At 66.5% G+C, this 49,798-nt stretch carries 42 protein-coding genes (1 of these 42 running past the window's edge); 26 read left to right on the top strand and 16 right to left on the bottom strand.

The window, feature by feature from the left end; translation table 11 throughout:
• Positions 1–127 precede the first annotated feature (127 nt).
• From ACFV15_RS16585 to ACFV15_RS16510, 16 genes are all read left to right on the top strand, one after another.
• Positions 128–1,453, top strand: coding sequence for a CpaF family protein (locus ACFV15_RS16585; protein WP_378351319.1), 1,326 nt, complete (start codon positions 128–130; stop codon positions 1,451–1,453).
• Between the two features lies 1 nt (position 1,454).
• Positions 1,455–2,303 carry a type II secretion system F family protein gene (locus ACFV15_RS16580; protein WP_378351316.1) on the top strand — a complete coding sequence of 283 codons (849 nt, stop codon included), beginning with the start codon at positions 1,455–1,457 and terminating at the stop codon, positions 2,301–2,303.
• Positions 2,300–3,184 (top strand): type II secretion system F family protein, encoded by an 885-nt coding sequence (locus ACFV15_RS16575; protein ID WP_378351315.1) that lies wholly within the window; start codon positions 2,300–2,302, stop codon positions 3,182–3,184. Before ACFV15_RS16580 ends, ACFV15_RS16575 begins: the two co-directional genes overlap by 4 nt.
• A 20-nt stretch (positions 3,185–3,204) precedes the next feature.
• Complete coding sequence (locus tag ACFV15_RS16570; protein ID WP_378351314.1) at positions 3,205–3,444, top strand: hypothetical protein; 240 nt, start codon at positions 3,205–3,207, stop codon at positions 3,442–3,444.
• 12 nt (positions 3,445–3,456) lie between these two features.
• Positions 3,457–3,849 carry a TadE/TadG family type IV pilus assembly protein gene (locus tag ACFV15_RS16565; RefSeq protein WP_378351313.1) on the top strand — a complete coding sequence of 131 codons (393 nt, stop codon included), beginning with the start codon at positions 3,457–3,459 and terminating at the stop codon, positions 3,847–3,849.
• Entirely contained in the window at positions 3,846–4,277 is a 432-nt protein-coding gene (locus tag ACFV15_RS16560; RefSeq protein ID WP_378351312.1) for a TadE/TadG family type IV pilus assembly protein, read from the top strand. The genes ACFV15_RS16565 and ACFV15_RS16560 overlap by 4 nt, the downstream gene beginning before the upstream one ends.
• Before the next feature lie 30 nt (positions 4,278–4,307).
• Positions 4,308–5,564, top strand: a complete 1,257-nt coding sequence (locus ACFV15_RS16555) for a hypothetical protein (protein WP_378351311.1) — start codon at positions 4,308–4,310, stop codon at positions 5,562–5,564.
• Positions 5,561–8,389 carry a BTAD domain-containing putative transcriptional regulator gene (locus tag ACFV15_RS16550; protein ID WP_378351310.1) on the top strand — a complete coding sequence of 943 codons (2,829 nt, stop codon included), beginning with the start codon at positions 5,561–5,563 and terminating at the stop codon, positions 8,387–8,389. The genes ACFV15_RS16555 and ACFV15_RS16550 overlap by 4 nt, the downstream gene beginning before the upstream one ends.
• A gap of 412 nt (positions 8,390–8,801) precedes the next feature.
• Positions 8,802–10,808 (top strand): hypothetical protein, encoded by a 2,007-nt coding sequence (locus ACFV15_RS16545; protein ID WP_378351309.1) that lies wholly within the window; start codon positions 8,802–8,804, stop codon positions 10,806–10,808.
• 2,029 nt (positions 10,809–12,837) lie between these two features.
• Entirely contained in the window at positions 12,838–13,950 is a 1,113-nt protein-coding gene (locus tag ACFV15_RS16540; protein WP_378351308.1) for a hypothetical protein, read from the top strand.
• Complete coding sequence (locus ACFV15_RS16535) at positions 13,944–14,711, top strand: hypothetical protein (RefSeq protein ID WP_378351307.1); 768 nt, start codon at positions 13,944–13,946, stop codon at positions 14,709–14,711. The genes ACFV15_RS16540 and ACFV15_RS16535 overlap by 7 nt, the downstream gene beginning before the upstream one ends.
• 76 nt (positions 14,712–14,787) lie before the next feature.
• Positions 14,788–15,459: a hypothetical protein gene (locus ACFV15_RS16530; RefSeq protein ID WP_378351306.1), complete on the top strand. Its 672-nt coding sequence runs from the start codon at positions 14,788–14,790 to the stop codon at positions 15,457–15,459.
• Between the two features lie 89 nt (positions 15,460–15,548).
• The gene (locus ACFV15_RS16525; RefSeq protein WP_378351305.1) at positions 15,549–16,346 is read left to right on the top strand and encodes a hypothetical protein; all 798 of its coding nucleotides are present in this window, start codon (positions 15,549–15,551) and stop codon (positions 16,344–16,346) included.
• A 56-nt stretch (positions 16,347–16,402) separates the two neighbouring features.
• Positions 16,403–17,293, top strand: coding sequence for a DNA-processing protein DprA (locus tag ACFV15_RS16520; RefSeq protein WP_378351304.1), 891 nt, complete (start codon positions 16,403–16,405; stop codon positions 17,291–17,293).
• Entirely contained in the window at positions 17,290–18,054 is a 765-nt protein-coding gene (locus ACFV15_RS16515; RefSeq protein WP_378351303.1) for a M48 family metallopeptidase, read from the top strand. The genes ACFV15_RS16520 and ACFV15_RS16515 overlap by 4 nt, the downstream gene beginning before the upstream one ends.
• 138 nt (positions 18,055–18,192) lie before the next feature.
• On the top strand, positions 18,193–18,468 hold the full coding sequence (locus ACFV15_RS16510) for a hypothetical protein (RefSeq protein ID WP_378351302.1): 276 nt from the start codon (positions 18,193–18,195) through the stop codon (positions 18,466–18,468).
• Between the two features lie 132 nt (positions 18,469–18,600).
• Here the strand turns inward: ACFV15_RS16510 and ACFV15_RS16505 are convergent, their stop codons facing one another.
• The 3 genes from ACFV15_RS16505 to ACFV15_RS16495 form a co-directional block, all read right to left on the bottom strand.
• Positions 18,601–19,023, bottom strand: coding sequence for an Lsr2 family protein (locus ACFV15_RS16505; RefSeq protein WP_378351301.1), 423 nt, complete (start codon positions 19,021–19,023; stop codon positions 18,601–18,603).
• Positions 19,024–19,405: 382 nt separating this feature from the next.
• Entirely contained in the window at positions 19,406–21,409 is a 2,004-nt protein-coding gene (locus ACFV15_RS16500) for a trypsin-like serine protease (RefSeq protein ID WP_378351300.1), read from the bottom strand.
• Positions 21,410–21,521: 112 nt separating this feature from the next.
• Positions 21,522–22,007, bottom strand: coding sequence for a hypothetical protein (locus tag ACFV15_RS16495; protein WP_378351299.1), 486 nt, complete (start codon positions 22,005–22,007; stop codon positions 21,522–21,524).
• A 590-nt stretch (positions 22,008–22,597) separates the two neighbouring features.
• Here ACFV15_RS16495 and ACFV15_RS16490 point away from each other — a divergent pair.
• Both ACFV15_RS16490 and ACFV15_RS16485 read left to right on the top strand, forming a co-directional pair.
• Entirely contained in the window at positions 22,598–26,221 is a 3,624-nt protein-coding gene (locus ACFV15_RS16490; protein ID WP_378351318.1) for an ALF repeat-containing protein, read from the top strand.
• A complete protein-coding gene (locus ACFV15_RS16485; RefSeq protein WP_378351298.1) occupies positions 26,221–26,580 on the top strand; it encodes a DUF6086 family protein in 360 nt (119 codons plus the stop codon). Before ACFV15_RS16490 ends, ACFV15_RS16485 begins: the two co-directional genes overlap by 1 nt.
• Positions 26,581–26,761: 181 nt before the next feature.
• Here ACFV15_RS16485 and ACFV15_RS16480 read toward each other — a convergent pair whose 3' ends face one another.
• The 3 genes from ACFV15_RS16480 to ACFV15_RS16470 all read right to left on the bottom strand — a co-directional run bounded on the left by ACFV15_RS16480 (position 26,762) and on the right by ACFV15_RS16470 (position 30,188).
• The gene (locus tag ACFV15_RS16480; RefSeq protein WP_378351297.1) at positions 26,762–27,181 is read right to left on the bottom strand and encodes a C40 family peptidase; all 420 of its coding nucleotides are present in this window, start codon (positions 27,179–27,181) and stop codon (positions 26,762–26,764) included.
• 196 nt (positions 27,182–27,377) lie between these two features.
• Positions 27,378–28,634 (bottom strand): serine/threonine-protein kinase, encoded by a 1,257-nt coding sequence (locus ACFV15_RS16475; RefSeq protein ID WP_378351296.1) that lies wholly within the window; start codon positions 28,632–28,634, stop codon positions 27,378–27,380.
• A 483-nt stretch (positions 28,635–29,117) separates the two neighbouring features.
• On the bottom strand, positions 29,118–30,188 hold the full coding sequence (locus ACFV15_RS16470) for a restriction endonuclease (RefSeq protein WP_378351295.1): 1,071 nt from the start codon (positions 30,186–30,188) through the stop codon (positions 29,118–29,120).
• Positions 30,189–30,603: 415 nt separating this feature from the next.
• On the opposite strand from ACFV15_RS16470, the gene ACFV15_RS16465 reads away from it, so the two are divergent.
• A complete protein-coding gene (locus ACFV15_RS16465) occupies positions 30,604–30,894 on the top strand; it encodes a hypothetical protein (protein ID WP_378351294.1) in 291 nt (96 codons plus the stop codon).
• Positions 30,895–31,087: 193 nt separating this feature from the next.
• On the opposite strand, the gene ACFV15_RS16460 is transcribed toward ACFV15_RS16465, so the two are convergent.
• The 10 genes from ACFV15_RS16460 to ACFV15_RS16415 form a co-directional block, all read right to left on the bottom strand.
• Positions 31,088–32,050: an NlpC/P60 family protein gene (locus ACFV15_RS16460; protein WP_378351293.1), complete on the bottom strand. Its 963-nt coding sequence runs from the start codon at positions 32,048–32,050 to the stop codon at positions 31,088–31,090.
• 7 nt (positions 32,051–32,057) lie between these two features.
• Positions 32,058–33,086, bottom strand: coding sequence for a replication-relaxation family protein (locus ACFV15_RS16455; protein ID WP_378351292.1), 1,029 nt, complete (start codon positions 33,084–33,086; stop codon positions 32,058–32,060).
• Positions 33,087–33,138: 52 nt separating this feature from the next.
• Positions 33,139–35,622, bottom strand: a complete 2,484-nt coding sequence (locus ACFV15_RS16450) for a type IV secretory system conjugative DNA transfer family protein (RefSeq protein ID WP_378351291.1) — start codon at positions 35,620–35,622, stop codon at positions 33,139–33,141.
• A 1-nt stretch (position 35,623) separates the two neighbouring features.
• A complete protein-coding gene (locus tag ACFV15_RS16445; protein WP_378351290.1) occupies positions 35,624–35,971 on the bottom strand; it encodes a hypothetical protein in 348 nt (115 codons plus the stop codon).
• Positions 35,972–36,039: 68 nt separating this feature from the next.
• Positions 36,040–36,837, bottom strand: coding sequence for a hypothetical protein (locus tag ACFV15_RS16440; RefSeq protein ID WP_378351289.1), 798 nt, complete (start codon positions 36,835–36,837; stop codon positions 36,040–36,042).
• A gap of 44 nt (positions 36,838–36,881) precedes the next feature.
• Complete coding sequence (locus ACFV15_RS16435; protein ID WP_378351288.1) at positions 36,882–38,744, bottom strand: VirB4 family type IV secretion system protein; 1,863 nt, start codon at positions 38,742–38,744, stop codon at positions 36,882–36,884.
• Positions 38,741–39,877: a PrgI family protein gene (locus ACFV15_RS16430; RefSeq protein WP_378351287.1), complete on the bottom strand. Its 1,137-nt coding sequence runs from the start codon at positions 39,875–39,877 to the stop codon at positions 38,741–38,743. Before ACFV15_RS16430 ends, ACFV15_RS16435 begins: the two co-directional genes overlap by 4 nt.
• Positions 39,874–41,985 carry a hypothetical protein gene (locus tag ACFV15_RS16425; protein ID WP_378351286.1) on the bottom strand — a complete coding sequence of 704 codons (2,112 nt, stop codon included), beginning with the start codon at positions 41,983–41,985 and terminating at the stop codon, positions 39,874–39,876. Before ACFV15_RS16425 ends, ACFV15_RS16430 begins: the two co-directional genes overlap by 4 nt.
• 4 nt (positions 41,986–41,989) lie before the next feature.
• Entirely contained in the window at positions 41,990–42,298 is a 309-nt protein-coding gene (locus ACFV15_RS16420; RefSeq protein ID WP_378351285.1) for a pilin, read from the bottom strand.
• 164 nt (positions 42,299–42,462) lie between these two features.
• On the bottom strand, positions 42,463–43,482 hold the full coding sequence (locus ACFV15_RS16415; RefSeq protein WP_378351284.1) for a hypothetical protein: 1,020 nt from the start codon (positions 43,480–43,482) through the stop codon (positions 42,463–42,465).
• A gap of 512 nt (positions 43,483–43,994) precedes the next feature.
• On the opposite strand from ACFV15_RS16415, the gene ACFV15_RS16410 reads away from it, so the two are divergent.
• From ACFV15_RS16410 to ACFV15_RS16380, 7 genes are all read left to right on the top strand, one after another.
• Complete coding sequence (locus ACFV15_RS16410; protein ID WP_378351283.1) at positions 43,995–44,963, top strand: hypothetical protein; 969 nt, start codon at positions 43,995–43,997, stop codon at positions 44,961–44,963.
• On the top strand, positions 44,956–45,825 hold the full coding sequence (locus ACFV15_RS16405) for a DNA methyltransferase (RefSeq protein WP_378351282.1): 870 nt from the start codon (positions 44,956–44,958) through the stop codon (positions 45,823–45,825). The genes ACFV15_RS16410 and ACFV15_RS16405 overlap by 8 nt, the downstream gene beginning before the upstream one ends.
• 43 nt (positions 45,826–45,868) lie before the next feature.
• Positions 45,869–46,621 carry a recombinase family protein gene (locus ACFV15_RS16400; protein WP_378351281.1) on the top strand — a complete coding sequence of 251 codons (753 nt, stop codon included), beginning with the start codon at positions 45,869–45,871 and terminating at the stop codon, positions 46,619–46,621.
• Positions 46,618–47,475: a DNA-methyltransferase gene (locus tag ACFV15_RS16395; protein ID WP_378351280.1), complete on the top strand. Its 858-nt coding sequence runs from the start codon at positions 46,618–46,620 to the stop codon at positions 47,473–47,475. The genes ACFV15_RS16400 and ACFV15_RS16395 overlap by 4 nt, the downstream gene beginning before the upstream one ends.
• The gene (locus ACFV15_RS16390) at positions 47,472–48,311 is read left to right on the top strand and encodes a DNA-methyltransferase (protein WP_378351279.1); all 840 of its coding nucleotides are present in this window, start codon (positions 47,472–47,474) and stop codon (positions 48,309–48,311) included. The genes ACFV15_RS16395 and ACFV15_RS16390 overlap by 4 nt, the downstream gene beginning before the upstream one ends.
• A 108-nt stretch (positions 48,312–48,419) precedes the next feature.
• Positions 48,420–48,590, top strand: a complete 171-nt coding sequence (locus ACFV15_RS16385; RefSeq protein WP_378351278.1) for a hypothetical protein — start codon at positions 48,420–48,422, stop codon at positions 48,588–48,590.
• Positions 48,539–49,798: the 5' portion of a recombinase family protein gene (locus ACFV15_RS16380; RefSeq protein ID WP_378351277.1), read on the top strand. It continues 681 nt past the right edge of the window; 1,260 of the gene's 1,941 nt are visible here — the first part of the coding sequence; the start codon lies at positions 48,539–48,541; the stop codon falls past the right edge of the window. The genes ACFV15_RS16385 and ACFV15_RS16380 overlap by 52 nt, the downstream gene beginning before the upstream one ends.

Here is a 49,798-nt window from a genome sequence, read left to right as displayed (position 1 = left end):
ACCTGGCGACGACACCACCAACACCGAGCCCGCCAATGCCACTACCAGCGACGGCACCAACAACCAGCACCCGATCACGAACTACAGCTGGAGTACTAGGCGTGGCGAACAGCCCGATGCCGTAACCGTGCAGGACATCCGGCAAGCCGTCGCCACCCGCCTCGATCACCAGGGTGCTGAGTCGCCGGGGCCCGCGCGACTGCAGGTGCTGGTGCAGGAGGAGATCTCCGCGTGGGTGCGCCGTCGAGCCGCGAACGGTGTGCCGCCGGTGTCGGTCGAGTTCGAGCGGCGGACGGCGCGTGCGGTGCTGGCCGCGCTGTCCGGGCTCGGCGTGCTCGACGAGCTGCTGCGCCGCGACGACGTGGAGAACATCCACATCCACGGCTGTGACCAGGTGTGGCTGGAGCTGGCCGATGGTTCCCTGGAGCGGTGGCCGTATCCGGTCGCCGACACCGATGCCGCGCTGACCGAGATGCTGGCCGGGATTTTCGCGCGGATGGGGCAGACCTCCCGCGAGTTCAACCCCGCACACCCGCTGGGGAACCTGCGCCTCGCCGCGGGCGGGCCGTTGGGTGCGCGTCTTGCGGCGGTGATCGAGGTGGCGGACCGGCCGCGGGTGGCGATCCGGCGGCACCGGCTGACCGGCACCACCCTCGACGACCTCGTCGAACTCGGCACGGTGGACGCGATCCTGCGGGACTTCCTCACCTCCGCGGTCCACGCCGGGGTCAACATGATCGTCTCCGGCGGCCCAGGGGATGGGAAGACGACGCTGCTGCGAGCGCTCGCGGAGCGGATCCCGGTCCGCGAGCACGTCGTCACCGTGGAGGACGAGTACGAACTCGGCCTGCACCTGGGTGGGCGGCGGCCGCTGGTGACGGCGTTGGAAGCCCGTCTCGCCAACGCCGAAGGCCACGGCGCGGTCACCCTCGACGACCTGCTCAAGCAGGTCCTGCGGCATTCCCCGTCGCGGGTGCTGGTCGGGGAGGTCCGCGGGGGCGAGGTCACCGCGATGCTGCGCGCCCTTGGCAACGGCGCCGCGGGTGGGATGTGCACGCTGCACGCCACGTCGGCGACGGCGGTGTTCGACCGGATCGCCGCACTCGGTCACCTGGCGTCCCCGCCGCTGGCGATCGACGCCACCCACCACTGGACGGCCGCCGCGATCGACCTCGTCGTGCACGTCACCCGAGTCGACCACGTCGCCGCGTCCGGGCGGACGAGCCGGGAGCGGTTTGTCACCGAGATCCTCGAGGTCGGCGACATCGGCGACGCCGGCCGCCCCGACACCACCCGAGTCTTCGCACCCCGCCCCGCAGACGGCCGCGCCGTCCCCGCCTTCCTGCCGAGCGATCGCCTTCTGGCCCGGCTACGACGACATGGATTCGACCGCGCCGTGTTCGACCGGCCGGACGGCGCCTGGCACACCACCCCAATTCGACGGGAGGCGTGAGATGACCGTGCTACTGCCTTTCGGCCTGGGAGTCCTGGCTGTCGCCGCCGTCGCGCTGGCGATCGCCGGCTTCACCGGTGTACGCCTGGTGTCGGTGCCCAGGGCCCGACTGGATGCGTTGTGGGACAAGCGGGATCGGTTGGCGCGGTGCGGCGCCGCGGCGCTGGCCGGATCCGGGGTGTGGCTGGGCACCGGCTGGCCTGTCGCCGCGGTCGCGATCGCGGCGGCCGTGCTGATCGTGCCAGGCTTGGTGAGGCAACAGGACGCGCAGCTGGTGATCGCACGGCTGGAAGCGCTGCAGGCGTGGACGCGGCGCATCACTGAATATCTGCGGTCTGGGGCGGGCGGTCTGGAGCAAGCCATCGCCGCGTCGGCGCGCACCGCGCCGGAACCCTTGATCCAGCAGATCGCCGCTCTGGCAGCCGGCGTGCGCGACCGGGGCTTGGAACCGGCGTTGCGGACCTTCGCGGACGAGTTGGCCGACCCGGCAGCGGACGAGGTCGTGATGGCGCTGATCCTGCGGACCCGCGCGGGCGGGCGTGGGCTCACCGACGTTCTGGACAACAAAGCCGCCGCGCTCGCTGCTGAAGTCGCGGCGCGTCGGGAGATCGAGGCCGACCGCGCCAAACCTCGCACCAACGTCCGCGCTCTCATCGTCATCACCGCGGTCGTGCTGACCGGGTTCACTGTCTTCGCCCACGACTATCTGGCGCCGCTGTCCACTGTGCTCGGTCAGCTGGTGATGGCTGCGGCGGCCGGGATCTTCGCGCTGGCGTTCTGGTGGATGCACTCGCTGACCCGCACCCAACGCCCCGCCCGGATGCTCGACACCACGGAGGCCGGACGATGACCACCACAATCTGGGCCATCCTGATCGGAACACTCGGCGGGCTCGCCGTCTTCTGCGTCCTGTGGGCGTGCCTGCGGCCGGCGCCGATCAACCTCACTGCCGCGCTCGGCCGCATCGACAACCCCGACCAACGCCCACAACCCTGGGCCGATCGCCTCGCGGACTGGGCGCTCGCAAGCGGGTCAGATCCGAACAGCAGGTGGTGGGGCTATCCACTCGCCGAACTCGACCTCGTCGGCATCAGCCCCGGCCGCTACCTCCTCCGGCGCCTGACCTGGGCCGGTATCGGCGGCGGGCTGGTCGCGCTGTGCTGGCTCACCCTCGTGATGACCGGTGCCGCGGTCCCGGCGGAGCTGGCCGCGTTCGGTGTGCTGGGTGGGTCGATGGCCGGGATCGTGGTGCCGGCGCTGGCGTTGCGTGAGGAAGTCGCTGCAGTGCGGGAGGAGTTTCGGCGTGGCCTGGCGGTCTATCTGGACCTGGTGGCCCAGGAACGCGCCACCGGCCGCGCGCCCGCCCAGGCGCTGCGGGAAGCGTCCGGGATCTCCGACAGCCGGGTTTTCCGGCGGATCCGTGCCACCTTGGGCCACGCTGTCCACAGTGGAATCACGCCGTGGGTGGCGTTGACCGAGCTGGGAGACCGGGTCGGTGTGCCGGAGCTGGCCGACCTCGCGGCGATCATGTCCTCAGCCTCCGATGGCGCCGCTGTCTACACCTCTCTGACCGCGCAAGCGAAATCCCTGCGCCAGGCGGCGCTCTCGGCGGACCGGGCAGAAGCGAATGCTCGCAGCGAACGCCTCGACCTGCCGGTCACCGTCCTGCTGATCGGCTTCCTGATCCTCCTGCTTTACCCCACAGTTTCCCGGTTGTTGATCGGCCAATGAATTGAAGGAGTAGGAACATGATGTCTATACGCACCAACATTTCTGATCGTCTACAGGTCGCCGGTATTGCCGTGGCGCTCTGGCTGATGGCGTGCGCCGACGAGATGCGCGACCGATGGAACCAAGCTCGTGCCAGCGGTGACGCGGGGTCGGAGACGGTGGAGAAGGCGGTCATCGTCGCGATCGCCTTGGCGCTGGCAGTGGGGCTCGGTGCCGCGATCACCGCGGCAGTGCAGAAGTACCAAGCGAAAATCCAGTAGCGGGTGACCATCATGGACACCGACGACAGCGGATCCGAAACAGTCGCCGCAGCGATCCTGTTCGCCCTAGCTCTGCTGCTGGTGCTGTCGATCGTGCAGGCTGGACTGTGGTGGCACGCCCGCGACCTGGTCTCCACCGCCGCGCAGGAAGGCGCCGACGCCGCCCGCACCCTGACCGGCACCACCACGCACGGCCAGGACACCGCGGCCTCGTTCCTGCGCCGCGCCGGAGACGGCATGCTCTCCGACCCCGCCGTCCACGCCACCGGCGACACCACCCGAGTCCAGGTCAGTGTGTCTGCTGCCGTGCTGCAGGTGCTGCCGATTCCCGGGCTTGACCTGCGGGTGTCCGCGACTGCGCATGCGGCGAAGGAACGGTGGACAACACCTGGCGGCCTGCCATGACTCGCCAGCGATGGAACGATGAAGGATCGGTCACCGTCGAGCTGGCCGTGCTCGCCCTGCCCGTTCTCGCGGTCCTGCTGCTGATGATCGTCGGTGGACGGATCCGCCACGCCGGGCAAACCGTCGACCACGCCGCGACCACTGCGGCCCGAGCTGCCTCGATCGCCCGCTCCGCCGCCGACGCACACGCGTCCGCGTCTTCGACCGCGAACCGGGTCCTGGGGGAGCAGGGGCTGCATTGCCAGAACACGACTATCACTGTTGACGCCACCGGGTTCGCCGCGCGCGTCGGTACGACGGCGAGTGTGCGGGTGGACGTTCGTTGCAGCGTGGCGCTCTCGGATTTGGCCTTGCCAGGACTCCCCGGTACCCGGGAGCTCAGCTCGACCTTCACCAGCCCGCTCGATCCGTTCCGTGCCCGTCGCTGAACCACGGCACCGAAAATGGGGAGGACCACGATGACGACGTCTCCAGTAACCGGCGACGGCGATGATCGGCTGGTGTGGCGGCCAGGTCTGGATCCTGCGCGCATTCAGCGGCGGGCCCTACGTTGGCTCATCCTGAAAGAGACATTCCCAGCGCTGAACATCCTGGGCGGTGTCGCCGGCGTGGCCGCGGTCGTCTACGGCACCGTCTGCGACGGTTCGGGATTCGCGCGCCTGCAGCTGACACTCGGCTCGGTCCTGACCGTGGCTGTTTTCCTGCGCAGTGGCTTGGAATACATGCGTATCCGCGTCGAGCTGGACGACGAGGTCCGTGCCCGATCCTTGCGAAATCGGCCACACGGAGGCAATTTCTTCCGCATCGGCGACTTCGCCGGTCTGCGGACGGACGTGATGGCCGAGGTCACGAGCCTCGTGGAAAGTCTTCACTTCCTACACAGCGAACCTGCCGCCAGGTGGCTCGATGCCACGCTGCTGAGCGACGCCCACATCGCGGCTTGGCAAGTTCTATCCATTGTGGATAGCGTGAAGCCGGTGCGGCTCGCCGTGAAACAGGCGCGAGTCGATCAGGAACTGGACGGCCTCGTGCGCTCGGTCGACGCCGACCTCGGCGCACTCGACGCGGGTGTGGCATGGGTCGCCGAATGCCTGCGTCAGACGGTCGCACTCGTTGTGGTGTGGACGGCCAATGTGGATGCTCTCGCCACGGCCGCGAGACTGCGCGCCGAGCTGGAGACCACCGTGGTGCCGTCCATCGACCCAGCGGTCCATGCGGCTGAATCCGTGCCGGAGGCAGTGTTCGCCTACGTCACCGCCGCTCGCGATCTCACCGGCACGGGACCGTTCGCTTGGGAACACCCCGCCACCAGTCACCGTCGGGATGACGGCGCGGTGAGCGTGCTCGCCGCCGTCCTCATCCCCGCGCTGGTGCTCGTGCTCGCGCTGGTCGTGGACGGCTCCGGGAAGATGCAAGCGATCATCCGCGCGGACGCCATCGCCGCCGAAGCGGCCCGCGCCGCCGAAACCGCCCTCGACACCCGCGGCACCACGATCGTCGTCGACCCGGGCACTGCGGCCGCCGCCGCCCGCACCTACCTGCACAGCACCGGATATCCCGGCGAAGTCACCATCGAGAACACCCGCACCGTACGGGTCACCGTCACCGTCGATCAGCCCGCCACCCTCGGTCTGCTCGTCGACTCCTATCACGCCACCGCGACCGCCACCGCGGTCCTTGGCGTTGGAACCAGCCCCGCCGGAGCCTTCCCGTGAGCCGCCACGCCCGGCAGACGGCCCGCGGCCTTGCAGCGCTGAGTGCGCTCGCCCTACTGCTCGGCGGCGTCCCGGCGCTACTGCTCGCGTGGGGTGCAGACCCACACCGCCTGGTACCGGAGAAGTGGCCGCAGCTTGCCGACCTGCCGCACTGGCCGGCGGATGCGTGGACGGCGCTGCGGTGGGGCTGGCTCGACGGCACCTTGCCCGCACACGTGCTGATCGCCGTCGCGTGGATCAGCTGGCTGACCCTCGCCACCATGATCCTCACCGAGGCTGCCCGCCAACTCCGCTGCGGCATCCGGCCGTCGCGAATGCCTGCGCGCCGGTGGATCGCCGGGATGGTGGCCGCCGCGATCCTCGTCTGCACCGCAGGCACCGCCAGCGCACTTCCCGCGACCGGCACCCAGATCGTCGCTACCGCCCCGCACCGGCCACCACACCCCGACACTCCGGCCGGCCACGCCGGCCGCACCTGGGCCGATCCCGCCGTGCGACCGGACTGTCCCCGTATCGTCGTACTCGCCGGCGACACCCTCTGGCGCCTTGCCACCTATTACCTCGGCGACGGCCGCCGCTACCGCGAGATCGAAGACCTCAACGCCGACCGCATCCCCCGCGCCGGAGAGCTCTACCCGAACGACCTCCTCCTGCTGCCACCCGACGCCACCCACCTGCCCGTCCCCGCTTCGAGTGCTCGCACCGTCCGAGTGCAACCGGAGGACACGCTGTCCGGCATCGCCGTCCGCGAACTCGGCGACCCCGGTGCCTGGCGCGTGCTGTTCGATCTCAACCGCGGACGCCGCCAACCCGACGGCCAGGCCCTACGCGACCCTGACCTGCTACGACCGGACTGGCAACTGACTCTCCCCGCTCCGCAGAACGTCACAGCTGCACCCGAGCCGGAGCCACCTGGCGATCCCGCCAGCCCGCCGCCGAGCATTCCTGTTCCCTCGACCGCGTCGACACCAACCGCGCCCGCCGAACCGGTCCCGCCGGCCACGTCGCGACCACCTGCCGCGCCGACCACAGTCGGTCCGACGTCGGCGGATCCCGCGGTGAGTTTCGACCTGTCGACCGACGCGTACGTCGGGCTTGGCCTGGCCGCGCTGATCACCGCCGCTGCTGTCACGGTCCGCCTGCGCCGTCGCCGCGCCTACCGTCCCGGACACAGCCAGCGTGACGACAGCACCGACACACCGGTCGTGCGGGCACTGCGCATCGCCCACGACACCACCACAGGCGGCGAGCACCAGCTGCCGAGCCACGGGCGGCCGCCGGACCGGCAACTGCGCGACCAGGCCCACGCCACCGCCGACGCCGTACTACCTGCGGATGGGACCACCGTGGTCGGCGTCCGCGACGGCCACCCCGTCGCCGTCGACCTCGCGCGCCAGCACGGCCTAGGACTGGTCGGCCCCGGCGCCTACGCTGCAGCCCGTGCCCTCGTCATCGCCCTCCTCGCGCACACCACGACCGACACGGCCGTGGTGATACCCGCAGCCGACGTGCGAGCCCTGTTCGGCACAGCACCGGCCGACCCTCCCGCACGTCTACGGATCGCCGACAATCTCCCGCACGCCTTGGATATCTGCGACACTGAATCTCCTGGCATAGAGCGCACAGTGCTCGTCACGACACCGGACGTCGACAGCTACCGCCGCCTTCGCGCCACACTCGTCACCGGCTCCACGGTCACCGCACTCTTGCTCGGCACCTGGCTGGCCGGCGGCACCGCCCACGTCAGCGCCGACGGCACCGTCACCAACACCACCACCGAGGCCACGGCCCTCAACGGAACCCGGCTGTTCCACCTCCCAGCCGACGACACGGCTGACTTACTCGCCCTGCTGCATGACGCCCAGCCAGAAACCTGTGACGTCAACGTCGCTGATCATCGCCCGCCGAGCACCGGCGGCGAGAGCTACGAGTTCGCGGCCGAGCTAGCGCCCGGCCCCGCAGATGATCCGAAACCGGCGGTACAGACGAAGACACACACGACCGAGGACGCCGGGACCCCGACCGGTCCAGCGCCGCAGGAGCGACCCCCACTGCGGCTGACAGTCCTCGGTCGTCCGCGACTGCTGCACAGCGCAGCCGGGCAGGCGGACATCATCGATGCTTTCTCGCCACGTCAAAGGGAAATCCTGCTGTGCCTCGCCCTGCACCCGGACGGGGCCCGGCGCGCGTGGCTGACCGCCACATTGTGGCCGGACGCACCCGGCGATAGGCCGTACAACAGCTTCCGCGCCACCCTGTCGCAGCTGCGCCGCGCTTTACGCGCTGCCACCGGTGACACCTTGACGAACGTGACTCTCGCCGGCGACGGCCACTATCGCCTCGACCCGGCCGTCGTCGACGTCGACCTCTGGCAGCTCAACGACGCGCTCACGCGCTCCCGCCGCACGCCCAACGCGGCCGCGCGGATCGCCGCGCTGCGCGCCGCCATCGACCTCTATCCCGCAGACCTCGCAGACGGCCTCACCGCGGCTTGGATCGACCCGCCGCGCGAAGAACTTCGCCGCGCCATCCTCGATGCCTACAGCGAGATCATCCACGCCACCACCCGCGATGACCCGGCCGACGCGCTCGACCTGCTCGAACGCGCCCGCGGCATCGACCCATGCAACGAAGCCATCTACCGCGACCTCATGCGCATCCAAGCCCGCCTCGGACGCCACGACAACATCCCGCGTACCCTCGCCCTGCTCACCAGCACACTCGCCGGAATCGGCGAACGTCCCAATCCCAGCACCATTGCGCTGGCGAACAATCTTCAGCAACAGCACGGCAATCATCGACAGCAAGTGCCGCGCGCCAGCTAAGCAACGGCTGCTGTCGCGACGAGGGAGTGAGTGGACACGGAATCCGCCAGCGGATATTCTGCGTTACTATGGAAAGGCTACCGGTACTTTCCTGTGAAGTACGTCGACTTCCCAAAAGTCAAGAAACGGGCACGAGTGAATTCGCTGGGCGGGCTATGTGCTCGCAGCGCGGGGAATACCGCAGCTGCCCTCCCGGCTCCGCGTGTAGGCAACGCCATTGTAGGGTCTCATCGCCGAGGTCGCGCTGGCACCGCGTTCGCAACGAAGCCCGTGTTGGCGAGGACCCTGATCGGGCGTGCTCTCGGCGCTGGGCGTCGGGACCGGGTGGATCGCCGGCCACGAGGTCTACGGCGCAGACACTTAGAGCTATGATCCGAACGTGGTCGGCGGAGGCGCAGCAGTCAACTCAGGCATGGACTTTCAAGCGCGGGTTGGCGCTTTGGCGCTGGTCAGTATGCTCGCCGACGTGGTTGACCTGGGCTCATTCGGGCTCGGCGGAGTGGGCGAGGTCCCACGTGTGGTTCGCTTCGAGACGGCCAATGCCGTCGATGACATAACCCTGGAGCTTCACCGAGGACGCGTCATGATCCAGGCGAAGAACTCGATCGCGCTATCGAGTCGGGTCGACTCTGAGCTCGCGAAATTCGTACGCCAGGTTGTCGTAGCGCACCGCGACTACCGTGAGGGCGATAGGTACGTCCTTGCCGTTTCGTCGGCGGCATCGACAAGGATCCGTCAAGAACTCAAAAAGCTGTGCCACGCATATCGGCTCAGTCCGACTGGAGCTGAGGCCAACCCACTCACCAAGAGTGAGCGCCAGACAATGGATGTCATTAGGGATCATGTGTTCCGGGAATACGAGATCGCCAGTGGCGCGCGTTGTGATACCCGGACTTTCGACGAGATCCTCCGAGCCGTGTACGTCGAGACAATCGATGTCTCCGAAGATGCCACCGGGGAGCGGATGGCGCTGACTGCCCTCTCCACAGTTACACGGGACGCCCCCTTGCCGTTGTGGCACAGCCTTGTCGCCACGTGCCTATCCTTGTCCCGCGACCGCATGTCGATCGATCAATCCGGACTCACCGCTCGATTCGGCACGCTACTCACTGTCAAGAGTACAACAGAGGCTGCCTCGCCTATCCCGGACAAAGCCGAGCCTCCGTTCGAATTTCAAGGCGGCGCATTGATGGGACGGGAGGTGTTGCTGGGTGAAGACGCGGAGGGGCGTGTCTGTTTAGCTGAGTTTCGTCGCTTCGACGATACTGGCGCTCGGCGCCTCCACTTTATTGACGGCTTCGTACATCTGACCGAAGGTGTTCGGTGGCGCGTACTACGGCGCACCGCGACTTACAGCGGCATGATTCGCGAGCTCGAAGATGGGCTCGCCAGCCAGATCAGCGACAAGGCCGCCACTGTGTTCGAGACCAGCCTTGGCGATCTCGACAACACGCCCCTCGCACAGGCGCACGCAGCCGCCTTTAACGCTGCCCTCATGGCCGCTGCTCGTCCTATGGCCTGCTTGGTCTGCGGTCGAGTCATCTCCCAGAACAGGGCCTACTTGATAGAAGTCGATGAGGCTAACCATCCGTACCAGGTCGGGATCGTCCACCGCGGTTGTCTCCATCCCACACACCGCGTTGTCGGAGTGCTCCGTGTGGACGGTTTCCCTATCTCTACTTCCCTGATCGACTTCGACATCAGCACATGGATCCGTCAACTCCGGGCCGGGCAGGCTGCCTGGCGTTCACAGGATCTCGCTGGTGCTGGTGCTCTTCTGCGTTTTGCTTGGAACCCGACGAACAGCGCAGCCACGACCGGTGGATGGGCGGTCGAGTACGACCTCGCTGACGGCTCTACCAGATACGTCCTCGTTCGAGGACATGTTCACAGAGGCAGCCGTCAACAGACCAGACAGATGGCTACGAAGTTGAATGAGTCCCTTCAGAAGACGTCTGCCAGGGGAAATCCGCTGGTTTATGGATTGCGCGGCTACGGCCAGCGGTCGGCCGTCATATCAGCGGAAGATCCGAATCCGCCCGAAGTCCTGACACATCGAGCAGTTCAAATCACCGAAGCAACCGTCTCTGCCTACAGTGTGGCCGAGAACTACTACGCCCCACTGTTCTACCTGAACGACCCCGAGACGGGGGAACTCTTCACGATCCTGCAGATGCCGATCTTGCTCACCAACCCGTTGCGCTTCGACGAAATGACAGCAAACTGGAAGATCGCAGGAGTCGACATGCCTGCGTCGGTATCGGCCACCATCGTAGCCACAGATGAACAGTTCGACCTGTTCATGACTCGTGCCAGCACCGACGGCGCGGCAGCGTGTGTCGATCCAGTGCTGAACTCTAATGGGCAACTCGTCGCCGGTTTCCTGGTAACCAACCTGAACGATCTCGCTCGGACGTAGGCCGACTTGGAGCGCTCTTTGGCTCCGGCTAGACGCTACCTCGTAACCCAGTGGATGTTTGTCGTGTAGCGGTCGTTGATCATGGGTAGAATGCAGGTGATCTCGGGGGCTGGTCCGGAGTGGATTACCCCCGTTCACAGGGTTGGAACCGCAGCAGTTCCGAGTAATAATTTTGCCCCTTATGCAAGCGAAAGTCCGCCACGGCAATGCTAGAATCAACGCGTCGAAATTGACGCGGGCCCGCAGCAACCGCGGCGTGTCGGGAACGTCACCCCCAGGCGGCCTAGTCTCAACCACTTTTCACAAGAGAAGCTGAGATGAAATCGCCGCTGATAAAATGAAGTCAGACGTGAGATCCTGCAGGTCGATTCACCTACTAATCCCACTACCTTTCCGTTTACCTATCCGCCTACCCGCTAGACGGGAAGGGGGTCGCGCCCGCGCTGCCCAAGGTGGCGGCAGATTTTGCCCCTACCCGCGTGGGGCCAGACTTCGGTGCCAGTAGGCAAGTGAACAGTCGGCCCGGAGGTGGAAACTATTGAAGCGGTGGCCGACTCATGCAGTTTTTGCGCCCTTCGTCTTCCTCGCCTTTCCGAACATCGAGCATTCGACCTCTTAACGCCGCGCGGCCGGCGCGTGCTGCTCCGCCGATCACGGTGCTGGTCGGCGCACCCTCCCGATCGGCCCGCGTCGCGCTCGCCGAGATTGAGGGCCGGGGGCTGGGAGGGTGAGCCGAAAGGCTGGTGACGCTGTGATCGTCCTGATGGTCAAGCGCGCGTGAGCTGCCGCGCCTGCCGTCGCGGTTCTCGGGTGCCTGTCTGCGGTTTTCGTGCGTCGGACAGCGCCCCTGGGCGGTCTCCTGCGCTTGTTTCCTTGCGTCTTGCTTCGGTGGTCCAAGGCGCAACCTGGACATAGGTAACGGAATGATCACGAGAGAACTTTGAGGGTTGCGACTGTCTAGTCACTATGTCTTACTAGACAGGTACGGTGAACAGTCTGGGAGTGAAGATCTGGGAATCGCGAAGACCGGGAATCGAAATCCCGCGAGTGAGCCACCCGAGATCATCGGAACGGAGAGTCTGCCGTCCGTTGTGAACGACCAGCAAGCCGCTTGCGGCTCGCTGGAATAGAGCGAATAGCCCACGTTCCTTGCGTGATCCGCGCTTATGAGTGCCAGATGTGTCCGCGCCATCCGTCCACGGATGGAATGCCGCCCCTAGGTGCATAAGCCAGTGTCGAAAGCAAGGTCCGATAAGAGGTCAACGAACGTGCAGAGCGTTCACCGCGAGAGCGGGACAGATTAATGGGGCTATCCGACGTGCCTGACGGCACGGAAAAGCGTGGCGGGTGTGGATACCTAGACCGCGCGACATAACACCGCACCCGTGGGGATACCTAGGCGAGCGTGACTCACGCCACGACCCTAGAGACAACGTCGTGATCCAAAGGATGACAGGAATGCAGCGGGGGCGGACCGTTCGGCCCGGTGAGAGTGGGCCACCCAAACACGTTCACGACAACCACCAGCACGCCAACGGCGCGGCCGCATACGCACGCGATCACCGCGCCCTTGGCGTGCAAGGAAACCAGAGCAAGTCATCCGCTACAGCGAAAGGTGAGATCATGGAACCCGTTCTGAAACACACGTGCGGCGGGCCCGTGTTCGGTCGCAAAACGCCCGGATGCCCCCGCTGCGATCAGCTACTCGCCGGTGCGCCTCCCGTCGAATGGGCAGGAGCACGGCGACGGAAAGACCGCGAACGCGACGAACAGCAAGGCCTGACCGCCCTTCGCGCTCACTTCGCGCCCGGCGGATTACACGACACCGGGACTTGTGGCCCGGTCTGCACTGTCGGCGACTGGTAGCCAGCCGCGCCATGGGCTTGAACACCTCATCCATGGCCTCTGAATTTTCGGCACTCGCGGACGCGCCACCGCGCGGACACGACAAGCCGTCTTAGCAAAACGAGTCTCGGCAGGGAGTGCAATCCCCGCCGAGACTCTTGACATATCAGAAGGCAGCTCTGCTATGCCCACCTCAACTATAGGACATCAGGACACGTGCGACCTCTGCGGGAACGAGACCGCCGAGACAACCCCTGTCTACGGCAAGAACGCCTGTCAAACGTGTGCCGACGACTATGCCGTCTGCGACCACTGCGACACCCGCACCGCCGACACCTCCGAGACGACGGACGGCGGTGACATCTGCTCCTACTGCGCGCGCAACTACTTCTATTTCTGCGACGCCTGTGACCGGTATGCCGAGACCGTCCGTGGCACAGCCAGCGGTTCCGACCTGTGCGACTCCTGCGCGATCGACTACTGGGGTTGCGAAGGCTGCGGCGACCTCATCGATGGCGGCGACTACTGCGAGTCCTGCGAAGAGGACCGTGACGAGTACGTCGACGGCGTTCACGACTACAGCTATAAGCCATATCCCGAGTTTCACGGCACCGGCCCACTCTTCCTGGGCGCGGAAATCGAAATCAACACACCAACCGGACTCACGCAAGACTGCGCCGACGTCGCCGTGCGACATCTCAAGGGTCTCGGCTACCTCAAAGAAGACTGCTCGATCGATCACGGTTTTGAGATCGTCACGCACCCCATGTCCTACGGCTGGGCCATGGAACGCTTCCCGTGGGCCATGCTTGCCGACCTGCGCCGGGAAGGCTGCAGCGCGTACGGGAACGGACTACATGTGCACATCAGCCGGGCCGCGTTCGACTCCCCGGCGCACGTCTACCGATGGATGAAACTCCTGCACCGCAACGCCTCCAAGGTGACTACGGTCGCCCGGCGCGTCAGTAGCCAGTGGGCCGCGTTCAGCGAGACCGACCGCAAGAACGTCAAGGAGTACGCCAAGGGGATCAAAGGCGCCGCGCGATACCAAGCGATCAACACCCAGAACGATGACACCTTCGAACTGCGCGTGTTCGCCAGCTCCCTTAACCCGCAGCAAGTTCAAGCCGCCTTGGCCTTGGCGGCGGCATCGGTCGAGTACACCCGCGAACTCAGCATCGCCGCCATCACACGGGCGGGCGGCTGGGCCTGGTCCGCATTCACGACCTGGTTGCGCCTGCATCCCGAGTACGCGCCCCTGACCTCCGAACTGGAGGAACTCGCATGTGCATGCTGACCTTCCTGCCATCCGGCGTCCTGCCCGACACCGACGCACTCGCCAACGGCGCACTTATCAACGACGACGGACACGGGTTCGCCATCGTCGACGGACAACGGCTCATCGTCGGGCGCGGCATGACTGCGGAGAGGATGATCGCCAAGTTCGCGAAGTTGCGCCACAAGCACCCGGCAGGCCCGGCCCTGTTCCACAGCCGGTTTGGCACTCACGGCAAGCGTGGAACTGGCAACTGTCATCCGTTCCGCGTCGGCGGTGACCGAGACACTGTGCTTGCGCACAACGGAATCCTTCCCTGGAAGGTGCGACCGAGGGCGGGGGATCGGCGTTGTGACACGCGCATCGCCGCTGAGGATTTCCTGCCACAGAAGCCGTGCGGATCGTTCAGTACCCAACGCGGCCGCGCGCGGTTGGAGAACTGGATGGGACCGAACAACAAGATCGTCATCCTGACCGTCAACAGGCGATACCGGCGCAACGCCTACCTTCTCAACGAACACAGGGGAATCTGGGACAACGGGACCTGGTACTCGAACAACGATTACCTTGATTTCCCCGTGACCGGCGCAAGTCAGGTCGCGACCGACGAAGTCTGCGCCGTGTGCCACTGGTCCTCCTCTATCGACACCGTCACCGGATTCTGCCGTGCGTGCGGATTCTGCCAGGACTGCTACGAACCCGGCGACTACTGCCGGTGCTACCTCCCCCGCACGCTCACCGCACACGAGTGGACCGATGGTTCAGCGGCACACGAACTGTAGCTGTGACCAGGCAGATCGAACCGCGCGCCACGCAAATCCTCCACACAGGACAACCACACGAATGGAGACACCACCCATGAACATCACCACCGACGCCCGCGCGCCGCAACCGGATGAGGTACTGGTGTGGCTGGACACAGGTGGCCCCGGCTTCCCGGCGACCGTCGAACAAGAGCTGTGGAACGGGTCCGAGATCCCCGGTTTCCGCGCGCCGGTCGTCGCCGAACTTGTCCGATGGCTCAACACCGCACACACCTTCGTGCCGTTCTCATCCTGGACCGCGACATTCACCAATGACGTGCTGCACCTGATAGACAACGAGAACAACCACGTCGACACCGTGACAGCAGACGAACGCGGTCGCTACCGCATCGAAGGATGGGGCTGGACACGCAGCGAACCGATGCCCGACAACCCACTCGGCACCGCAGTAGTCGTCACGCTCAGCCTTACCTGCAACGGCAGTCCACTGTTCGGGCTGCCCGCCGTCTTGGCCGACCACTACGACACCGACGGGCACGTCATCCCGCGCGTCACGCGAGACCAACTGCCCGAACTCATCGAGGGAACCACCTTCGTGTCCTACGGACGTGGCGACTGGCACCGCCTCATCGTCGACGGTGACGACCTCGTGCGTCGCTACTGCCACGGCAACGGCGTGTTCACCGAAGTCAGCCGCACCGCACCGGATGCGGACGGGCGCTACGCCGTTCCCGGCTACCGGTTCCACGTCGCCGCATTCAGCTAACCGCGACGCCGCTCGCCCTCCCCGCTGGTGACTCGCAAACTTCGACCGCCAACCAGCCCTATTTCTCCAAGTATAGAAAGGATCTCATCGTGGAACCTTACGAGCTGCACCGCGCGCATGTCGACGGACTCGTCAATGCCGCGCTCCAGTTTGGCTTGATCAAACCCTGTGACGACCTGACCGCGATCAGCCGGATGCTGTACGCCGAACACGTCGCCGCGCGCACAGTGCGCGATGGCGGCGACGACCCGCCAGGCCGCCACGTCGAGCTTGCCGGGCAACCGTTCCACCCGGCCGCCGTGCTTTGCCTGATCGACTGCTACGAACGCCGATCCAGCCGCGCGCTCACCTGGCACACCGGCACGGCCGCCGCGTGGACGCGGCAACTCCGCGCCACGGTCCTCGCTCAACTCCCGGCCAAGGCGGCCACCATGATCCCGCACGGTTCGCGTGCGGTTCCCGCCTACCAAGTGCTGCCCGCCTACGTCGGCACGCCGTGGGGTATCACCTCCGTGGACCAGGTCTGCGGCTACGGCGCAAGCGTTCAGACGTCCACGCAGCCGAAGGGGCTGCGCGCGCAGGTCTTGATCGGCCCGTATCACTCGCCTCGAGGCGGCCTGTCCGCTCGCACCCGTCACGTTGTCGTTCTCGGCGTCGGACCGGACCGCGACCTTCCTGCGTTCGCCCGTGTTGCCGAACCGTCCGACGACATGCCCGGGGTGTTCCTGCTGTTCGAGTACGGCCGTCATGTCGCCCGGCCCGCCGACACGCCGCCAGGAAGGTGGCTGATGGCGTCAGGCGCGTTCGTGCACTCCACCGACTCCCGGTGGCGCGACCTTGTCGGCCACAGCCTGCCCATCCCGCTGCACGACCGCAGCGAGTCCTGAACCCGCCTGCACCGGGCACCCGCAGCCGCCCGTTCACACCTGATCAAGGAGTAGCCATGACCATCACCGTCGACGTGCTCGCGCGTCTGTATCTGCTCAACGCGACCGAACCACCCGCCCCGGCAGTACACGATTTCGTCGCCGCCCACGGCGTCGTCGAAGCCGTCAACCGGATCCGCGGTCGCACCGCGCCACCCGCCGTCCTCGCGGAGATCGTCCACCCCGACGCGACCGTGGATGACGATGTGAGTGTGATCGAGTCGGGCGCTGCCAGGCTGGTGACCCCGGAAGGCGACGACTGGCCACACCACCTTCTGCGCGGTATGGCCGAGCATGGCCTCGGAGTTCCCCTGGGGCTCTGGCTTCGCGGGAGCGCCAGGCTTACCGACCTCACTTGCTCGGCGGTGACCGTCGTCGGATGCCGCGCTGCCACCGACTACGGAGCGTTCGTCGCCGCCGAACTCGGCGTCAATCTCGCCCACGCCGGCGTCACCGTCGTCACCGGGGGTGCGGTCGGCATCGAGACCGAAGCCATGCGCGGCGCGGTCGTGGGGGAGGGCCCGGCGATCGCCGTCCTGCCGTGCGGCACCGACGTCGCGTATCCGCAGTCAAACGGCCAGCTCATCAGCAGGGTTCTGGACTGTGGCGGTCTGGTGGTCAGCGAGTACCCGGCTGGTAGGACACCAGCCAGGTCCCGGCATGTCGCTCGGCACCGGCTGGTCGCGGCACTCGCCTCGACGACTGTGGTCGTGGAGGCGGGCGCCCGCAGCGGCGCTCTCGTGACTGCTCACGCCGCGTGCGTCCTGGGGCGCCATGTGCGGGGTGTTCCCGGCCCGATCACCAGCTGGCAGTCCACTGGAACCAACGAGCTCCTGCGGGCAGGCGGGGCGGCAGCGATCACCTCGACCTCTGTCGATGATCTTCTCCAATCCCGAGGCCTGCGATGACCGAGACCAAGCACTACCTCGATGCCCTCGCTCACCTCGGTCTGCCCGGCGACTGGGCCATCACAGTGGATCGACGGCCCCGCCGTCGATCCATCGGCATCGAGATCGGACCTGCGGGCACCGTCACCGTCCTCGTGCCGCCCGATGTACCGGTCGATCGCGTTGCGCATTTCGTCGCCGCGGAGCGAGCCTGGATTGCCCGTAACCGGGAGCGCGCACAACAGCTCGCGCCTGACTTCGCAATGAAGACCCTCGTTGACGGTGAAACCTTCGACTTGCTCGGCAAGCGTTATCACTTGCGCCTCACCGCGGACGGACAGCCAGCGCAGGTCGACGCCGGCACTGATGGGTTGCTCAGCGTCCGTCGCGCCGATCCCGAGGTGATGCGCGAAGCGATCATCGCTCTGTACTGCACACATGGGCTGGACTGGGCGCGCGAACACGGTGCCAAGTACCGGCACCTGACGGGCCTTCGTGGGCTGCGCTACGCGGTCCGCGACCTAGGGAGTCGTCACTGGGGCATCTACCAGAAAGCACCGCACCTGGTGACCTTGCACTGGCCGCTGTTCGGCTTGTCTGAGCAAGTGACCGAGTACGTGCTCGTCCACGAACTAGCCCACGCCACCAACCCGCCGGGCACGCCGCACGGACCAGCCTGGCGACAGCGGATGCACCACCTCATGCCCGATTGGCAACACCGAAAGCACCTCCTCTACGACCTCGGCCGCCATACCTGGATGGGAGCCTGCCAGCCAAGGTGACGGACATCCGCGCTGACACGGACCGGGGAGCTTGTCTGTCATGCGCGGGTGTCTTATGTGACACTGTGCTGAACAGTGGGCTGCTAGCCGAGTGGGGCCAGTCAGCGACCCCTACCGCCGAGAGCAAGGTGCATCGCCATGGAGAAGGAAGAGCACATCGCGGTGCTGCACAGCCGGCGAGAGCGGGTGAAAGCCATCGAGCATGCCCTCGACAGCGCCCGCACCCTTGAGGAAACACTGCGCGTCGTCAAGGAAACCCTGAACACCCAGCTAGACTCCGAACGAGCAGGACGGCTGGCAGATATCCGCGCAGCCGACGCTGACGGAGTTCCCAGGATCCGCATCGCACGCGAGGTCGGCCTCAGCCGCGGGCAGCTGTACAACCTCATCGACGACCAGAAGCCTGCAACGTAGCCTCGCTGGATCATTGAAACCGGACGCCAAGTGAAGGCTGGCGAAGGACCCGTCGGTTGGTGCGAACCTGATGTGCGTTGGCGAGTTCCGCGGTCGCGGTTTCCGGTATCGCGACCGCAGAACCCAACAGAACTACGACTTTGCCGTGGCCTTCTTGCGAGGTCCTCGTTTGACAGCTGCTTTGACCGCAGGCTTCTCGACCACGACCGGGGCGGCTTGAGCCGTTTCGTAGGCGTCGACGATCTCCCCGGCCAAGCGACCACGCGCGGAAACCTCGTACCCTTGAGCGAGCGCCCATTCGCGGATCCTGCGAGACTTCTCGCGGTCCAGCTGGGACGACACTGAGGCTGTCTGTCCTGTCGCGAGGCGGATTTTGCGTCCGCCGGTTCGCGTTCCGGCGTCGACGAACCTCGCGAGCGCCTCGCGCAGCCGGGTCGCGTTCGTGTCGGAAAGGTCGATCTCGTACGTCACACCGTCCAGGCCGAACGGAACGGTCTGCGTGGCGGTTTCACCATCGAGGTCGTCGATCATCTCGACGAGGACTTTCTGTGCCATCGGATTCTCTTTCTGTCGACAATCCCCCACTTTGGACTGTAGTCAACGCTGTGAGCCAGAGCGGTGCGCCGCGCCAAAGTGTCAGCAAGACGCGTCGAGACGCGCTGGCGTCTTCGTCGAACTGGATGACTGGCCCACCGTCACGCTTCGATACGCGTGCGACCACGCGACCGTGATTAGCTGGGTAGTCAAGAACGGGCGAATTCAATCGGCCGGACGGCTCAAGTCCCCGAAGCCCGTGAACCGAGCGGCAACCATCATGCGGCCCCGCTGAAATCTCGAGCACCCTGCCGAACAGTCTTTTCTCCGGCGGCGACAACAGTAGGGAGTGCCACCACCTGCCGGGGACGGCACTCCCTACTGTTGTCTGGGTTAGTCGATGTCAGAGAAGGTGGGCCTTTGATGCGGTGAGTTCATCGACAGTGCCTTCCCATGGCACGGTTTTGGTGTCGAATCCGGTTGTGGTGCCGTGCCACATGTGGATGGCGCCGTGGGTGTTGGGATAGCTGTAGAAGGCCGCAAGATCGCTGCGTCCGTCACCGTCGAAGTCGCCGACTGTCCACTGCGCCTGGCGGGCGTCGAAGCTTCCTGTTCCGCTGTTCCAGCGTTCGGCCTGGTTGCTGAATCCGGTGGCGGTGGCGTCCCAGACCAGAAGGGTTGTCACGGCGTGGTCGTGATCTTGGTCGAAGGCTGCAGCGATGTCGCTGCGGCCGTCTCCGTTGAAGTCACCGGAGAGCCAGCGTGCCCTGCTCGCGTCGAATGCTCCTGGCGCGCTGGCCCATTTCTGCTCGCGGGCGCCGAGTCCGGTCGTGGTCGCGGTCCAGGTGAAGATCGCGCTGCTGGAGCCGCTGTAGTCATACGCGGCGCCGATGTCGGTGCGTCCGTCGCCGTTGAAGTCGCCGGCGAATAGGCGGGACTGCTTCTCGTTGAACTGGCCGTCACCGCTTGCCCAGGTTTCCGTCGGCGGGCCGAAGCCGTTTGCTGTGGCGTACCAGGTGAACAGGGAAGTGGTGGAGCCTGCATATCCGTAGGCGGCAGCGAGGTCGGTGCGGCCGTCGCCGTTGAAGTCACCGGCCACCCAGTGCGCCTGGTCGGCGATGAACTGCCCCTCGCCGCTGTCCCACTTTTCCTCCGGTTCACCGAGGCCGGTCGGGGTCGCGTACCAGACGAACAGCTTGGTCTGGTTGAGCTCGGGGTAGCCGCAGAACGCGGCGGCGTCACTGCGGCTGTCGCCGTTGAAGTCACCGGAGAGCCAGCGGCAGTTCGGGCCGTTCCAGTTGCCGGCCCCGCTTCGCCATTGAGAGTTGAAGGTGCTCAGTCCCGGAGCGTTCTGGGTGGCGTTCCATTGCAGTAGCCCAGTGTCCTCGTCGTCGTAGTAGTACGCCGCCGCGATGTCGTCACGTCCGTCCGCGGTGAAGTCGCTGACGGGCACGGGCTTTGTGGTCGCCGAGGCCACTGTGGTCACAGGGCCGTCCTGTCCAGCTGCGGTCACCGGAACAACCCGGTAGTACCAGGTTTGCCGGGGCCCGAGCGGGCCAGTGTGGGTGAACTTCGGTGTGGTCGGAGAACCCAGCAGTGTCGCCGGAGTGAGGGGCACCTCGGCGGTGGTGGCGCCGTAGACTCGATATTTGGCGTAGCTCTGGCCCGCGTTCGGCTTCCAGGTCAGGTTGACCGTGTGCTTGGTGGTCGCCGTCGCGGTGAGCACCATGGCCTGCTGGTCAATGACCTGCTGCTGGATCCATGCTTTGAGGTCATCGGTGCGCGCCTCTGTGCTGCCCTGGCGGGTCTCGGATACGGCGAGGCAGCCGTGCTGCCACGTGGTGCTGCTGATCGCGACCAGTTCCGCCCGGCCGCCTACCTCACGGAACGCGGGTCCGCCGGCGTCGCCTTTGCACGTATCGGTGCCGTTGTCACCGGTCAGTGCCACGGTGGTCGCCGTGGAGGCGTTGGCGCGGAAAGTGCCGGTGTGCAGCAGGTCAGGCACCCACTCGGTGGTGGTGCGGCCATATCCCGCCACCCGCAACGCCTCACCGCTCGCTGCGGCGGTCGTGCTCAACGTGAGCGGGGGGACGTCGGTGACCGCTGCGTCGAGGCGGGCGAGCATCAGGTCACGGTCCGGTCGCCGGACAAGAGCGGCGATGGTGGTGACATGCCCCGTGGTGCTGGTGAGGTTAGTGCGCCCAATCGTGGCGGTTGCTGGTTTTGCGGGTGTCCCGCCCTGCGGGTTGTCCGGGAAGCAGCTCGCGGCTGTGATGATCCACCGCGGGTCGATCAGCGCACCACTGCAGGCGCGGCCGTCCATAGTGACTTTGGCGGTGAACAGGTAGGTGCCGTTGGCGGCCTCGGTGCTGTTCGAGATGGCGTGCGCGGCCGGTGCGAGAAGCAAACCGCCTATGGCGAGAAAGGCTGTGCCCGCCAGATATCTGGCTGGGCGTGGGTAAGACATCGAAAGGATCCCCCTCCAAGAAAGACTGTCGAGATTGGTTGGTTTTGTCCGATTAAGGTGCTGCTTTGAGTTCGACGAGCATGGCCGGATCCGGTCCGGCACCTACGCCGATTCCGGTCCAGCCATGTTTTGCCACGTTCACCGTGCTGGTCTGGCCTTTCACGGTCACCGTTGCCTGGACGCTGTGATCGTCACCCATCACTTGGTAGGCATCGGCAATTTGCAGTTTGAGATAGCCGGTGGGACCGGAGACTTTGAAGCAGAAGTGACCGGGGTCGCGGTCGTGATCCTGGTTGGCGTCTGCGTGCACTTCGACCAGTCCGGGCAGGCCGCAGGTTGTCAGCTGCAGGTGGCCGTCGCCGCTGATCAGGGTGATACCCCGGTCGCGCAGGATCTGGTCGGCGCCGGGGTAGGCGCCGTCCTCGACGGCGGAAGGTTGGGTGTCGTCAGCGGGCGCGGCGATAGCCGAAACACTCGCACCGACAACGGCGGCTGCTGCTGTCAACGCGGCGCCGACGGTTGAGACGACGACGAGCAATCTTGTGGGGGAACGCATTCCTGTGTGGACTCCTGTTCTGTGGTCAACGAGGCAAGCGTCGCCGCAGGAGGTGGCACGTCAGGAAGTGTGTCGCACCCCCCAAGCCAACGAGTGGCCCTCTTGTGACGACGCGCTAGAACGTATGCGCGGGTTTCCGATCGCGTCAAGGAAATTCAGGCGAATGTCCGATGTGACAAAGCAGTGGTTGAGACCACCCGATTGGCCCACGCGAGCGCCTTGACCTGATCACTAGCGTGTCGACAAGGAGGGGTGGGGGGATCGCTGCTGAGTCGCCCATCACCGCCTTGCGTCATTGATCGCGAGGCGGTGTTTGTCGTGTCCGAACGCAACCATTAGGGCATGGAGGCGCGGTTCTTATTTGGGTTGCGGACGATCTCTACCCTGGGAATGCCTGGAACGGCCGGGAATGGGCGCGAAACTTCACCGGTGTCGTGCTTAGACAACGCAAACGCCAGCCGTGCTGGGAGGTCGGCGTGTTCCTAGAGAGGGGACGAACACTAGTGAAACAAAGCTTGTTGGGCAGGGGGAGATTGCGCGCGGCGACGGCAGTCGTAGTCGCTGCTGCGGTGATGATCGGGGTGGTGGCGACACCAGCGTCCGCAGCCGACGACCCGCCGCCACCCACCGAACGTCAACAGGCCGCCGCGTTGATGAAGACCGGCGGCCCGATCGTGGCGCGCGCGGCGGAAGCCGCTCTGTGCGGATCAGACCAGGACGTGCATACATTCCTGACCGCGGGGCTGGTGACGGCACAGGAACGCGAAGACCGTGTTTCCGTACAGCGGATGATGGGTACCGGCGGACCGGCGACGCAGCGCGCAGCCAACGGCGCGTTGAGCGGCTCGATCGCCGACGTCCGCGCCTTCCTCAACACCGGCTGGCAGCAGCCATGGCGCGACGATCTGCGAATCAAGATCACGCGACTGCTGACCGCCGCGACTGGGCCATCGGTCAAATCGGGGGCAAACGCCGCACTCAACGGCAATCAAGATGCCCAGATGGCGTTCCTCGGCAGTGGGTGGCAGCGAGCCCAGGACACCGACGACCGGATCGCCACGCAGCGGTTGTTGAACACCGGCGGCCCCGAGGTGAAGAAGGCCGCCAACTACGCGTTGTCAGCGGCGAGCATCGAGAATGTCCGACTCTTCCTGAGTTCCGGGTACCTGGTCGCCGTGCAACGCGACCAGGAGACGCTTTCGGTGTCGCAGCTCGCGGACCTGGCGCAGGGGGCGCAAGCGCGCTCCGCAGTGCTGACCCAGACGGCGAAGGACTCCGCGGACGAGGCCGTGGCCGCAGCGGCAGCAGCGAAGGCGGCGGCAGAGAAAGCCGCTGAGGAGACCCGGCTGGCACAGAATTCCGCATCTGACGCTGCGGGCGCCGCTACCCGCGCCGCGGACGCGGCTAACCGTGCAGCTCAGGCCGCCCAGACGGCGATCAATTCTGCCGTCGCGGCGAGCAACGCCGCTCGCGAGGCGTCGACCGCGGCAGCGCAAGCCGCGTGGGCCGCGTCGATGGCGGGGAAAGCTGCTGCCAACGCACGCAATGCCGCGGCCGCTGCATCCATCGACCGCGGAAAGGTCGACGCCGCTCGCGACGCCGCTCGGGATGCACGCATCGCAGCAGATGGAGCAGTCAATGCCGCCGACGCAGTCGCGCGTGCCGCAGACGCGGTCAAACAGGTCGCTGTAGCCGCGCAAGCCGCTGCTGCTGCAGCGGGCGATGCCTCAGCTGCTGCCAACGCCGCCAAGGATGCCGACGATTGGGCGCATCGAGCCGGAGCCAGCGCTGGTCAGGCCGCTGCCGCTGCTGCTCGGGCCCAGCGCAACGCAGATGAAGCAAAGCGTGCGGCCGGTGTCGCAATGGCGATCGCCAACGAAGCCGCCACGTACGCCGAGCAAGCACGGCAAGCCGCCATGGATGCCGCGGCACACGCCAGGGCTGCCGCTGACGCCGCTTTGGCCGCCGCAGACGCAGCGGACACCGCAGAACAAGCCGCAGCTCGAGCCCAGGCTGCGGCGGACGAGGCGAAGAACGAAGCCGACAGCGCCCAGGCCGCGTCGGACCAGGCCAAGCACACTGCTGACCTGGCGCGCAAGGTCGATGCTGAGCGCCTCGCAGCCCAGCAGTCTCAGGGTATGCGGGACGCGGCCGATGCTAAGCAGGCCGAACTGGACCGCGTTGCCGAGCCGCAGTGGACCGGCAACAAAGCTGAGCAGTTTGATGCCGAGACCGAACGCCTGCTTGCCGAAGCTCGTAATCCGGGCACAGCGCCTGATATCGCCGTCGCCGACGGACGTAAAGTTGCCGTTCGGCTGTGGCGCAGTGCCGGCCCGCAGGTGAGACTCGCGGCGATGGCGGCTCTCGGCGGAACTGCGTCGGAGGTGACCACATTCGTGCAGACAGGCGTGGCCGCGGCGACCGAACAGGACGATCGGCTCAGCATCGCCATTATCGCCGGTAGCGCCACTGTCACTGCCCAGCGTGACGCGGCCAACGTCGCCAAAGCCGGCACCTACGACCAGGTCAAGGAATTCCTGCGCACACGCGACTACCCCGGTAAGACTCGAGACGACCGCATCGCGGTCCAGCGAATCCTCAACACCGGCGGACCGATCACACAAGCCGCAGCGAACCGGGCACTCTCTGGCACAGTCGAAGACATCCGAGGCTTCCTAGCCACCGGCTGGCGCAAAGCAGCAGAAGACGACGACCGCGTGGCGGTCCAGCAGGTCCTCAACAACGGCGGACCTGAGGTCAAAGCCGCAGCCAACGCCGCACTCTCGGGCCCGTGGTCCTATGTGAGGGACTTCCTCAACGCAGGCCAGTTCCAGGCGGGCCTGCGCGACGCCGACGCCAACGGTCACATCGCGCAGATCAACGGCTACCTGGCAGACGCTGCTCAATCAGCCGCAATAGCGCGGCAGAACGCTGCACTTGCAGCCCAGTCTGCCGCGGTCGCTCGAGGAGCGGCCGACGAGGCAGCGGCCTGGGCTCAGCAGGCCAAGGCTTCGGCCGACCAGGCCCAGCAGTACGCCGCTGAGGCCAAGGCTTCGGCCGAGCAAGCCGCACAATCCGCTGTCCACGCCGCGGAGTCGGCTCAGCAGGCCCGCGATGCCGCAGCAAAAGCACAGGGCAGCGCCCAAGCCGCGAAAGCATCAGCCGCCGCAGCCGCACGCTCCTCCTCCCAGGCAGCCTCATTTGCCGCACAAGCGAAGGCATCAGCCGCCAAGGCCTACGCCGACGCTATCGCAGCGGCCAAGTCCGCCGTCGAAGCCAGCAAAGAGGCAGCGGCCGCTCAGAACGCGGTAGTGCTCAAGCAACAAGAAGAAGCAGCACGTCAACAAGTGGTCGCACTGCGTGGCGCCGTGCAGAACGTCCGTAACGCCGCGGCCGCAGGAGTCTCGGAGCGACCTGACCTGGCCAAGCTCAGAGACGCCGCTGACCGACTGCTCGGCATGATCGACGCGGTCGCGCAGGGCACGCTGGAGTTCGTTCGCGATCACGCTGGCGACATTCTCCTGCTCATTCAGCATCTCATCGAGACCGCCGCCGGGGTCGGCGCTGCCTTCGGTGGGATCAGCATGGTCATCGCCGGCGGAACCTCCTGCCTGGAGGAAATTGGCGCAGGAGCTTCCATCGGCTTTGCCATAGGAGCCCCGGAAGGTGGGGTCGGCGCACTCCCTGGGGCAGTCATCGGAGGCGCAGTCGGGGCGATAGCCTGCGCGTTCACCGCAGGACCTACAATCGCGACCGGGCTCGCAGCGGCTGTCGGCGGTCTCGCCATGGCGATCGACGGCATCAACGGCTCCATTGACGACATCAACAACCTTGGCAAGAACCACGGGAACCTCGAAGGACAGGGGCCGGTAGATGTACATAATCCCGCCACAGGTCAGAGAATCACCGATATAGATAAGGTGCAAAACGGGATTCTCTGGGAGGATAAGAGTGCTGTCGGCACAGGCTGGGCTGAGGCGGATCAAAAGTGGATCCAAAAGCAAGTGTTTGCAAAGTGGGACAAGTACCTCGACGCTCGCGCAAATGCCCCAGAACTGGAGCAGTATCGGAATGCGCCAATCGGCCTACGCATGGAGCCAGGCGTCTTTCCTGACTTCCGTGCACTCATCGAGTCCTCAGTGGAGACCTATCGTAAAGCACATCCCGGTGTGCAAATATTTTTGGAGTTCTTGTAGTGAGCTATGTTTTCGCGGTAGGCGATGATGTGATCTGGGACCCGGCCCTCCGGGTTGGCAAGCTGTTCATTGCGATCGCCGATTCTCTGGGCGACCACGATGAACTCAAAGGGGTGCGTAACGGATTGTCGATGATGACATCCGACTACTATAATGTTAACCCGCAAGAGCTTGCTGACTACATGCGGGCAGTATTGACAAGCTCGGTGGTGCGAAATCGCGCATATAAGGAGCTGTCTCGGGGCTTCATTGTTGCATGCCTAGTAATGCTTGAACGTGCGGGCGTGACCATCGAGCCTGTCAATGATTCTCAACGGGACCTTTTTGAAGCGAAATCGGAGATGATGCGCGCCATGTAAGGTAGTCCGAGAATCTAGTGGCGAGAATTCGAATGGGTGATCCTCTGGCGAGGGTCACCCATTCGTTGATTTCGCCGGATGTATTGACGATATTCTAAATCAGGAGATGTGGTCACGGCGCCATCGATGAACGCGGTCATCTGCGATAGGACGCGGTCCCGCCGCAATGCGGGATAAGAAGTCATAAAACCCTGCCTCCTCCGGTGAAGTCGTCTCCGTGGTAGCGGATGGGGTGGATGCCGACGGGTTTTCCGAAGGTGGGTGCGTCGATCATCTGGTTGTTGCCGACATAGAGGCCGACGTGGTGGATCTTCGTGGCGGGGTTGCCGAAGAAGACGAGGTCGCCGGGTTGGAGTTCGGCTTCGGTGACCCGGGCGGTGGCGCGGTATTGGGTGTGAGCGGTGCGAGGTAGGGCGATTCCTGCGCTGGCGTAGGCGGCTGTGGTGAGGCCGGAGCAGTCGAATCCGGCGTCGCCGTCTTGGGGGCCGTTGCCGCCCCAGACGTAGGGGAGTCCGATCTGTGCGCGGGCGAACGCGATCGCTTTCGCTGCGGTCTCGCTGAGCGCGACCGGCTGTACTCGTGCGTACTTGTTGGTCGACACTGCTTAGTTCAGTGGGTGGACGCTCTGACCTGGGCACCGGAATGTTGTAGTCGCGTTCGAACTGCGCAGATCGGCGGCTGTGAACATTTCAGCAGGTGCCGAGGATTCGCTTTCGCGAGTATGATGGGAGGTACGCTCGGCGCTCGCTTTTCATAGTTGGGGGCCCACCGATGCATTTAGGCAGATCCGGAGCGCCCTACTTGGGTGTGCGTCGGGACTTTCTGGATGCCGAAACGTAAAACAGTGCGGCGACGAGAGCGACAGTGATCGGGAACAGTGCTAGCACTGGGGCGAACTCGATCGTGCTCTTCCCGATCAGGAAGGCGTCGAGGCCGCCGATGACGAACGCTGCGACGCTGACGGTCCTTACGGTGGTTCGTTCCGCGTGTGGCGGAGCGAGTCGAGCAGCTCCGGCGCACAGCGCACCCGTCAGGATCGCGTTGATCACGAAGCCGATCAGTGGTCCGGTGGGCCCGAAGCCGTCGAAGCCGCGCCCACAGAACACCAGGATGACGAGCAGGGCGGTGAGTACCGTCAGTACCTCTGCGACCGGTCGCCACCCGGTACCTTCCTGAGTGCCGGATACCGTGGTCGGATGCCTGATGACACTGGTCGGTGTCTGTGTCGACGAACTCGTGGTACCGCCCGTCATGGCCAGCGTGTCGTGGACCGTGGGCCGGGTGTTCGGGTCCTTGTCCAGCAGTCGGGTGATGAGGTGCGTGAGTGGCCCAGCTCGGCGCGGTGCGGGCGGCTGGTCGAGCAGTACTGCGGTCAGGGTCGCGGTCGGGGTGTCGCGGCGGAAGGGGGACACGCCTTCGACCGCCTGGTAGAGCGTCGCTCCGAGGGAGAACAGGTCACTGGCCGGGAGGCCATCGGTGCCACGCAGCCGTTCGGGGGCTGTGTACTCCGGTGAACCGATGACCATCCCGGTGGCCGTCAGGCTGGTGTCGGTGTGGTGGATCGCGGTCCCGAAGTCGGTGAGCAGGACTTTGCCGTCGTACGCGAGCATGACGTTGGCCGGCTTGATGTCGCGGTGTACGACGCCTTGCCGATGTGCCGCGCCGATCGCTGTCAGCAGCGCCACTGTGACGGTCGCGGCCCGGTCGGCCGGCAACGGTCCGTCCGTCGCGAGGTGCTCGGCCATGGAGCGGCCGTTGATCAGGTCCATGACGATCCAGCGCAGGTCGTCCTCGTGGACGATGTCGTGGATCGCGACAATGTTTTCGTGCGTGCGCAACCGGGCGGCGTTGCGTGCCTCCCGAGTGGCTCGGGCGAGCAGCTCAGCGTGTTCCTCCGGTGACATCCCAGGTGGCAGCCGCAGTTCTTTGATCGCGACGTCGACGTCCAGGGTCAGGTCTCTGGCCCGCCAGACGCACCCGAACCCGCCGGAGCCGAGTTCCGCGTCCAGCCGGTAACGGCCGCCGACCACGTGACCGGCCCGCGTCGATGTCATCGTCCCCCAGTCGCCAAGATCGGTCAGAGTATCGTGCGTACCGACTTGAACAAAGCGCATGTGACTCGTCGCGGTGATTAGGCGACTGAAATACGACGGCCGGTTTCGTCGGTCGGCCTCACACAGACAGATTTCCAACGGCGTCATCGCGACACGACGTTGATCCGCCGGCTGCGGGGGCGATGGCAAGGGGTCTCGCTGTGAACATGTCTGATTCTGCTGTCCTTGGCAGACCGACAGCTTGTCCGCGCCGCGCCAGGCTCGCCGCGTAGTACCTCGTGTACCGGCCGACGCTGAACCGGACCCAGTGCCCCGCCGTGTGGTCTGTCCGCACGGCGACATTTCATGATTGCTGACGGCGTCACATTGACTGTGCGGGATATGAATGGCGCAGACTGCCGCGAACCGAATCTGCAAGCTTGCGGGTACATCAGTGATCGCCACTGAGCGAGACCGCTACAACAGTACTGGCGCGGTGCGTCCCTATTTCAGATTTCGGCATATCCAGCCTCGGTCTTGGTACCACAGTGGGCCGAACATCGCGTTGAGCATCCGTGCGAGCGAAGTCCCGTCGACGAGTTCGAGTCGGCTGTCCTCGTTGGCTGCCTGCTGGGCTCCGCGCGTGAACCTGCCGATCGTGACGAGGACGCCGCGGTTGGCGCCGCTTCGCGCGACAACACCTTGGAGTTGCCGCGCGATACCGACTCCGACGGGCGAGGTGTGTGCCTTGCATTCGATCTCGACGACGTCACTTTGCCCTGGTAGCGCTCTGGTTGCGATCACATCCCGTCCTCCGTCGCGCGATGGGGGCGTGAGTTCGACGGTGTACCCGAGTTGTCGGTAGAGAGCCGCCACGACGAGTTCGAGGTCTCGCGGGCTGAGCTGAAACAACGCCTGAGTGCCCGCGCTCAAGTCCTCGATCCAGCGCGCACGGATGATCGCGATCGCGTCCAGAAGCCCTTCCGAACGGCCACCCGGTCGCGTGCCACGATAGACATGCAAGTAACCCGTGATGGCATCGATGGCCTGCTGTGGGGAGTGAGGCAAGAGATCGAGTGTCCATCTGATGCTCGGATGGGGCATGGCGTCGCCGCCTGTCCACCTCAGGAGCCGCCTCCAATATTCGGTTGGCAACCAGTCGGGGTCTTCGATGTCTCGCCGGACGTAGATGGCCTCGTGCAGGTATTCGGTGTCCTTCGCGAAGCATGATTCCTCGAACAGAAACAGTCTGAGCAGGGCGAAGACGTCCGCCTCGTCGCGTTTCGAGACAGACTGGAGGTACTCGGTGCGCAAGTCGTCCGTGGGGAAAGACCAGGTTTGAACCCCAACCCTTTGGCGCTCAGTCCACTCAAGCCACGTCTCGTCGTCCTTGGGGCCGTCGACACCTGGGGTGTGGTCGGAATCGGTAGTGTCGTAACGCTCATACGCGCCCGGGGGCAGCACGGTCGCGAGCCACTCCTCCAACTTGCCTGACCATATGTGCCCGGCTCGGCTCTTGATGCCCGACTTCCGGAACTCTTCGGTCTGCTCAGCCAACGACAACCCCGCGCCCATGGCTCGAGTGTGCACCACCGGTGCGACAATCTGCGTGGCCTGTACAACTTTATCGGGCGGGGAACGTGTAGCATGTAACTCGTGGTACCTGCCGAGCGCTGTTCCCGAAAGATGGGTATGCCGCTTCACCACGCCTTCTGGATCTTGCGGGTCTTTACTTCAGTCGTTGTGTCCCTGTTGCTCTCGATATCAGCAGGCCTTGCTCCCGCGCGTAGCGTGCGTTTCTGCAGATCGGACGACTGCGTATCGTTCGCTGCTCTTTGTGCTCGGCGAGCTTAGGCTTGCCCGTCCTCGTCAACTGATGTTGACAAGGCTGGGGTTGTCGTGCGCCGTCGACGAGGACGCTGTGTCGGCATGACGAACTCCTGGTCTTTCAGTCCTCGCGATCTTTGCGAGGCAGTTGGAAGGATCGGGCATGTCCCACATCTTTGTACTGTTGTTGCTTGACAACAACTACTGTCAACTATTCGGCATGCTGGCCTCCGCTGCGGAGTCGGGCGCGGTGGAGGTTTTCACGAACCCAACGGGCGTTAAGTTCCTGTGGGTGGCCTTGCTCTTGGCGATCGCAGTCATTGTTGGCCTGGCGACTGGGTGCGTGCTCAGACTCGCACATGCGCCCTGGAAGACGGCGCTGGTGACCGGCGGTTCGGCTGGCGCCGGGACGACGGCGATCGGCTTCTGGATCCTTGGCTACCTGTTGGTTTGAAACGGCTGACGTCGCCGTGACCTCGGCGCTTGGGGCGTAGAGGATGGGTTGTGTCGCCCCAACCGCAGGCGTGGGTGCTGTGGTCGATGATGATCGGGATGCCGAAAGCAACCGGGCTGAGCCACACTCGAAAATTTGAGCGCAGGCACGCACGCGGCGCGTTTGGCCACGGGAACCGAGACGGCGGCACAACTCAGCCCGCCGGGCGGCTGAGCCCCGCGTAGTCCCCGAAGCCTTGATAGTCCTGAACCTGGACAGGCTTGTTGAAGGTCGGGGCGTTCACCATCAGCGTTCCACCCAGCGATATCCCGACATGATGTATGCGCTGGGGCGTACCGAAGAACAGCAAATCACCCAGCCGTGGCGGCGTACCAAAGGGCAAACGCGGACCCGCGTTGTACTGAGTCTGCGCGGTCCGCGGAAGCTCGATCCCCGCTGCCGCATACGCCGCCCTCGTCAAGCCGGAACAATCGAACCCCGGATCTCCGTTCCCGCCCCACACATACGGCTTGCCCAGTTGAGCACATGCAAATCGCACGACTTGCATAGCGGTGCTACTGAAATCTTGACCGCTAGACTGAACGGTTGACTGAAAACCGTCGCACGTTGCTGAACTGTTCAGCGTCGTTTGAGAGTATTTCTTGGCTTGGGCGAGAACTTGCTGGACGTACCATTCGGCGTGGTTGTAGGCGAAGATCGCCGCGTGCAGGTCGCGACCGTCGCGGGCACCTGAGTCGCAGAGATAGAAGGCGGCGGCGTAGATCGCGTCGTGTGGGTTGTACCGCGACGGCGGGTTAGATCCACCGGGCGGGATCTGGTGCCGGGCAACGACTCTGTTCCAAGTCGGCTGCAGGAACTGCATGACCCCGCCAGCACCCCAAGGGTTTTCCCCGCTCCATACTCCTTGCGCTTGGAGACGCCCATGGTTCGTTTCAATTTTGCCGATGGCGGCGAGAACGCTCCAGTCCAGCGCTGGGCAGACCCCTGCAGCGAGCTGGTAGAGAGCGAGAAAGTCGGGCGGGATATCGGCCAGCGCCGTGTCGGACGGTCGACTGCTGCTGCCGAAGACTGCTTGAACAACGGCGATTGCGCCGCCGCCGATGAGGAGGATGGTCGTGGCGACGAACGCTGCGCCGATGGCTGCGAATCTCCGCATGTACGTGTCACCTCTTACGGTCGAACAGTTCGAGTGGTGGGGTCGGGCGAGGCGGCGTGAGCTCTGACCGTTCGCCTGGGGTGGAAAGTTCCCCGGTGCCTGCGTGGGGTACTGGTGCAGGGAGTTCGGGCCACAAGGTGGTCAAATCGGCCAGCCGGGCCCGCCCGGTGGTGCCGTTGCCTCCGAGGCGTTGCCATCGTGGCTCGGTCATGTCGGAGGGATCGGCTCCAGCAGCTGCGTTGGTCGTCGCGACGGGAACCCGGTGGGGATGGTCGAGCGTGCGCAGGGTGTCGGTGAGGGCCCGCCGGACGGTGGCTTCCCGCTGCGGGGTGGGTAGCCAGATGAGAATGGGGGTGGTGATGCCGGTGGTCGTGGCGAGGCGTTCGTAGCGGGTGAGTTTCGAGGCGAGGCGGGCTAGCTGCTCGGTGCCGAAGTCGAACTCGAGGAACCATTCGACGTCGTGGCCGGCTTCGCGCCAGCGGCCGTAGCCATCAGGGGTGATGATGTCGCCCCAGTGCCGCCCGCAGCGCGCGGCCGACCACCACGCGGTGAGTTCGCCGGTAGCGCCGGAAAGCCGGGCGTGGCGGACGAGCGTGGTGAACAGGCTGTTGCAGCTGACGGTGTGGGCGAGCTGCAGGGAGTAGGCACGGCCGGCTTCGCGGTCGCGGTTGTAGTTCAGGGCGCGGGGTTCGATGCCGTCTTCGTGGGCGAGCAGGGTTGCCCCGGCGGTATCGAGGACGTAGTGCATGGGGTGCGAGCCGAGCGCGCTGTGCGGCTGGAAACGGTGGAGCACCCCCCACTTGTGCAGGTTGAGTAGCCGGAAGTTCGCGGCGCGGCGAGTGGGGAACGCGAGGTCGACGATCTGGTGGGTGGTGAACACCTTGTGTTCGAACAGCATCCGTACGAGCCACCGGTCGCGCGAGGTGAGGCGACGGGCGAGCCAGGCGTGATGTTCGGCCGAGTTGAGCACTCGCTGTGCCGGGCGCACGGGCCGGTGGGCGCGAAGGTCTCGCTGAGGCGTGGGATTCGAAATCATGGCGTAGAGCACCTCCAGTTTCGGCCGGACATGTGGTACTGCGACAGGCGCGTCAGGCGGCCCGGCGTGGGTCAGCGGTAGATGGGCCCGCGTCGCCGTGCCCGGCGTCGGGAACGATCCGAGGCTTTGTGTTGACTGCGGCGAGTCGCCGGATTTCCTTGGCGCGACCGGGAATGGCCGGCGGCAGCTTCTGTGTGACCGCGGTGAACGGGGCCGCTTCCTCGCTGTCGAGCACGAGCCGAGCGGCGATGTGGTAGCGGCCGAGGTTGGCCAGGTCGTGTTCGGACAGGCGCGGGTGGGTGTGTCGGGCCAGGGTGCGGGCGTCTTCGGGGGAGGCGTTGAAGATGATCTTCGACCGGGCGTTGGTGGAGATGGCGGCTGCGAGTTCTTTGGGTAGCTGCTCGAGGTGTTGATGTGCCAAGGTCATGGACAGGCGGTAGCCGCGGGCTTCGGGGAGCATGTCTTCCATCGGGTAGGCCAAATTCAAGAAGTTGTGACATTCGTCGAGGTAGAGCCCGGCGTCGCGTCGTTCGCGTTGGGGCTGGCTGGCGCGTCGGGTGGCGGTCTGCCAGGTTCGGGCGACCACGATGGACCCGATGAGGCGCGCGGTGTCCACGCCGAGGGTGTCTTTTGCGAGGCGTACCAAACAGATTCCGCCGTTGTCGAGGACATCGACCATATCCACAGTGGACTCACCGCCAGCCAGAGCCGCCCGGAAGAACGGGCGGAGCAACAGGCCGCGGAGCTTGTTCATCAGCGGTGCCACCACGTGCGCCCGGCCTGCGTCGGAGAGTTCGTCGTGCCCGGTCCAGAAACCGCGCAGGATGGGGTCGGAGATCTGGTCGAGGGCGCGTTGACGGAACGAGGGCACGGTCAGCAGCGAGGGCAGATCCGTCAGCGTCGGCGTGCCGGGCATCGCGCGCAGGGTCAGCAGCGCTGAGCGGAGGATGTCCTCGGTGCGGGGTCCCCAGCTGGAGGAGTAGACCCGGGAGAAGATCGACACCAGGTTGTCCACGGTGCGGGCGGTGTCGTCGCCGTCGAGGGGGTTGAGCACCGGCTGGCGGGACCGGCTGTCGGGGTCGAAGAGCACGACCTTCTCCCCGAGCCGGGCCGGCAGGCGCATCAGGATGTCGGTGACCAGGTCGCCTTTGGGGTCGACGACGACCAGTCCACGTCCGGCGTCGGCGTCGTCGAGGATCATCCGGGCCATCAGCTCGGACTTGCCCGAGCCGGTCGCGCCGAGGATGTACAGGTGCTGGCGGGCATCGGCGACCTTCAACCCGACCGGCCTGGAATACCCGGTGTCGGTGATTCCGATCGGCTTGATCCCCGCGCCCTCGGTGGGGATACAGGGTGGAGGCGGGACCGCTTTCGCGCCGGCACGCTGTAGCCCGGGGATCGCCTCGTCGGTGGGCACATGCGCGAGCACCGCCAGCTCCGGGATCGACAGCAGATCGCCCGAGGTCAGGCGCCGTTCGGCGACCGCCCGCACCGGTCGGCGGAGCCGGACGCGGCGGTAGTGGTTGTGTTCGCTGAAGGTGGCGAACGCGCTGGCGATGGCGTGGCCGCGTCCGCGCAGGTGCTCGCGCACGGGCGCCCGCTGCGCGCGGGTGAGGGTGTCGGGGATGAGGGTGGCCAGTGCGTAGCGGATGCGGGTTTCGTATTGGGGGCCGCGTTGTTTGGCGACGATCACCCGGTCTTGCGCGGAGTTCTCCAATGACGTCTGGTGATCCACCACAGGCGTCGACGCCGTGGTGCCGCGTCGTCGGGACCCGGTGTGCGGGGTGAGCAGATCCAGTAGCCGCCCCACGAGACGCGCCGAGCCGCCCGCGCGGATCCGGCGTGCAGCGCGGCGGGCGTGACGGACGCGGGCGCTGGTCACGGGCCGGGCGAGGACCTGCACCACGACCCGTTCGTGTCGGGCCAGCCCGACCGGCGAACCCAGCAACGCCCGCACCGGATCGATGGGAAAGTCTGTGCGGATGGGCAGGGCTTCGCTGCGGGTGAGTCGCAGTTCGCCGCCCACCGCGTCGATGGCTTTGCCCGCTGGCGGTGTGAGCGGGATCGGGGGCTTGGCGGGAGCGGTGCGGGTGTGCGCGCCTGGCCAGGCGGCTTCGATCGCCCGTTCGGCCATGCCGGGCGGCACGATTCCCGGCAGCCACATCCGCAGCGTGACGCCGCTGTTAGTGAACACGTATTCCCACACGATGTGCGGCTGACCGTGCAGCCGCCTTTTCCAGCCGGGGCGAAGTAGGCCGACGAGGTTGGAGTAGAGAGCAGCGGCGCCATCCGGGTCGACCGTGGGCGGGGCGAGCACGGTCACCACGCGGGCATCGGCGGCCATCCGATCGTGACAGCGGCGGCGCCACCATCGCCGACCTACGATCCAGGCGGTCAGCCCGAGCACGAGCGCAGGGCCGACGATCGGGCCGTACGAGAGCGCGAAGCTGTGCAGTGCTGCGAGGACCGCGTGTAGGACGCCGCCGGGGTCGCGTAGGTAGTCCTGCAGGATCGAGTTCGGTGCCGGAGCGGGCATGTCAGCGCTCCTGTCCGAGGCCGACCGGCTTCGTGCTCTCGTCCGTGTCGTCGGGCACCTCGTTAAGGCCGACGGTCGGTGTCGCGCCAGGGGTCTGCTCGGTGCGGCAGCGCCGCGCCGCGTCGACGACGCGCTGGAAGATCTTGCGGCAGAGGCGGATCAGGCCGCGGACGGCGTGGAACGGCACCAGCGCGGCGTAGATACCGATGACGACCACGAGGGCGCACAGTGCCCAGGTGATCGCCATCGTCCAGGCTTCCCGCGCGAACCAGGGGAGCACGTTGTGGAACAGATCATCTGCGAACGCGTCGATGGAACCGCAGTACACAGTGGACAACAGTGAATACATGGCGTGGAAACCTTTCGATCATTGGAATGAAGCGGACGACGGACGTGAGACCGTGCTGGGTAGGAAAGTCACGCCGCGCGTGCCTGCTCACGCGCGTCCTGTGTGGTTCCGGGGATGACGCGGAGCCGGGCTTTGCGCTGGGCGCGTTCGGCGTCAACGTTGGCTTGCCATTCGCTGAACCGGCGCCCTCCCAGGCGAGTGAGGAAATGCGGGATCCGGTTCGCGGGGACGCCGACCAGGCGCGGGCCGAGGACGGCGAGCAGGTCGGAGGCGGCTTGGGAGGACCAGCCCGCGTCGGTGATCGCGGCCTCGTCGGGGAACACGTCCGCCACCCGATCCCGCGCCGGATCGATCGTGGCGTCTTGGGTGCCGCCGTAGGAGTAGACCCACAGGAAGTTCGCGGGCGGGTCAGGTTCGACCAGCCGCCGGAATCGCGCGATCTCCTTGGTGTAGCAGTAGAACGTAACCTCGGGCCGTGCGCGGGCGATGCGCAGCCACGCGCGGGTGTAGGCGTCGGAGAAGAAGTCGCCGGAGTCGTGGATCCGCACGAACCGACCCCGCATCCGCAGGTGCGCGAGCTCGCGCAGCATCGCGTTCTCCCAACCGGGCAGGTCATCGAGCACGAACGCGAGATTCGCGTGATGCTTCGCCCGCACCGCCGGGAAAAGGTAGGTCCCGTTGCGGGCGTAGCAGACCTCCCGGCACACCCCCGCTGACGGGCACGTGTTGTAGGAGCGGCCATCCGGCAGCCGTCCAGCCCACGCGGGAAGCGTCCAATTCCACACCCCGATCGCCCGCAGCTCCCGGTTCTGCGTCAGCAACCTCCCGGGCCGTCCTGAATCCACAGCGGACTCGATAGCGGACATGGCACACCTCAGTTCCGAATAGAAAAGGAGAAATAGAGCGGATGTCAGGCGGCGTCGAGCTCGACGTAGCCGTCGTCCGTTTCGGCGAAAATTCGGGATTCCTGACTGTCGCTCGACATTTCCGCGAGTTCGGCGGGATTTGTCGTGATCAGCGTGTTCTCCTGCGGCGAGGCCAGCGATTGGAACGCCACCCGCTGGGTTCCGGTCGACAGCAGACCCTGGCCTTTGTCCGCGGAGATGAGGAACTGCTTCTCGCCGGCGGAGAGGTTGAAGGTGGTGACGATCTCGTCGATCGCCTGCGGGGCTTGGCGGAGCAGGATCTGGGTGGCGGCGTTGGCGACGATCGCCTTGCCCAGGTCGGTGCCGAGGACGTCGCCGACGTCCTGGGTGGCGATCGTCAAGCCCGCCCAGTGTTTGCGGGACGCTTTCGCCATGCGGTGCAGGAAGGCCGCGCCGGCGGGGTCGGCCATGAGCAGCCACGCCTCGTCCACGGTGATCAGCCGCGGCCGTCGGATCGCCGGGTTGGACACCCGCCGCCACACCGTGTCCAGGGTGAGCAGGGTGCCGATGGGTTTGAGCTCGTCGGGCAGGTCGCGCAGGCTGAACACGGTCAGATGCCCTTCGGCACGGGTCGTGGTCGGCCCAGCGAACATCGCCGAGAACGCACCCCGCACGTAAGGGTGCAGCCGCGCGCCGAGGTCGGCCGCGTCCGCGTCGCCCGCAGCGAGGATGGCCGCGAGATCACCCAGCAGCGGAGCCGGGCGACTCCAGGTGCGCGGATCGGCGGTAATGCCCGCACGGGCATAGGTCGCCATGATCGCCTGGTCGAGCACCGCACGCTGCCGCGCGGTCAGCGGTGTGCCGAGCAGGACCGCGATCACGGTGTGCAGGAACAACGCCCGCCGCGTCACCGCGTCACGCGGCGCGGTGCGACGCCCATCGGGACGCACCGAGATGGGCAGGTCGAACGGGTTGACCCGCACGTCCTGGGCGCCGAGGTGGACGTAGGTGCCGCCGACGGCCTCGCAGAGGCGGCGGTACTCGTCCTCGGGGTCGATGATCGCGACCTCGACCCCTCGATACAGCGACCGCAGCGTCTCCAGCTTGACCAGGTAGCTCTTACCCGCGCCGGACCGGCCGAGGATCACCGAGTTGTAGTTGTCCGCGTCAAACCGGTTCCAGTGCACCAGCCCCTGCGACCCGACATTGAACCCATAGAGCACCCCCGACGGAGCGGCGGCGCTGGCCGGGTCCGCTGGTGGAAGGTCGGGGCTGGTGAAGGGAAACGCCGCGGCCAGGGCGCTGGTGTCGAACGTGCGCCGCATCCCGATCAGGTCCAGCCCGAGCGGAAGCGTCGAGGCCCAGCCCTGCACCGACCGGTAGGTCGTGGGCTTCGCGTCAAGCAACAGCGACGCCGCCAGCGACCGCACCGCCGCGACCTCATCGGCGAGCGCGTCCGCACTGGTGGCGTGCACGGTCAGGTACAGGCCGAACCGGTAGAGCTTGCCCTCACCGCGGGCAACGCGGGCGGAGAGGTCGTAGGCGTCCTCGGTGGCGGCTTCGACCATCGGGTCGAGCAACCTGCCTTTCTCGCTGGTCTGCCGTCGCCCGGATTCCAGTTTGGACAGTTGCCGTTTGAGCCGGTTCGCCGCCGTGACGGGGTCGATCGGCTCGATGTGCAGGCTGACGTCCACCCGGCCGGGGTGGGACAGCAGCGGCTGCAGCCACCCCGGATACACCTCACGCGGATAGCCGGTGACCGCGAACGTCGCGACGAACTCGCCGCCGACTTCCAGGTGCCGCGGCGCGACCGACAGCGAATCCGGGGTGAACGCGCTGGCCCCACCCGTCGGCGTCGCGGTGGTACGTGGTGTCCTGTGCCGGAGGCGGCGGAGTGTGCCGGTCATAGGTCGCTCCCATCCCACTCGTCGAGGTCACTCGAGGTCGCTGCCATGAGCGGCTGACTCCGCTCGTCCGCGGCGTCAGTTGTGGGCGTCGGTTCGTCGTCGAAGGTGTCGGCTGCGATGGTGATGACGTCGTCCGCCCCGGCCAGTCCGGCGCCGGGCGGGATCAGGGCGTCGGGGTTGCAGGCCGCGGCGAGCACGGCGGTGGCCTGTCCGGCGTCGAGCGGGGTGACGACGATCCCGGCGGGGGAGAGCAGCTCGGTGGCCTCGCCGAGGCGACGCACCAGCCGCGTTTCCGCGGCCCGTCGCGCACCCTCGGGCACTTCAGCTGGGCGGGCTTGCGTGCGCCGGGGGCGCAGTGCGGTCAGCGGTGAGGCGCCGCCCAGCCCGTCGGCGGGGCCGAGCGCGCGTAGCGGTTCGCGCAGCACCAGCAGCACCTGGCGGCGCAGCAGGTCGGTGGAGCGGCGCAGCTGGTCGAGGTAGTCGGCGTGCTCGCGGGCCGCAGTCTCCAGCATCGGGTGCGGCAACCCCGCCGCCGCTTCACGCAGCTCGGCGATCTGCCTGGACAGGTCCAGCCGCTCCGTGCGTACCAGCACCTGCACCGGTGCGGTCAGCGAATGCAGATACCGGCCGAACGAGGCGACCAGCGCCTCCTGCTCACCGGGAGTCCGCAGCGCGAAGTTGACCGTGCTCGCGACCGCGACGATCGCGACCCCCTCGGGCCCGAGATCGACCACGCCGGCCTCAGTCACTCCTTCGGCGGGCAGCCGCAGCGGCGCCGGGGACACCCCCGTATCGCTGCGGCCCTGACCGGTCAACCAGGGCGGTGCCGGTCGCACACCTTCGGGCGCGGCAACCCGGTGGCGCGGCTGCAGCCGCTGGCGGATCGCGGCCACCAGCAGCCGGTCGAGACTGATCCCATCGCGCCGGCCCAGCGCCAGCACCGCGGCCGTGACGCCGATCGGTACCGCGACGATGAGGAACACTGGTAGCGGGATTACGGCGCGGCCGAGTGTCCAGCCGCCGTAGAGCACGATCCCGGTCACGGTGAGGATCGCGAGTTGTCGCGCGGTCAGTCCTGCCAGGACGCGGTCCTCGCGGTCCACATCGGACGGTATGCGCACAGGCTGCGTCATTTTTCCTTGCCCCTTTGGGTTGTGGGTGGGGTCGGTGCGCGGAACGCGACCGGTGGCACGGAGTGCGTGCGCGGGTGGGCGTCGCCGATCCGCGGCTCGGGGTGAGCCGGGCGGAACACTGGCGTGGCCGGCGGCGGTGAAGACGGCGTGGCCGGGCGCGTGGTGTGAGCCGGTTCCGGGCTGGCCGTTTGGAACCGCAACTGCGGCGGGACCGACGCCACCCGGATGGGCCGCGCAGGCGGTTGCCCAGCGCCAGGACGGGGCGCACCGGCAGACTGGAACTTCGGCGCTGCACCGGGCTGAGGGCCGCGACGGAACGCCGGGGGCGGACCGGTTGCCGGGCGCGGGGCAGAGCTGAATGCGGGCAGGCCCGGCCGTACTGGGGTCGCGGGGATGACGGCGGGGTCGTGGGTGGGTTCTTGCGGGCCGGGTTGCAGGAATCGTGGTTCCTGCGAGGGCAACCGTGGTTGCTGCGCGGCGCGCAGGCGTTCGGCATCGTACTGCTGCTGAAGCCGCTGGTTCACCGCTTCCGGTGTCCGGGAGACGCGTGCCTGCGGCGGCCACGGCGGATCTGCCGCAGCACCTGCGCGCCCGCCACCGGCGTAGCGACGGCTGGCGCTGGCGGCGCCGACGGCGCGGGCTTTACCAAACCCACCGGCTTTACCTGCGACGGCGCCGAACGTCTTGGCGGCGATCACCGCTTTGACCAGACCGCCGAGGAACGAGCGGCCGGTCCCGAGCTTGGTGGCTGAGAGGAACCAGAACGGGATCTTGAACAGGATGTAGAGCAGCCCGAGGACGGCGAAGAGCATTACCAGCCCGCCACCGACAGAGTTGAACAGGTGCACGCTGCCGCTCAGGAACGTGTTGAGCGCGACGATCAACGTGAGCGCCTGGGCGACCTGGATCCCCAAGGTCGCGACCAGGGCGCGTTCGCACCACCGGGCGATGCCGTCGGTGTGCGGCAGTGCGTGGCAGGCGACCCACAGCGGGGCCGACGCGGTGAGGATCAACAGGATGATCACCCGCACCACGTAGACCAGCAGCAGCGCGATCACCGCGATGACCAGCACAAGGTGCAGGATGATCACGAACAGCCCGCCGGAGACGGCCGCGGAGTAGGCGCCGTTGACCGACTCGGCCAAGGTGTTGCCGAGTTTGGGCGGGTCGACGCCGTCGCCAAGCACCGCGGCCGAGAGGGCGTTGGCGAGCCGGATGACCTTGTCGATGACGAACAGCGACAGCGTAGAGGCGATGAACGAGACCACGAGCCGGGGCGCGATCTCCTTGATCGAGTAGCGGCTCTGGATCGACTCGTGGGCCATTACGACGATCCCGCCGAGCATGACCAGCCCGCTGTAGCAGGCGACGACGATCAGCCACGAGTTGTTCCACAGGTTCGCCATGCCGGGCAGCGCGTCCAGCGTCGGTGTGCTGAACGCGGTGTCGCCGAGCAGCTTGAGCACTGGGTCCATCGCCGCCTTCACGAGATCGCGAAAGACCGCGTTGATCGCCGCGTTGATGCACCCTGAGATGTTGGTGATGCCGCACTCCGAGTCACCACCACCCGCGCCCGGCTCACCTGGCTGGGTGCCGCTGCTTGGCGGCGCGGTCGTCGGCTGCGGGATGCAGCCCTCGCCGGTGCATGGCCCGCTCGTACTGGTCGGCGGGGTGACGGGCACGCAGCTGCTCTGTCCGGGCAGGCAACTCGTCGGCGAAGGCAGCTCAGTGACCGGCGGGAGCGGCGTGACCGGTATCGATGGTGACGGGGTGCCGGTCGGGAAGTGGCATACCGGGTCCGGCGAGTTAGGTGCACAGGTGTGCACTGGCACGGTCGGAAGTTGCCGCGGGTGCGATGCGGGCTGAGCTTGCTGGAGCTGATGCGGTGCGCTTGTCGCAGCCCCCGCGCTCACCGCGAGGGCGCCGCCGAACAACCCGATCAAGCCCAGTGTCAACAGCCACGCCGCCCGCCGTCGGGAACCGCGGTGGACATGTCGATCGGCGGGCGGGGCGAGCATGGTCCGGTCGTGCCGCGACGGCGCCGTTGAGTCCATGCCGGTGCCACCGCGATCGGCCGCCGCGGGCATGGGGGTCTGGGTGTCGGTCATCGGCTCAGGCCGCCCCGACGATCCCCTTGAGGATCTCCACCACGAGCGGCGCCAGCGCCGCCAGGCCGTAGCCCCACCCGGCCGACTTGAACGCAGTCTTGGCTTTCTCCACTTCGCCGGGGTCACCGCCGGCCATCAGATAGCGGACACCGCCGTAGGTGAGGAACACCGTCGCCAGCCCTGCGAGGATGCCGACTAGCCAGTTGCGGATGTTGTTGAAGACGTCCTCGACTTTGGCCACGAACGCGAGCACCTGGACGGTCTCGGCGTGCGCCGGACCGACCGTCGCGACGATCAGCAGCGCCGCGGTCACAACAGTTGCGGCGACCGCTCGGCGAGTACGTGGGCGTGCCGATGCGGAGGAAACCCTCCGATGACTGGCGAGCTGCCGAAGCCAGGACTTCATGCGGCGCCGGGCTGCTCGGGAGCGTCGCGCGAGCGCTGTGCGGGTGGTGTTCTCGGTGGCGGTGGGTGCTGTCACGCGCATCGGTGGGCCTCCGGATTCGGCGGGGTGGCATCGGTCCGCGGAGAACTGGGTGGGATCTCCCCGCACCCCAAGAGGCGGGATTTCGGGTCGTTTTTCGACACCAAGCGTGAAGATTTCTTTTCCTTGACCGGTCGGCCGTTGCGATGACGGCCGCTCACAGCACGTGACAGTCCGGGCTCGTCATCGGACGGAGGAGTGGCGGTGCCGGAAGCCAGGGCGTTCAGCGCGGCGTAGGCGACCGGGTCCTCGGAGTCCGGTTCGGCCACCTGCTCGAGCAGCCAGGACACGAGTCGGTCTTCGGCCCGATCCCGCGCTTTGAAGGCGGTCTTGAGTGCCGTTCCGTGGGCTTGCGCCCACTCGGTCATCGACGTGTCGCCGACGCGCGTGGCCGAGATCAACTCGGCTTCGGTCGGGGTGAGAATCTGCTCGCCGACCGCCCGCGCGAGAACCAAGTCCTGGTGCCCATAGGGCGGCCGGGGCACGGTAGATCGGTAGCCGGATCCGACCGGCCGCGGGGCGTCGAGCGACTCCTCCAGTGTCACCTTCCCGGCGCGGCGCGCGGCGTAGTGCAGTCGGAGTGCGATCGCGGGCTCGGCAAGTTCGACCGTCCCCAGCGCCTCGACGAACCCGGCGAGGACGGCGGCATGGACATCGGCTCGATCACCCGGATATCGGGCGGCCAGCCACTTGGCGCTCGAGGCCAGCGACGGCAGCGCCATCCCGACACATGCCACCGTCCACTTCCCGCCCTCGACGCGCGACCGCAGCACCAGATGCGCCCACACGTCATCGCGCGTGCGGCGCGGGCACTGCTTGCTCATCAGCCGGTCCCGCAGCTCGTCCAGCGGCACCGTCCGCCGCGGCAACCCAGCGAACCGGGCCCCGTGGATCGAGAGCGGTTTCGGCCCTGTCACCAGCCACCCGAAGGCGTTCCGCGCGGTATCCAGCGGCAACCATTCGTGCTCGTCGCGATCCTGGTCGGACGATGAATAAATAGTGTCATCGCTCATGATTTCTAGCTCCTGTTCGAGTCGTTCGTAATTGACTCCGCTAGGACGCCAGAACGTCGACAAGAAAAGAGCAAGAAAGAGTTAAGAAAGGCGCAAGCCGCACCTGAAAGGCCGCTTTCCGATCCGGCGTCTGCGCCTTCTTGAAGGATTCAGTTTGGGTGCCGCTCGATGGCGTCGCGCGAGCTTGATTAGGTGGTTGACCAGTGAATTTAACCGCTCCTTAGCGGCGTTGGTGCCGTAGAGGGTTGGACTTGATGCTCGGTTGTCGGAGCTCGCGGAGAGAAAGTTTTGAGACTTGCCAATGTCGTCTCGACCGTGGGCGATTGATGCACGCTGGATTCCACGGGTCCACTTGGGTCTGAGGAAACCAGGTGTGTGTGAGGGTTCGCTCTTTCCCTGCGCGGAGAAGTTTTTGAGAAATTTGAATTTGGGTGTCGAAAAACGGGCCTAAAACCCGCCTCTTGGGGTGACTAGGAAGTCCACGCCGACTAACTCCGCGAGGAAGGTCACCGATGACACCGACACCGCACGACGACTCGCCATACCGCCGCTACCGTCCGCGTCGTCTCGACGCCGGGGCCCCGGCACGGACGGCCCACGGCCGCCATCGCGTCGCCTCCCACGCAGCCGCACGAGGCCGCATATTCGCGCCGCGGCCGGTCGCGCTGTGGCCCTTCGCCGACGCTGAACCGCTGCCCGGAACCGCGCTGCTCGCCGGCTGGCTCGGACGCATGATCGTCACCTTGGTCACCGGCTACACGAGCCCTGGCGACCGCGTCCTCCTGCTCGCTCCACCGGCGCCCCCGCGAGGGCGGCCGCCGACACCTCACGGCGCGCGCGGGACTGACCCGTACGCCGGACTGGCCGAGGCAGTCTGGACTGTCGCCCGGCTCGGCCGCGGCGCCGACACCGCGACCGTGGCGCCCGCCCCGGACCGCGTCGGCGACCATGTCGACTCGCTCGGTCGGGGTGAGGTCGAGTCGGCGTCCGGACCCCGACTCGGTCGGCTCCGCCTGCAGACTCCAACCGGACCGCACCGCGAGTCCGAACATCGACCTGCGCGCGTCAACACAGGGTCCGGCGACCGGTTCGATCTGATCATCACCGCCGTCCATCCGCACGACACCGACTGGCTCGCAGACACCGACTGGGACACGGTCCTGGCCCCGACTGCCACCCTCGCAGTGGTTACCCATAGCGATCATCGGCAAGGTCGGCTCGTCGATCCATCGACCGCGATCGTGACAACCCTTCGTAGTTTCCAGCGCGGGTGGCTGGACCACATCGCCGTCCTCGACCAACCGTTTCCCGCTCCTGCGAGCGCGACCGGGCCCACATCACCACGGGCGAGCCGAGGCTCCGCCGTCGGGCCGCCGTCAGTGCATTCGGTGCACCAGGACCTCCTTCTGTTCGGCCCGCTGCTCTTACCTGCCGCAGCCGGACCAGTCACCGACGAACGCGGGGAGTCATCGGATGACTAGTCGCCAGCTGGCCTCGGCGTGGCCGACCGGAACCGAGGCTTTGGACACTCAGTTGGCCGGCCGCGGCTACCACCACGCCACCGGCTCAGACCCGGCGCTGATGTCGCCAGCCATCGCCGAGTACGCCATCACCGCCTTGACCCGCCCAGGTGGCGTCGTGCTCGATCCGGACTGCGGCGCGGGCACCACGATCGTCGAGGCGTTGAGGGCCGGCAGGCACGCCATCGGGCTGACCGCGCAGCGGCGCTGGTGGCGCCTGGCCCGAGCCAACGTGACCGCCACCAAAGCGAGCGGCGCGCCGATGGACGGCATGGTCCTCGTTCTCGATCGCCGACCGGGCACGGTCGCCGCGGCTGAGACGGCCGGACTGACCGGACGCGTCGATCTTCTGCTGACCACCCTGCGTCCGGACAGCGCGAGCTCGACCGACGGGCTTGACCGGCTTCGGTTCTTGCTGGGGCAGTGCCGTCCGTTGGTGCGTCCCGGTGGGCACGTCGTGATCACCACCGCCCAGCGCCGCAACCCCGTCCGGCACGACCTGCTCGACATCCCCGGCCAGATCATCGAGGCCGGCATTGCCGTAGGGCTGGCACCGGTCGCCCGATGTCTCGCGCTCACCGCCGATATTCGTGGCCGACGCGCGTACACGCGCGCGACTCTCGCCCAGCGGCGGGCCGCCACCCAGATCGAACGCGCCGTCGGGCATTCGATCGTCCTGCAGGCGCACCACACGGCGCTGGTGTTCCGGGCCGATCCCGAGGCCGGCGATCCGGCATTGACCCAGCCGATTCCGCCGCTTCCCGCGCCGTACCCACTGCGTCGGCGCGCTCGCAGGACAGCGTCGGTCTTAGCGGCTGCCTAAGTGCGCGTCCGTTCACTCGGCCCAACAAAGAAGGAGAACCGCCATGAGCATCACCCCTGAACCGGAGCGCCGGCCGCGCCGAGTCTCACGTCGGGACGATCCCGTGCTGTATCCGGCCTTGAGGCACCGCGAGCGTCAACAGGGATCCCCAGGCCGCTGGCAGAGGCTGCGAGAGGCCCTGGCCGACTACCTGACATCCCCGTACGCGCACGATGACTGGCACGAGACGGTCCATCAGGGTGTCCGCGCGTACCAGCGCGAGCTGGGCTGGCGGTCACGCTCCGCGCTCCGGCAGCGCACCCTCGACGGCTGGTGGCTGGGACCCGCACCCTACGGCTACGTGCTGGAGCGCCACTGGGTCGAAGCCGAATCCGGTCGTGGGCGTTGGCGGCACCGGCTGGTCGTCGATGGTCTGCGTGCGCCAGTCGTACCCCTGATCTTCACCTGGTACCTGCGGGACAAGGTCGGCGAGCGCGCGATCGTTCGGCGCCTGATCGATCAGGAGTGTCCTCAGCCTGCCGATCCCGCCTCGGGTCGGTCGAGGGCATGGAGCCCGGCGGTCGTCCGCGGCATCCTGAACAACCCCGCCTACCTCGGCTACGTCGTGCGAGGCCGCACGCTGCGCGGACTGGATCGGCCACCGGAATGCTGGACCTGGTCGCAGCAGCCATGCCATCGGGCCCTGGTCGAACCGGCCATGTTCTGGGCGGTCTACAACAGCCGGTTCTGCTGGGTTCCGACGCAACCGGGCACCGACGACATCGGACCTGCCGCCGACGGCCGGGCGGCGGCATGAATCAACAACCGACCGGCACCATCCACTATCGCGACCGCACGATCGCGCTCTACACCGGAGACGCCACGACCACTCTGGCCGGTCTGCCTGAGCAGTCGGTGGACTGCGTGGTGACCAGTCCGCCGCACTGGCGACTGCGTGACTACAGCACCCGACGACGGATCGGCTGCAACTCGATGTGCATGCACGTTCCAGGCAGTGTCAGGGACCGCACCACCCTCCACGCAGACCGGCAGCACGGCCGCGAACCCAACCCGCGGGCTTACGTCGACCGTCTTCGTGCCGTGCTCGACGAGGTGCGTCGTGTCCTTGCCGACACAGGGACACTGTGGCTCAGCCTGGTTGACTCGTACCTGGTGGGGATCCCGTGGCTCGTCGCTTTCGCGCTGCAGCGGGACGGCTGGATTCTGCGGAACGCGATCGTGTGGAACAAACCCACTGCCCTGGCCGAGCCGGTCCGCGATCGGTCCTCCAGCCGCTACGAGCTACTGTTCCTGCTGAGCAAACAGCAGAAGTACCACTTCAATCTCGACGCTATCCGGCAACCCCGGATCCGCCCGGCGGGCACCGCTCGGGGGAAGAACCCGGGCGACGTGTGGTCGTTGCCGACACAGCCGCAGCGTGAAGTGCGCTTCGCCGCGTTCCCGATCCACCTGCCGCTGCGCTGTATCGCCGCAGGATGCCCGACGGGCGGGGTCGTGCTCGACCCGTTCAGCGGCGCTGGCACGACAGGCCTCGCCGCGCGTCGACTCGGGCGACGCTATGTCGGCGTGGACCTGGAACCCGAACAGCACGAGATCGCCGTGCGCCGCCTCGGTCTCCCCACCCAGCAGCCTTGCCGGAGCACGGCATGACGCCCGGACACACCGTGTTCCACCGTGGCGATGGTGTCACGCTCTACACCGGGGACGCTGCGGCCGTGCTGGCTGGCTTCCCCGGTGAGTCCGTGGACTGTGTGGTGACCTCACCTCCGTACTGGGGCTTGCGCGACTACCGCGTCCGCGGCCAATACGGCGCCGAAAGCACAGTCGAGGAGTACGTCGCGACCCTCGTCGCGGTATTCGACGAGCTTGCACGGGTGATCAAACCGGGCGGCTCGGCGTGGCTCAACCTCGGCGACACATTCGGTGGGTCCTGGGGCAATTACGTCGCCGCGGGTTCCGAGTCGCGGACGGCGCCGGTCCGCGTGGCGTTGAGCTATGGAGTGCTTCGCCCGCCGCAGTCCCGTCACCGGTCGAAGGACTTGATCGGCGTGCCCTGGCGAGTCGCGTTCGCTCTCCAATCCGCAGGATGGGCGCTGCGGAGCGCGGTGGTATGGGAGAAACCCAACGCCCGCCCCGAGAGCGCGCGGGACCGACTCAGCCAGCGCTACGAAATGCTGTTCTGGCTTAGCTTTCGCGACGACCTCCCACCCGCCGATCCGGATTCGACCGGCGATGTGTGGACGATCCCGGCCGAACGCGCCCGCACCGGGCACCCCGCGGCCGGAACACTCGAAGTCGCCCGACGCTGCCTTCAACACAGCTGCCAGCCAGGTGCGGTCGTGCTGGATCCCTTCTCCGGCAGCGGAACCACGGGGATCGCGGCGCGCCAGCTTGGGCACCGATTCGTCGGCATCGACCTCGACCCGGCCTGTCACGCTCTTGCGATGTCCCGCCTGCTGGCGCTGATCGAAACACCCAATCGGTGACTCGGGCTTCCCCGAGACCCCCTGTCAGCGCGAGTATCGAATAAGGATTACTCGATCGAAAGGGCCAGTATGGCGGTGACAGGTGACGACACCTCACAGCCCAGGCTCGTGGATTCCATCGCCATCGACGGCGGACTCCATGCCAACTTCGAAATCCGTGTTGCCGACGGCACCGACGCGAAGCAGCTGGCGCTGACGCAAGCGAGAGTGCTGCGGGAGGTGACGGCATGGCTGACAGCCCGGAAGCAATCCGAGATTGGGCAGGACCGCGCCGCGTAGATCGGCAGCATCCGCTCGCCGGACCGGTGATCCTGGCCGAGTCAGCCGTCATACGGGTTGCCTTCCTTGGCCGCACCTCGACGTACGACCAACAGGACCCGACTCTTTCGCTCCCGCGTCAGTTGAAGAACTGCCTGTTCGCTCTGCCGGAGAACGCGGTCGTCACCGCTCACTTCTACGACATCGAGTCTGGCCGCAAGGAAGCTGCCGCACGCAGCGAGAGCCGGGCCCACGAGATGTTCGAGATCCCCATCCCGCGCGATGGCGGCATCCAGGAACTCCTCGACGAAGCCGCCCGCCCGGACCGACGGTTCGATGTTGTCATCTGCGAAGACATCTCCCGTCTCGCGCGCCGGACCTACATCGGGACCCAGATCGAGCACGAGCTTGAGCAGCACGGGATCCTCGTGGTCGCAGTCGACGAAGGTGTTCGGCTTGGCCGGACCGGTCGTCGCGCCAAGACCGCGACACAAGTCCTGACTCGTCGCGTCAAGCAAGGTGTTGCCGAGTGGTACGTCACCGAGATGCTGGAGAAGAGCTGGGACGGGTTCGAGACCCATACCGACCAGGGATTCAACGTCGGCAAGGCCCTGTACGGGTATCGCGCCGAGCACATCAAGCACCCCGTGCCCGCCAAACGGGCCAAGGGCCTGAAGAAGACCAAGCTGAAGGCGCACGAAGTTGAAAGCGCGGTCGTCCGCAAAGTGTTCGGATGGCGCGTCGACGAGCGTCTCGGCTACCAGGCCATTGCGGATCGGCTCAACAAGGACTTGGTCACCAACCCGCCGCCAACGCCGGTCGACCCATCCCGCGCTGTCGGTATGTGGACTTACTCCAATGTCCGCGAGGTGTTGACCAACCCCAAGCACACCGGTCACATGGTGTGGAACCGGTTCGCGCGCAAGGGCAACGGCAAGAACAGGATCAACCCGACCAGCGAGTGGGTCTGGTCGTCGAAACCCACGCACGAGGCGTTGGTCAACCTGGAGACGTTCGTGCAGGCCCAGCAAGTGGCGCCGCACCGCGAGCGTTCGCGCACGACGCCTGGGAAGAGCAAGGACCCCCAAGCCAAGCTGGTGTATCCGCTGCGCAGCTTCGTCTATTGCGACTTGTGTGGGCGGCGGATGTGCGGCAACACCCCGACTGCGAACCGCTACTACGCGTGCGGTCCGAAGAAGGCGTGGCGGCCGGAGGGACATCCGACGATC

Origin of the sequence: Amycolatopsis sp. NPDC059657 (assembly GCF_042734395.1) — a bacterium.
GTDB lineage: Bacteria > Actinomycetota > Actinomycetes > Mycobacteriales > Pseudonocardiaceae > Amycolatopsis.
This window is presented reverse-complemented; position numbering and strand designations above follow the sequence as displayed.

What these genes read in the sequence shown, in the direction of transcription:
- ACFV15_RS16530 (WP_378351306.1), top strand. Translation starts at nt 14,788, where the DNA reads ATGAACATCACCACCGACGCCCGCGCGCCGCAACCGGATGAGGTACTG.
- ACFV15_RS16440 (WP_378351289.1), bottom strand. Translation starts at nt 36,837, where the DNA reads ATGTCCGCTATCGAGTCCGCTGTGGATTCAGGACGGCCCGGGAGGTTG.
- ACFV15_RS16560 (WP_378351312.1), top strand. Translation starts at nt 3,846, where the DNA reads ATGACTCGCCAGCGATGGAACGATGAAGGATCGGTCACCGTCGAGCTG.
- ACFV15_RS16515 (WP_378351303.1), top strand. Translation starts at nt 17,290, where the DNA reads ATGACCGAGACCAAGCACTACCTCGATGCCCTCGCTCACCTCGGTCTG.
- ACFV15_RS16430 (WP_378351287.1), bottom strand. Translation starts at nt 39,877, where the DNA reads ATGACGCAGCCTGTGCGCATACCGTCCGATGTGGACCGCGAGGACCGC.
- ACFV15_RS16465 (WP_378351294.1), top strand. Translation starts at nt 30,604, where the DNA reads ATGTCCCACATCTTTGTACTGTTGTTGCTTGACAACAACTACTGTCAA.
- ACFV15_RS16395 (WP_378351280.1), top strand. Translation starts at nt 46,618, where the DNA reads ATGAATCAACAACCGACCGGCACCATCCACTATCGCGACCGCACGATC.
- ACFV15_RS16505 (WP_378351301.1), bottom strand. Translation starts at nt 19,023, where the DNA reads ATGGCACAGAAAGTCCTCGTCGAGATGATCGACGACCTCGATGGTGAA.
- ACFV15_RS16415 (WP_378351284.1), bottom strand. Translation starts at nt 43,482, where the DNA reads ATGAGCGATGACACTATTTATTCATCGTCCGACCAGGATCGCGACGAG.
- ACFV15_RS16400 (WP_378351281.1), top strand. Translation starts at nt 45,869, where the DNA reads ATGAGCATCACCCCTGAACCGGAGCGCCGGCCGCGCCGAGTCTCACGT.
- ACFV15_RS16535 (WP_378351307.1), top strand. Translation starts at nt 13,944, where the DNA reads ATGCTGACCTTCCTGCCATCCGGCGTCCTGCCCGACACCGACGCACTC.
- ACFV15_RS16470 (WP_378351295.1), bottom strand. Translation starts at nt 30,188, where the DNA reads ATGGGCGCGGGGTTGTCGTTGGCTGAGCAGACCGAAGAGTTCCGGAAG.
- ACFV15_RS16445 (WP_378351290.1), bottom strand. Translation starts at nt 35,971, where the DNA reads ATGTATTCACTGTTGTCCACTGTGTACTGCGGTTCCATCGACGCGTTC.
- ACFV15_RS16435 (WP_378351288.1), bottom strand. Translation starts at nt 38,744, where the DNA reads ATGACCGGCACACTCCGCCGCCTCCGGCACAGGACACCACGTACCACC.
- ACFV15_RS16450 (WP_378351291.1), bottom strand. Translation starts at nt 35,622, where the DNA reads ATGCCCGCTCCGGCACCGAACTCGATCCTGCAGGACTACCTACGCGAC.
- ACFV15_RS16405 (WP_378351282.1), top strand. Translation starts at nt 44,956, where the DNA reads ATGACTAGTCGCCAGCTGGCCTCGGCGTGGCCGACCGGAACCGAGGCT.
- ACFV15_RS16425 (WP_378351286.1), bottom strand. Translation starts at nt 41,985, where the DNA reads ATGACCGACACCCAGACCCCCATGCCCGCGGCGGCCGATCGCGGTGGC.
- ACFV15_RS16475 (WP_378351296.1), bottom strand. Translation starts at nt 28,634, where the DNA reads ATGACATCGACGCGGGCCGGTCACGTGGTCGGCGGCCGTTACCGGCTG.
- ACFV15_RS16510 (WP_378351302.1), top strand. Translation starts at nt 18,193, where the DNA reads ATGGAGAAGGAAGAGCACATCGCGGTGCTGCACAGCCGGCGAGAGCGG.
- ACFV15_RS16460 (WP_378351293.1), bottom strand. Translation starts at nt 32,050, where the DNA reads ATGCGGAGATTCGCAGCCATCGGCGCAGCGTTCGTCGCCACGACCATC.
- ACFV15_RS16580 (WP_378351316.1), top strand. Translation starts at nt 1,455, where the DNA reads ATGACCGTGCTACTGCCTTTCGGCCTGGGAGTCCTGGCTGTCGCCGCC.
- ACFV15_RS16540 (WP_378351308.1), top strand. Translation starts at nt 12,838, where the DNA reads ATGCCCACCTCAACTATAGGACATCAGGACACGTGCGACCTCTGCGGG.
- ACFV15_RS16455 (WP_378351292.1), bottom strand. Translation starts at nt 33,086, where the DNA reads ATGATTTCGAATCCCACGCCTCAGCGAGACCTTCGCGCCCACCGGCCC.
- ACFV15_RS16570 (WP_378351314.1), top strand. Translation starts at nt 3,205, where the DNA reads ATGTCTATACGCACCAACATTTCTGATCGTCTACAGGTCGCCGGTATT.
- ACFV15_RS16555 (WP_378351311.1), top strand. Translation starts at nt 4,308, where the DNA reads ATGACGACGTCTCCAGTAACCGGCGACGGCGATGATCGGCTGGTGTGG.
- ACFV15_RS16575 (WP_378351315.1), top strand. Translation starts at nt 2,300, where the DNA reads ATGACCACCACAATCTGGGCCATCCTGATCGGAACACTCGGCGGGCTC.
- ACFV15_RS16410 (WP_378351283.1), top strand. Translation starts at nt 43,995, where the DNA reads ATGACACCGACACCGCACGACGACTCGCCATACCGCCGCTACCGTCCG.
- ACFV15_RS16520 (WP_378351304.1), top strand. Translation starts at nt 16,403, where the DNA reads ATGACCATCACCGTCGACGTGCTCGCGCGTCTGTATCTGCTCAACGCG.
- ACFV15_RS16565 (WP_378351313.1), top strand. Translation starts at nt 3,457, where the DNA reads ATGGACACCGACGACAGCGGATCCGAAACAGTCGCCGCAGCGATCCTG.
- ACFV15_RS16545 (WP_378351309.1), top strand. Translation starts at nt 8,802, where the DNA reads ATGGACTTTCAAGCGCGGGTTGGCGCTTTGGCGCTGGTCAGTATGCTC.
- ACFV15_RS16490 (WP_378351318.1), top strand. Translation starts at nt 22,598, where the DNA reads ATGATCGGGGTGGTGGCGACACCAGCGTCCGCAGCCGACGACCCGCCG.
- ACFV15_RS16390 (WP_378351279.1), top strand. Translation starts at nt 47,472, where the DNA reads ATGACGCCCGGACACACCGTGTTCCACCGTGGCGATGGTGTCACGCTC.